This is a genomic window from Saprospira grandis DSM 2844 (assembly GCF_000275825.1).
Classification (GTDB): Bacteria; Bacteroidota; Bacteroidia; order Chitinophagales; family Saprospiraceae; genus Saprospira; species Saprospira grandis_A.
On the sequence record NZ_JH719942.1, the window covers coordinates 3,343,154 to 3,400,824 of the forward strand.

41 protein-coding genes (1 of these 41 cut by a window edge) are annotated in these 57,671 nt (G+C 46.9%); 16 read left to right on the forward strand and 25 right to left on the reverse strand.

Annotation, left to right across the window (positions count from 1 at the left end; all coding sequences use genetic code 11):
- Nucleotides 1-430: 430 nt before the first annotated feature.
- The 5 genes from SAPGRDRAFT_RS15230 to SAPGRDRAFT_RS15250 form a co-directional block, all read right to left on the reverse strand.
- Entirely contained in the window at nt 431-1,435 is a 1,005-nt protein-coding gene (locus SAPGRDRAFT_RS15230) for a TPM domain-containing protein (protein WP_002660137.1), read from the reverse strand.
- 1 nt (nt 1,436) lies between these two features.
- Entirely contained in the window at nt 1,437-3,419 is a 1,983-nt protein-coding gene (locus tag SAPGRDRAFT_RS15235; RefSeq protein ID WP_002660138.1) for an OmpA family protein, read from the reverse strand.
- Between the two features lie 206 nt (nt 3,420-3,625).
- The gene (locus tag SAPGRDRAFT_RS15240) at nt 3,626-4,555 is read right to left on the reverse strand and encodes a DUF58 domain-containing protein (protein ID WP_002660139.1); all 930 of its coding nucleotides are present in this window, start codon (nt 4,553-4,555) and stop codon (nt 3,626-3,628) included.
- Nucleotides 4,556-4,793: 238 nt separating this feature from the next.
- Nucleotides 4,794-5,522, reverse strand: coding sequence for a DUF697 domain-containing protein (locus tag SAPGRDRAFT_RS15245; RefSeq protein WP_002660140.1), 729 nt, complete (start codon nt 5,520-5,522; stop codon nt 4,794-4,796).
- Between the two features lie 324 nt (nt 5,523-5,846).
- The gene (locus SAPGRDRAFT_RS15250) at nt 5,847-6,485 is read right to left on the reverse strand and encodes a hypothetical protein (RefSeq protein ID WP_002660141.1); all 639 of its coding nucleotides are present in this window, start codon (nt 6,483-6,485) and stop codon (nt 5,847-5,849) included.
- Between the two features lie 275 nt (nt 6,486-6,760).
- Here SAPGRDRAFT_RS15250 and SAPGRDRAFT_RS15255 point away from each other — a divergent pair, with 275 nt between their 5' ends.
- Nucleotides 6,761-8,392, forward strand: coding sequence for a T9SS type A sorting domain-containing protein (locus SAPGRDRAFT_RS15255; protein ID WP_002660142.1), 1,632 nt, complete (start codon nt 6,761-6,763; stop codon nt 8,390-8,392).
- Between the two features lie 223 nt (nt 8,393-8,615).
- On the opposite strand, the gene lpxK is transcribed toward SAPGRDRAFT_RS15255, so the two are convergent.
- Together lpxK and gyrA are read right to left on the reverse strand one after the other, a co-directional pair.
- Entirely contained in the window at nt 8,616-9,707 is a 1,092-nt protein-coding gene (gene lpxK, locus SAPGRDRAFT_RS15260) for a tetraacyldisaccharide 4'-kinase (protein WP_253271343.1), read from the reverse strand.
- 56 nt (nt 9,708-9,763) lie between these two features.
- Nucleotides 9,764-12,340 (reverse strand): DNA gyrase subunit A, encoded by a 2,577-nt coding sequence (gene gyrA, locus SAPGRDRAFT_RS15265; protein WP_002660144.1) that lies wholly within the window; start codon nt 12,338-12,340, stop codon nt 9,764-9,766.
- Between the two features lie 510 nt (nt 12,341-12,850).
- On the opposite strand from gyrA, the gene SAPGRDRAFT_RS15270 reads away from it, so the two are divergent.
- Nucleotides 12,851-13,672, forward strand: coding sequence for an autotransporter domain-containing protein (locus SAPGRDRAFT_RS15270; RefSeq protein WP_002660145.1), 822 nt, complete (start codon nt 12,851-12,853; stop codon nt 13,670-13,672).
- Between the two features lie 245 nt (nt 13,673-13,917).
- Here the strand turns inward: SAPGRDRAFT_RS15270 and SAPGRDRAFT_RS15275 are convergent, their stop codons facing one another.
- Nucleotides 13,918-15,645 carry a SulP family inorganic anion transporter gene (locus SAPGRDRAFT_RS15275; protein ID WP_002660146.1) on the reverse strand — a complete coding sequence of 576 codons (1,728 nt, stop codon included), beginning with the start codon at nt 15,643-15,645 and terminating at the stop codon, nt 13,918-13,920.
- 145 nt (nt 15,646-15,790) lie between these two features.
- On the opposite strand from SAPGRDRAFT_RS15275, the gene SAPGRDRAFT_RS15280 reads away from it, so the two are divergent.
- On the forward strand, nt 15,791-17,167 hold the full coding sequence (locus SAPGRDRAFT_RS15280; protein ID WP_002660147.1) for a hypothetical protein: 1,377 nt from the start codon (nt 15,791-15,793) through the stop codon (nt 17,165-17,167).
- 488 nt (nt 17,168-17,655) lie between these two features.
- On the opposite strand, the gene hemH is transcribed toward SAPGRDRAFT_RS15280, so the two are convergent.
- Nucleotides 17,656-18,678, reverse strand: coding sequence for a ferrochelatase (hemH, locus tag SAPGRDRAFT_RS15290; RefSeq protein WP_002660148.1), 1,023 nt, complete (start codon nt 18,676-18,678; stop codon nt 17,656-17,658).
- Nucleotides 18,679-18,889: 211 nt separating this feature from the next.
- Between hemH and SAPGRDRAFT_RS15295 the strand changes: the two genes are divergently transcribed.
- The 3 genes from SAPGRDRAFT_RS15295 (at nt 18,890) to SAPGRDRAFT_RS15305 (ending at nt 21,932) form a co-directional block, all read left to right on the forward strand.
- The gene (locus SAPGRDRAFT_RS15295) at nt 18,890-19,663 is read left to right on the forward strand and encodes a hypothetical protein (RefSeq protein WP_002660149.1); all 774 of its coding nucleotides are present in this window, start codon (nt 18,890-18,892) and stop codon (nt 19,661-19,663) included.
- A 217-nt stretch (nt 19,664-19,880) separates the two neighbouring features.
- Nucleotides 19,881-20,747 (forward strand): peptidoglycan-binding domain-containing protein, encoded by an 867-nt coding sequence (locus SAPGRDRAFT_RS15300; protein WP_002660150.1) that lies wholly within the window; start codon nt 19,881-19,883, stop codon nt 20,745-20,747.
- Nucleotides 20,748-20,927: 180 nt separating this feature from the next.
- On the forward strand, nt 20,928-21,932 hold the full coding sequence (locus tag SAPGRDRAFT_RS15305; RefSeq protein WP_002660151.1) for a hypothetical protein: 1,005 nt from the start codon (nt 20,928-20,930) through the stop codon (nt 21,930-21,932).
- A 212-nt stretch (nt 21,933-22,144) separates the two neighbouring features.
- On the opposite strand, the gene SAPGRDRAFT_RS15310 is transcribed toward SAPGRDRAFT_RS15305, so the two are convergent.
- Nucleotides 22,145-23,281, reverse strand: coding sequence for an NAD(P)/FAD-dependent oxidoreductase (locus tag SAPGRDRAFT_RS15310; RefSeq protein ID WP_002660152.1), 1,137 nt, complete (start codon nt 23,279-23,281; stop codon nt 22,145-22,147).
- A 173-nt stretch (nt 23,282-23,454) separates the two neighbouring features.
- Here SAPGRDRAFT_RS15310 and SAPGRDRAFT_RS15315 point away from each other — a divergent pair, with 173 nt between their 5' ends.
- Nucleotides 23,455-25,218, forward strand: a complete 1,764-nt coding sequence (locus SAPGRDRAFT_RS15315; protein WP_002660153.1) for a hypothetical protein — start codon at nt 23,455-23,457, stop codon at nt 25,216-25,218.
- A 76-nt stretch (nt 25,219-25,294) separates the two neighbouring features.
- Here the strand turns inward: SAPGRDRAFT_RS15315 and SAPGRDRAFT_RS15320 are convergent, their stop codons facing one another.
- The 3 genes from SAPGRDRAFT_RS15320 to SAPGRDRAFT_RS15330 form a co-directional block, all read right to left on the reverse strand.
- Nucleotides 25,295-28,291 carry a T9SS-dependent choice-of-anchor J family protein gene (locus SAPGRDRAFT_RS15320; protein ID WP_156001950.1) on the reverse strand — a complete coding sequence of 999 codons (2,997 nt, stop codon included), beginning with the start codon at nt 28,289-28,291 and terminating at the stop codon, nt 25,295-25,297.
- A 594-nt stretch (nt 28,292-28,885) separates the two neighbouring features.
- Nucleotides 28,886-30,163 (reverse strand): kynureninase, encoded by a 1,278-nt coding sequence (gene kynU / locus SAPGRDRAFT_RS15325; protein WP_002660155.1) that lies wholly within the window; start codon nt 30,161-30,163, stop codon nt 28,886-28,888.
- 117 nt (nt 30,164-30,280) lie between these two features.
- Nucleotides 30,281-31,174 (reverse strand): hypothetical protein, encoded by an 894-nt coding sequence (locus SAPGRDRAFT_RS15330; RefSeq protein WP_002660156.1) that lies wholly within the window; start codon nt 31,172-31,174, stop codon nt 30,281-30,283.
- 226 nt (nt 31,175-31,400) lie between these two features.
- Here SAPGRDRAFT_RS15330 and SAPGRDRAFT_RS15335 point away from each other — a divergent pair, with 226 nt between their 5' ends.
- The gene (locus SAPGRDRAFT_RS15335) at nt 31,401-33,914 is read left to right on the forward strand and encodes a DUF5686 and carboxypeptidase-like regulatory domain-containing protein (protein WP_002660157.1); all 2,514 of its coding nucleotides are present in this window, start codon (nt 31,401-31,403) and stop codon (nt 33,912-33,914) included.
- Between the two features lie 254 nt (nt 33,915-34,168).
- Here the strand turns inward: SAPGRDRAFT_RS15335 and SAPGRDRAFT_RS15345 are convergent, their stop codons facing one another.
- The 5 genes from SAPGRDRAFT_RS15345 to SAPGRDRAFT_RS15365 form a co-directional block, all read right to left on the reverse strand.
- Nucleotides 34,169-34,486, reverse strand: coding sequence for a WYL domain-containing protein (locus tag SAPGRDRAFT_RS15345; RefSeq protein WP_002660158.1), 318 nt, complete (start codon nt 34,484-34,486; stop codon nt 34,169-34,171).
- Nucleotides 34,487-35,142: 656 nt separating this feature from the next.
- The gene (locus SAPGRDRAFT_RS15350) at nt 35,143-35,850 is read right to left on the reverse strand and encodes a thioredoxin family protein (RefSeq protein ID WP_002660159.1); all 708 of its coding nucleotides are present in this window, start codon (nt 35,848-35,850) and stop codon (nt 35,143-35,145) included.
- A 35-nt stretch (nt 35,851-35,885) separates the two neighbouring features.
- Nucleotides 35,886-36,488, reverse strand: a complete 603-nt coding sequence (locus SAPGRDRAFT_RS15355; RefSeq protein ID WP_002660160.1) for a TlpA family protein disulfide reductase — start codon at nt 36,486-36,488, stop codon at nt 35,886-35,888.
- An 11-nt stretch (nt 36,489-36,499) separates the two neighbouring features.
- Nucleotides 36,500-38,101, reverse strand: a complete 1,602-nt coding sequence (gene bshC / locus SAPGRDRAFT_RS15360; protein WP_002660161.1) for a bacillithiol biosynthesis cysteine-adding enzyme BshC — start codon at nt 38,099-38,101, stop codon at nt 36,500-36,502.
- Nucleotides 38,102-38,488: 387 nt separating this feature from the next.
- The gene (locus SAPGRDRAFT_RS15365) at nt 38,489-39,169 is read right to left on the reverse strand and encodes an outer membrane lipoprotein carrier protein LolA (RefSeq protein ID WP_002660162.1); all 681 of its coding nucleotides are present in this window, start codon (nt 39,167-39,169) and stop codon (nt 38,489-38,491) included.
- A 118-nt stretch (nt 39,170-39,287) separates the two neighbouring features.
- On the opposite strand from SAPGRDRAFT_RS15365, the gene SAPGRDRAFT_RS15370 reads away from it, so the two are divergent.
- The 8 genes from SAPGRDRAFT_RS15370 to SAPGRDRAFT_RS15410 all read left to right on the forward strand — a co-directional run bounded on the left by SAPGRDRAFT_RS15370 (nt 39,288) and on the right by SAPGRDRAFT_RS15410 (nt 49,509).
- Complete coding sequence (locus tag SAPGRDRAFT_RS15370) at nt 39,288-40,196, forward strand: leucine-rich repeat domain-containing protein (RefSeq protein ID WP_002660163.1); 909 nt, start codon at nt 39,288-39,290, stop codon at nt 40,194-40,196.
- 149 nt (nt 40,197-40,345) lie between these two features.
- Nucleotides 40,346-42,532 carry a PD40 domain-containing protein gene (locus SAPGRDRAFT_RS15375; protein WP_002660164.1) on the forward strand — a complete coding sequence of 729 codons (2,187 nt, stop codon included), beginning with the start codon at nt 40,346-40,348 and terminating at the stop codon, nt 42,530-42,532.
- 91 nt (nt 42,533-42,623) lie between these two features.
- Nucleotides 42,624-43,523, forward strand: a complete 900-nt coding sequence (locus SAPGRDRAFT_RS15380; RefSeq protein WP_002660165.1) for a TlpA family protein disulfide reductase — start codon at nt 42,624-42,626, stop codon at nt 43,521-43,523.
- A gap of 116 nt (nt 43,524-43,639) precedes the next feature.
- Nucleotides 43,640-44,596, forward strand: a complete 957-nt coding sequence (locus SAPGRDRAFT_RS15385; protein WP_002660166.1) for an isopenicillin N synthase family dioxygenase — start codon at nt 43,640-43,642, stop codon at nt 44,594-44,596.
- A 606-nt stretch (nt 44,597-45,202) separates the two neighbouring features.
- A complete protein-coding gene (locus SAPGRDRAFT_RS15395; RefSeq protein ID WP_002660167.1) occupies nt 45,203-45,712 on the forward strand; it encodes an OmpH family outer membrane protein in 510 nt (169 codons plus the stop codon).
- A gap of 74 nt (nt 45,713-45,786) precedes the next feature.
- Nucleotides 45,787-46,302 (forward strand): OmpH family outer membrane protein, encoded by a 516-nt coding sequence (locus tag SAPGRDRAFT_RS15400; protein ID WP_081492030.1) that lies wholly within the window; start codon nt 45,787-45,789, stop codon nt 46,300-46,302.
- Nucleotides 46,303-46,325: 23 nt separating this feature from the next.
- The gene (locus SAPGRDRAFT_RS15405) at nt 46,326-46,832 is read left to right on the forward strand and encodes an OmpH family outer membrane protein (protein ID WP_002660169.1); all 507 of its coding nucleotides are present in this window, start codon (nt 46,326-46,328) and stop codon (nt 46,830-46,832) included.
- A 127-nt stretch (nt 46,833-46,959) separates the two neighbouring features.
- Nucleotides 46,960-49,509, forward strand: a complete 2,550-nt coding sequence (locus SAPGRDRAFT_RS15410) for a S8 family serine peptidase (protein WP_002660170.1) — start codon at nt 46,960-46,962, stop codon at nt 49,507-49,509.
- 321 nt (nt 49,510-49,830) lie between these two features.
- On the opposite strand, the gene xerD is transcribed toward SAPGRDRAFT_RS15410, so the two are convergent.
- From xerD to SAPGRDRAFT_RS15445, 7 genes are all read right to left on the reverse strand, one after another.
- Complete coding sequence (xerD, locus tag SAPGRDRAFT_RS15415; protein WP_002660171.1) at nt 49,831-50,742, reverse strand: site-specific tyrosine recombinase XerD; 912 nt, start codon at nt 50,740-50,742, stop codon at nt 49,831-49,833.
- 597 nt (nt 50,743-51,339) lie between these two features.
- Entirely contained in the window at nt 51,340-51,597 is a 258-nt protein-coding gene (locus SAPGRDRAFT_RS15420; RefSeq protein WP_002660173.1) for a type B 50S ribosomal protein L31, read from the reverse strand.
- 89 nt (nt 51,598-51,686) lie between these two features.
- Nucleotides 51,687-53,888, reverse strand: coding sequence for a protein kinase domain-containing protein (locus SAPGRDRAFT_RS15425; RefSeq protein WP_002660174.1), 2,202 nt, complete (start codon nt 53,886-53,888; stop codon nt 51,687-51,689).
- Nucleotides 53,889-54,087: 199 nt separating this feature from the next.
- A complete protein-coding gene (locus SAPGRDRAFT_RS15430) occupies nt 54,088-54,963 on the reverse strand; it encodes a PP2C family serine/threonine-protein phosphatase (RefSeq protein ID WP_002660175.1) in 876 nt (291 codons plus the stop codon).
- Nucleotides 54,964-55,067: 104 nt separating this feature from the next.
- Nucleotides 55,068-55,736: a vWA domain-containing protein gene (locus tag SAPGRDRAFT_RS15435; RefSeq protein ID WP_002660176.1), complete on the reverse strand. Its 669-nt coding sequence runs from the start codon at nt 55,734-55,736 to the stop codon at nt 55,068-55,070.
- A gap of 464 nt (nt 55,737-56,200) precedes the next feature.
- Nucleotides 56,201-56,920, reverse strand: coding sequence for a LytR/AlgR family response regulator transcription factor (locus SAPGRDRAFT_RS15440; protein ID WP_002660177.1), 720 nt, complete (start codon nt 56,918-56,920; stop codon nt 56,201-56,203).
- Nucleotides 56,917-57,671, reverse strand: partial view of a sensor histidine kinase gene (locus tag SAPGRDRAFT_RS15445; RefSeq protein WP_002660178.1) — the 3' portion only. Its footprint extends 310 nt past the window's final position; 755 of the gene's 1,065 nt are visible here — the last part of the coding sequence; its start codon lies beyond the right edge, outside the window — the gene reads right to left on this strand; it ends in the stop codon at nt 56,917-56,919. Before SAPGRDRAFT_RS15445 ends, SAPGRDRAFT_RS15440 begins: the two co-directional genes overlap by 4 nt.

The following is a 57,671-nucleotide window of genomic DNA, read 5'->3' on the forward strand; positions in this document are numbered from 1 at the left end:
GAGTATCCTTCTGTGCGCATTCGCTTCGACCTAAAACTGTCTTCTGAGCTCATTGCAGATAAAGTTCAACAAGTAGCTTTAGATTTTAAACAAAATCAATCTGGTCCTTGGACGGTTAGCTTAAAAGGGGCAAGTTCTTGGAGAGAAAAACAAGCCTAAATAGCTTATTTTTTAGCCCTTCTCGCTTAGAACAAAGCCCCAAACGGGAGTTTGGGGCTTTGTTCTTTTAATAAAAGATTGCGAAGCAATACCACATCTGGCTGTAGGTTTCAACCTACAGTCAAAAGGGCCGAAGGCCCGCAGGCTGAGGGGCTGTAGCAGGGCCGCCGCAGGCGGCAGACCGAGGCGCTGCAAGCGCCGAAGGGCCGAGCAGACCTGCGAGCTGCGCAATGGCCCGACCCGAGCGAAGCGAGCGGGCAGCCCCAAAAAATTACCAACCTCCAGAAGCGCCGCCCCCGCCAAAACTGCCGCCCCCCCAAGAAGAGGAGGAAGAACTCGAGGAGCTATAACTCGAGGAAGAAGAGCCCGAGTAAGAACTATAGCCCCCGCTGCTATAGCCACCGCCACCGCCGCTGCCACCGCCACCTTTGAAGCTATCCTTGGCCATTTTGGCAAATTGTCCCCGAAAATAAATGGCCCAAAACAGCAGTAAAACTAGGTAAACACCAAATAGGGTCCAGACTAAAGTGGGGGTATAAGCAAAGCTTTTGCTGGCAATCAGATAGATGGGCAAAAAACAAAGCCCCACCACCATAAAAAGGTAAATGGGGGCGCCCAAAAGAGCCATGAAAAAGTTAATCCAAGGATAGGGGCGAATGGTGCCTCCCTCATAAAGGGCCGATAAAAAAACGACAATCAAAAAGCTGTATAGCACCCAATCAAAGGCCTTGTTTTCGGCAATGAAGGCCTGGGCCAAAAGGCTGTGCGTTACGCTAATTTCACTAGACGGCCCCTGTCCCTGCCCCTGCAATTGCAATTGGACCATCTGCAGGCCATGCAAACAACCCTCGCCAAATTGTCCTTGCTTGAACGCGGGCGTTAAAACTTGGTCGATGACTTCTTGGCAGTATAAATCGGGTAGGCGCTCCTCCAAACCATAACCTACCTCAAAACGGACTTTTCGCTCTTCTTTGGCCAAAAGCAAAAGCAGGCCTTGGTCCGTTTCGGCATGGCCAATGCCCCATTTTTCGGCCAATTGTTGGCCATATTGCTCAATGCTCCAGCCGTCCAGATTTTGGACCGTAATCAGCGCAATTTGCACCCCAGCCGTATCATTAAAAGCTTGGAGCTGCTGCTCTATCTCTGCCGCCGAAGCCGCATCAATCATCTCTGCAAAATCATTAACGGCCCTATAATTGACGGGCCGAACTGGAAAATTTTGGGCCTGCAAGCAAACGCTCAGGCCCAAAATAAAACTGATCAAAAGTAGTCTCATGCTAGTCTAAAATTACAAAGCTGGTTCGGCGGTTTCGCTGATGCTCTTCTTCTGTACAACTGTTACAGTCACAGCTAGCGGCTGGGCTAGATTCTCCGTAGCCTTTGGCCTGTAGCCGGCTGTCCGAAATGCCCGCCTGAATCAAATATTGCATGGTCGATTCGGCCCGCTTTTGCGATAAACTCTGGTTGTAGCTCTCTCGTCCCCGACAATCGGTATGCGAGCCCATCTCAATATTCAAATCAGGGTTTTCATTGAGCAAACGCACCAATTTATTGAGTTCTTCAGCCGCATCTGGCCGAATATCCCATTTGTTGTAATCAAAATAGACGTTTTCAAGCACAATTTCTTTCCCCTTTTCAAAGGGCGCCAGCTCAATCTGAATGGCCAAGGTCCATTGATTGGTATCGGCTGGAATATTCAAATTGAAGGTGGAAAGGGTGTCTAAAGCAGTAAAATAACCCGCTTTGGTCGTCTGAAAAAAGTAGGTTTCATTCGTATCCAATTGGCTAAAGAAACTCCCATCTACATCCGAGCCCATAATCCAAACGGTATCTTGCGTAGAAATCCGAACGCTAGCGCCCATGAGGGGATTTTCTTGGGCGGGCTCGCCATTGAGGCTATCGGCGGGAATTACTTCTTTGACCATGCCCGCTAGCAGCAGCTGAAATTCTTTTTCTTCTAAAGTATCGGCTTCAATGGGTTCCTTGGGCAAGGCTTCCGTAAAGGCATAAATATCATCTCCACCTCGGCCAGTATTGCGGTTGGAGCTAAAATAGCCCTTGCGAATAATGCTATCTTCTTTCTCGGCATAAGGGTTGACAATTAGGCCAAAATCATCGGCTCCCGAATTGATCGGGGCCTTGAGGTTTTGGGGCTTGACCCAGCGGTCCAAAAGGCGAGGGGCCTTAAAAATATCTAAGCCGCCCATACCAGGATGTCCATCCGAAGCAAAATAAAGGGTATCGGCCTCTAGGGCGGGAAAAACCTCATTGCCCTGCGTATTGATTTCGTTGCCCATATTTTGGGGCTCCGACCAGCGTTCTTCGCTGCTCACCCAAAGCGAAATATATAAATCATAGCCTCCAAAGCCTTTTTTATCATTGGCGGCAAAAATGAGCCAACGGCCTTCGGGGTCAATGCAAGGGTGCATATAATTGACAAATTTTCCGCCTAGGCGAATTTCCTTGGCCTTAGACCAGCTACTGCCCGCTTTTTCGGCCATCATTAGGCGGCAAAAATCAACGCCTTCCTTTTTATCCGAGCCACATTCGGTAAAAAAGGCCCATTGTCCATCGGCAGAAAAAACGAGATTGCCCTGATGGAAATTGGGGTCCCAATTGCGAACCTCTAGGCGCTGGAGGCTGTCCGTTTTGAGGTCCAAACTATAAAAGTCAAAAAACTTTTTGTTGGTCCATTTATAATTTTTCTTGCCCTCAGACTCTTCTCGGTCCGAAGAAAAAACAAGGGTGTTTTCATTCTGCAAGGCCGGAGAAAAATCGGTAGCTTCTGTATTAAAAGGCAAATTGTCGATGCTAAAAACGCTACTATCGGCCAGGGCGAGCCATTGTTTGGCTTGTCGGCAAGCCTGAATATATTCCAAATAGCGGTTAGCATCGCCGGCATCTCGGCCCGCTGTTCGGTAGGCCTGAATGGCCAGTTCATAGTCCTCGGCCTGCTGCAACATTTTGGCCTGTTGCAAAGCGGCATCGGTGGCATAGCGCAGTTGGCTGGCCTCTGCATACCAGTTGGCCGCCTCCTTATATTGGTGGGTTCGGCGGTAAGATTCGGCCAATTCATAGGCTTTTTGGCCCTTAATTTTATTTTCTTTGGCCTTCTTAAATTCTTTTTGCAGCATCGGAATGGCCACAGAAAACTGCTTGCGATCATAGGCCGTACTGCCGTCTTTTATCCGCTCGGTATAGCTGCAGGCTTGCAGGCTCAAAAGGGCCAAAACAAGCAGGGGAAGCCAATATTTATACATAGATGATTATTTTTTAGGGTAAGATGACTGATCTTTTGGGGCTGCCCACTCGCTTCGCTCGGGTCGGGCTGTGTCAGGGCTCGCAGGTCTGCTCGGCCCTGCGCAAAATTCGCTTCGCTCATTTTGCTGGGTCTGCGGCTGCGCCGCCCCCTTTTCCATCCCTCAGCCGCGGCGCTCCGCGCCTGTAGGACGCAGAAGGACCAATTTTAGCGCATTTTGCTGCGTTTTACCAAATAGGGGAGCAATACCTGTCTAAAGTCTTCTTGAATATCCGCTTCTACAAAGTCAATTTTATATTGCAAACACTTCAGCTTAAGGGCTTCCTTATACTTTTTGACCTGCTGCTTATAAAAGTCTTTGAGTTGGTTGGGCTGCAATTTGAGCTTTTCGCCTGTTTCAATATCAATAAACTGATAAGGGCGGTTCTCAAACTCAAAGTCTAATTCGTAGCGCTTGTCTACCACATGAAAAAGGATGACTTCATGTTTGTTATACTTTAAATGCTGCAGAGCCGAAAACAGTTCTTCGCCATCGCCATCTTCAAACATATCGCTAAAGATGACCACCAAAGAGCGGCGATGGATGCGCTCGGCAATTTCATGTAGGGCTTGGGCGGCATTGGTTCCTTTTTGTCTACTTTTTTGGTTGAGGTACTGCTCGATATAAGAAAAGAGCAAATGCCGGTGTTTGCTACTTGATTTGCAGGGGGTGTGTAGTTCTACCTCTTCTCCAAAGACCGAAAGTCCGTAGGCATCTCTTTGTTTTTGGAGCAGGTGGACCAAAGAGCCTGCGGCCAAGGCAGAAAAAGCCAATTTATTGAGATGGGGCGTTTTACTAGCTTTGGGGGCTTCTGGAAAGTACATCGAGGAAGAAATATCGACTACAATTTGGCATCGTAGGTTGGTTTCCTCTTCAAATTGTTTGCTATACAGGCGGTCGGTTCGGGCATAGACCTTCCAGTCAATATTTTTGGTCGAGTCGCCTTGGTTATAGATGCGGTGTTCGGCAAATTCTACAGAAAAGCCATGAAAAGGTGATTTGTGCAGGCCGATAATAAAGCCCTCCACAACTTGTCGGGCCATCAGGTCCAAATTTCCATGTTGTCGGAGGTCGTATTGTTCAAGAATAGAAGGCATAATTAAAATTTGGTTGGTCCACAAACTAAGAAGTTTTGTGGATTAAGCGAAACGGGATAGCCGATAGAAAAAAATAGCCTTGTCTTCACTTTTTGAAAACAAGGCAGTATCAAACTATTCAAGAGATGGCGTTGATCTATCTTGTATGGATGGGCCATCATTTAGTAGAACGGCCCTCGAACTAAAAAGATAGTCGAGGGCCGTCACTTTTTGAGTATTTTAACAGACTTTAGTTAGGCTAGCCTTTATAGAAATTCTGGATCAGGCGGCCTTTCATTTCTCTAAACTCATTTTCATCGATCACGCCCATTTCTTTGAGCTCGGCTAGTTCTTTGAGTTTTTTGACAATCACCTCATTGCCATCATTGGCGGGGGTTTCTTCTGTTTTGGGGGCTTCTTTTTCTGCTTCTACCTCCACTTCTACTTCTACGGTGCGGGCCTTTTCTGCTACAGATTCTTCCTTGGCGGCTTCTTCTGCTTTGGGGGCTTCTTCTTTAATTTTTTCTTCTTTGCGGATATCCTCGGCTACTTTTTTGCCTTTTTCAAACTGCTCATTATAGTAGCGTTTGAAGCGGTCGCTATCAAAGTCCATGAGGTTTCCGCCACTTTCAAAATGTTGTTTAAAAACTTGGCCTAGGGCATAGGTAGAGGCGGCTGACATAATAGACATGGAGGCACCACCTAGGGCAGAGCCTATGCCTGGAATCAGTTTTATGAGGGCGTTGGCACCTACTTTAGAGAGGCCAGAGCCGGTAATAGAGGTAATGAGGGCTTTGCCTTCAGTTTCTTTAAAATCTACTTCATAGATGTTGCTGATCGAGCGGATCATATCGAGTTGCACGGCGGCAACGGCTAGAAAGTCAGCAACGGGGAAGGGGATAAAACCGGCCCCCATAGACCACATAACGTGTGCACGAATAGTTCTTTCGGCTTTTTGAGCCCGGTCTTTACCATTGTTGTTCGACATTTTTTTGGCGAATTTATATGCTTTATAAATTGAGTTGGGATCCATCATAACGAATTGATGAGTTCAGCTATAAGATAGTTTAATCTAAGCTAAAAAATGAAGAGATGGACTTTTTGGTTCCTATTTAAATTCTTTTTAAGAAGTTGGGGAGCAAAATAGGGGGAGCTAAAGGGGTTCGGCCCAGGGGCGGGCGCAGCCCGCCCAAGGCCTAGCGATGTGGAGGGGGGCGGCGCAGCCGCAGACCAAGGCCTTTAGGCCGCAGGGCCGAGCAGACTTGCGAGCCCCGAAACGTAGCGCCGCAAGGCGAAGCCGCAGCGGAGGCCCCTAAAACCCATAATGTAAGCCGGCACGATAGGTAACGGGATTGACATAAGTGGTGCCGCTGCGGAGGTAGTAGATATCGAAGAGGAACTCGGTAAAAATGCCTAGGCCATTATCGAAATTGCTGGTATAGCCAAAGCCGATATTGGCTCGGGGCTGAATATCTTGGAAGTATTTGGGTGGGTTATTGCCGCCGTTATAATTGGGATTACTTTCGCGGACATAGAGTTGTTCTAGTTCGCCATGCAGGTAGAAGCTCTCCCAATATTGGGGGAGGGGGCGGATACGGAGAAAGGCCTTGGGGCCGATGAGGTGGAGATTAGCTTGGCTAGTCATTTCATACATATAGGTATAATTGATGCCGAGGCCAAAATGGGCAAAACTGCTGAGGCGATAGCCGAGATGGGGGCTCAGATCGACACGGACAAGGGAGTTCCAGAGGTCGAGGCCGGCAGAACTACCAATAAAAAAGCCTTTTAGGGGGTTTCGTTTTTCGTCGTTGAGGTCTCCGGGGCGATTATTTCGCAGCGGTTCTCGTTTTTCTTCTGTATCGTAGGTCTCATCATCTAATTGGGCAAAAGAGGAGAGGCTGAGGCAAGAGAAGAGGAGGATAAAGAGGTGGCGGTAAGTCATTATTCTCATATTAAAATTACTTTTTGAGGAACTTTTCAAGAAAGGGGCCAAAGATAAACTTTAGTTTAATAACGCATTAACTGGGAGATAGGTAAGGTGAAAATCTAGATAGACATATTATCATCTGCGAGTGGGATAGTTGTTTAGGGGGGGACTATTTACTTAGATTGATTAGCAATATTTTAATTGTGATTAGTGACACGACTTTTTTGAGTTTAAAGTAGTTTTTTGTGACAGGAGTCATTGGCTTCAACTTTAGAGAATCAACAAAACAAAAAACGATTATGAAACAGCTATTGCTTTACCTTTTGTTCTTATTAGGAGCAGCGCCTTCTCTTTTTGCTCAGCAAGATGTAGATTTTAGCATGTGGATTGAGCCTGTAGACAGCTTTAATAATATTCCGGCCTTGCAATCTTATGTAGTGGGGCATCATGACCACAAGTGGTTGGTCATGGCGGGCCGTATAGATGGTTTGCATCAGCGGCAGCCCAATAGGTCCTTTGCGGCTACAGAGTCGAACAACCAAATGTATGTGATTGATCCTGAAAATAAGACTTTTTATGCGGCGCCACTTACGGCCTTGCCTACATCTTATCAGGAGCAATTGAGTTCGACCAACCTGAACTACATTCAAAAAGATAGCACACTTTATCTCTGTGGGGGCTATGGTTATAGTGCTACGGCTTTAGACCATGTTACTTATCCTTATCTGCTCAAGTTGGATATTGCGGCTTGTATGCAAGAGATTATTCAAAGCCAAACGGTATCTAGCCAGCACTTTATGCAGTTGCAAGATACGGCCTTTGCGATTACGGGGGGGCAGTTAAACTATATTGACTCTACCTTTTATTTGGTGGGCGGACACTTTTTTGGTGGTCGCTACAATCCTCAGGGCCCTACGCATGGTCCTGGTTTTACCCAATATTATAGCGATGCGATTCGCAGTTTTAGCCTCAGTGATCAAAACGGACAATTGCAGATGACGAACTATCAGGAGCAGGTAGATAGCGCCAATCTTCACCGCCGCGACTACAATCTAGTTCCTCAGGTATTTCCCAATGGCCAAGAAGGGTTTACGATTTTTACGGGGGTGTTTCAGCATCAGGTAGATTTACCTTGGCTCAATACCATTGATATGGATGCACAGGGAAATTATACGGTTCGTCCAGTTTTTGAGCAGCTGCTCAATCAGTACCAAACGGCTCGTTTGCCTATTTATGAGGCCCATAGTAATAGCATGCATACTTTCTTTTATGGTGGAATCGCCCAATATTACTTTGATGCCAGTGGGCAGTTGATGAACGACCCCAACGTACCTTTTGTCAAAACCATTAGCCAAGTGAGCCGCTTTGCCAACGATAGCATGCAAGAGTATGAGCTCGTACAGAAAATGCCTGATTTCTTGGGCGCTGGGGCCGAGTTTATCCCTGATCATGAGGCTTTCCGCAGCAATGGGATTCTAGAAGTCGATCAATTGCCTATTGGCCCCAATATGGTCGGTTATATTTATGGCGGTATCGAATCTGATTTTGATAATATTTTCTTTATCAATAATGGGACACAATCTCGCCCTTCTAGCCAATTGTTTAGAGTTTATGTAGAGCGAGATTCTTCACTTTATACTGCTGTAGAAACCATAGAGAATCAACTTGATATGCAGCTTCAGCTTTCTCCCAATCCAACGCAGGGACAGCTTCAGCTGGCCTTCCAACTTCCTCAGGCCAAAAGTCTACAGTTTGCTATCTATAACAATAGTGGACAGTTGCTCTGGGAAGAAAAAGCGAGCTCTTTTGTGGCTGGCCAACAGCAAAAAACCATTGATTTGCCCACAGATTGGCCCGCTGGCAGCTACTATTTAGAGATTCAACTAGAAAATGGACAGAAAGACAGCTTGCCCTTTGTCTTTCAACCCTAAGGCCTCTTTCACTACTTACTACTATATATAGAGGCGCTCCCGCTAGCTGTAGGCTAGTGGGAGTTTTTTTGTTTTTTGGGGCCTCCGCCTCGCTTCGCTCGTCGGCGCTACGTTTCGGGGCTCGCAGGTCTGCTCGGCCCTGCGCCGCCTTCGGCGGCTGGGTCTGGCGCTACGCGCCACCCCTACACATCGCTAGGCCAAGGAGCAGCCTGCGCTTAGCTTTTTAGGTAGAGGGATAGCCTTTTTTCTTATAAATCACTTCAATAATCGCCCGCTGAAAAGCGGCGGCTTGCCCAAAGGCAATTTCTACCTCAATAGGCAAAACATATATGGCTTGTTGTTGGGCCCATGGGGCCAGGCGGATGCTGTCTTTTTCGGTAGTGAGCAGCCGCGCTTTTGGCCCAAGTTGTTGGAGTTGGGCCTGAATTTTCGTCCAATCTTTTTCGCTATACAAATGGTGGTCGCCAAAGGCCATGAGTTTTACATTTAGTCCTTGCTGTTCTAGATATTGGACCAAAGGGCTGGGTTTTGCAATACCTGTCAATAATAAAATGGGGGCATCCTTAAAGCTCGCTAAGTCTTGTTTTTGATTGGGGGCCGCCAACAAATAGGTTTGTCCATAACGGAAATAAGAAAAAAAGACCTTTTGGTGGGGGAGAGGCTGTAGTTGTTTCAAAAACTGCTGAGCGGCCTCTTCCTTCAAGTCAGCTGGGCACTTACTGATGACAATAATTTTTGCTCGTTTATAATTAAAGGCAAACTCTCGCAAGCGGCCAGCGGGAATAGGGGCATCCTTAAAAAAGGGTTGCGTATAAGTGGTCAATAATAAGTAGGCATCGGCCATTAAGGGCCAATGTTGCATGGCATCATCTAAAATGACGAGCTCGGTAATGGGGTCTTTTTGCAAAATGGCCTGCATCCCTTCGGTCCGTTTTTCGGCCACCACAAAAGGGATCTGAGGAAATTTTTTATGAATTTGCAAAGGTTCATCGCCTACTTCTTCGGCGCTAGAGTTTAGGCTCAACCAACGCAGTCCCTTGCTTTTTCGGCCATAGCCTCGGCTCAGTACGGCCAAATGGTGGTAGCTGCCCATTTGCCTTAGAATATATTCTACATGCGGACTCTTTCCGGTGCCGCCCATAGAGAGGTTGCCCACCACCAAACTTGCGCGCTCAAATCGTCGACGTTCCCAGATGCCCTGTCGATAGCCCCATTTGATCAGTTCTACTATGCTACCGTAAATTAGGCCTAGGGGCCAAAATAAATACTTGAAAATGCTGTAGCCCATTTTTGCCATAAAGATAATCAACCCCAAAAAAAAAGCGAGCCTCTTTTAGAGACTCGCTAGATAATTTATGCATCAAAGGCATCCTATTCTTCTGTAGGAGTGGCAGCTTCATCGCTGCTTGCCTCGCCTTCTTCTATCATATCTTCCTCTTCTCCGCGGTCGGCATCCTTAATTAGGGCCACATCGGCAATAGCGTCGCCACCTTTGAGGTTGATGAGTTTAACGCCCTGGGTAGAGCGCCCATTGATTGGCAATTGCTCTACCATAAAGCGAATAGTCAAGCCTGATTTATTGATAATCATCAAGTCATCTCGGTCTGTAACGGCCTTAATGGCAATTAGTTTACCTGTTTTCTCGGTCAATTGCATAGTTTTGATTCCCTTACCTCCACGGCTTTGGATGCGGTACTCTTCTAGTTCAGTACATTTACCCAAGCCATTTTCAGAGATATTGGCAATCTTTTTCTCTTCTTCTCCTTCGGCAAAGGTAATCATGCCAATGAGCTCTACGCCTTTCTCTAGGTTCATGCCTTTTACGCCAGCAGCCGTACGGCCCATAGAGCGCACATCTTCTTCCGAGAAGCGAATAGCCTTACCATTGCTGGCGGCTAACATGATCTCCGATTTGCCATCGGTCAATTTTACTTCTAGGAGCTCATCGCCTTCCTTAAAGGTAATGGCATGGATCCCTGCCGAACGTGGACGAGAATAGGCCCGTAAGGCCGTTTTCTTCACCAAGCCCTTACGAGTGGCAAAGGTCAAGAAGTGATTATCCAAGAACTCATCATCTTTGAGGTCCTTCAAGACAATATAGGCCTTCACCTTATCGTCTTCTGGCAGCTCCACAAAGTTCTGAATTGCTCTTCCCTTGGTGCTTTTGCTTCCTTCGGGGATCTCATAGACCCGCTTCCAATGACAACGTCCTTTTTGGGTAAAGAGCAACAAGTAGTCATGGGTATTAGAAACAAACAAATGCTCCATAAAGTCCTTATCACGAGTAGCCGCAGCCTTAGATCCTCTACCGCCTCGGCTTTGGGTTTGGTACTCGCTACTTGCGGTGCGCTTGATATAACCCAAATGAGAAATAGTCACCACTACTCGCTCATTCTTAATCATATCCTCAATAGAGATTTCTCCTGCAGCATGCGTGATATCCGTCATGCGCTCATCGCCATATTTGGCCACCACTTCCTGCAGTTCTTCCTCAATGATGCTTTCTCTGCGCTCAGCACGAGCCAAAATGTCTTTAAGGTCCTCAATTTCGGCCATGATGCCCTTAAATTCTTCCTGCAAACGGTCTCTTTCCAAGCCCGTAAGGCGCTGCAAACGCATATCCAAGATAGCCTTGGCCTGCTTCTCCGATAGTTTACCCCCTTCCAAAGGAAATTCTGCCAAGAAGCTATTCAAAGCATCTCCCTTAGGCGAAAAGTCAAAGTTCATCAAGGCTTTTCGGGCCTCTTCGCCATTCTTAGAGGCTCTAATCAATGTAATTACCTCATCCAAACGGTCCAAAGCGGCCAACAAACCAATCAAGATATGCGCTCGGGCCTCATTCTTCTTAAGGTCAAACAAGCTGCGGCGCTCAATCACCTGCATGCGGAACTTCACAAATTCCACAATCAATTCCTTCAAGCTCAACAAACGAGGGCGACCATCGACCAAACAGATGTTGTTCACCCCAAAAAAGCTTTGTAGAGCCGAGTATTTATAGAGCTTACTCAAGACCACCTGAGCATTGGCATCTCTGCGCAAAATAATCACAATGCGCATCCCCTTACGGTCCGATTCATCACGAATATCCGTAATGCCCTCAATCTTTTTGCTGTTTACCAATTCCGCAATCTTCTGAATGAGGTTGGCTTTATTGACCTGGTACGGAATTTCCCGAACAATAATCGCTGTACGGCCATTCACTTCCTCTACTTCGGCCTTGCCTCGCAAAGTAATACGTCCACGGCCCGTTTCAAAGGCCTGACGTACCCCCTGCGTACCATAAATAGTACCGCCCGTAGGAAAGTCTGGCGCCTTGATGTATTGCATCAAGCCCTCTACATCAATCTCTTTGTTGTGCAAATAGGCAATAATGCCCCCACAAACCTCCGTCAGGTTATGGGGCAACATATTCGTCGCCATCCCCACCGCAATCCCAGAAGCCCCATTCACCAATAAGTTGGGAATTCGGGCTGGCAAAACGGTAGGCTCTTGCAAGCTGTCATCAAAGTTGTACTGATAGTCAACGGTCTCTTTCTCAATATCCGCCAACATCTCCGCACTGATTTTAGCCAAACGGGCCTCCGTATAACGCATAGCCGCAGGGCTGTCGCCATCTACAGAACCAAAGTTTCCTTGGCCATCTACCAAAGTGTAACGCAAAGACCAATCTTGGGCCATACGCACCATGGTATCATACACAGAGCTATCTCCATGTGGGTGGTACTTACCCAAAACCTCCCCCACAATACGGGCAGATTTCTTATGGGCCTTGTTATGTACCAAACCCAATTCATGCATACCATATAATACACGGCGATGAACCGGCTTGAGACCATCGCGCACATCAGGCAGGGCTCTCGAAATAATTACAGACATAGAGTAGTCAATATAAGCCGACTTCATCTCGTCTGTAATGTTAATAGGGACAATTTTCTGTTCTGGATTCATAATATCTAAAACGCTCTTTTGAGACTAATTTTTTTATTTCTTTTGGGGCCTCCGCCTCGGCTTTGCTCCTTGGCGGTTACTCCTTTCAGTCGTCGAACTGCGGTCTAAAGACCTTGTTATCGTTTACTCCCTTTGGTCGTCGAACTGGCGCCCCTATAGGGGCTGGTTGTCGCAGCTCGCTGCCCTTTTGGGGCCTCCGCCTCGGCTTTGCCTTGCGGCGGTTACTCCTTTCAGTCGTCGAACTGCGGTCTAAAGACCTTGTTGTCGTTTCGCAGCTCGCAAGTCTGCTCGGCCCTTCGCCGCTTTCAGCGGCTTCGGTCTGGCCCTGAGGGCCACTGCTGCACATCGCTAGGCCAGGCGGCTGCGCCGCCTCCTAAACCTTAATTCTAAGCGGTCTGCAAGATAGCTATTTTATGCTATTTTTTATAACTTATCTAAGGGTATTTCCCCACGCAAAAGTCCTAGTTTTACTAGTACTTGCCTATTTTTTTGGTATACAAATTTAGCCTTATGCTCAAATGGAGTTTTCTTGTTTTTATCGCTTCCTTTTTCTTGATTAACAAGCCCTTAAGCGCTCAGTTTAAACGCTTTAATATTGGACCAAAAAGCTATAAGCTACGGCTCAAAGCAGAGTACTCGCTTTCTGCCGGAGCTGCCTGGGCTATTGGCCCTTTTAGCCAGCTAAAAGACCAAGCAGATGCCGCCGATGGGGCTAGCTATGGCGCTTTTACCGAAGCGAGAATACAGTTTCGCTCTAGCCAACAGCCCCTCTGGATTCCGCAGTTGCAAGTTGGCTATATGCAGTTGGGCCAGCAAAATGAAAACTGGAAAAAGCAGTATAAGCTATTAGAAGCAAAAGCGCAAGATTGGTCCAACCTTTATTTGATGCCTGGCCTGAGCTTTCAAGGCGGCCACTGCCTGCAGTTCCAACTCCGCCTAAACGCCGGGGCTTTTGTCCTTTGGGGCTGGAATGCCCAAAGGGGAGCCCTCAGTGCCAATGAACAATTAGATCGCTATAGCTGGAGCTTTTCGCCAGCCGTGGGCGGTGCCATAGAACTAGGGGCTAGCTTGCAATATCGCCTCCATAAAAGATGGACCCTCTTTAGCGATTTTGCCTACTTCAGGGGCCGCTCTGGCCGAGAAGGTAGCCGCCGCCGACAACTCTTTGCCCTAGATAGCCAACAACAAGCCCTAAATTCCCCGCTCTTCGAGCTAGATGAACTCTTTTTGCAGAGGGTAGACTGGAGCAGCCTGAAGCTAAGCCTAGGCCTCCGCTATAGAGCCTTTAAGTATTTGCACAACCCCAATAAACGCTATTGGAATTATTATTAGGGCTGGCCGAAGCGGAAGGCCCAGCTAAAACATATCTGCTGAGCGGCCTAGCGATGTGCAGCAGTGGCCCGCAGGGCCAGACCAAAGCCCGAAGGGCTGCAGGGCCGAGCAGACCTGCGAGCTGCGAAACGTAGCGCAGCAAGGCGCAGCCGCAGCGTAGGCCCAAAAAAACCTTCAGAAAAAGCATAAAAAAACGGCTAGCAGGAAGCTCCCACTAGCCGTTAAACAATAGACATTAGAACAGCCTAGAGGCTATTTTGCAGTACATATTCATCATGTTTGCGGCCATCTTTGCCATCGGCGGCATCTACAGCGGCCTGAACATCAATAAAGAAGTTTTCGGTACCAATATGCTCGATAATATGGCCTCGATAAAGGGCATCTCGGACAGGGCCTTTGGTGCCAGCCACAAAGAAGTTGATCTCTTTATCTTGAATCTCTTTGGCTACATCTTCTAGGGCGTGCATGGCACTAGAATCGATAGCGTTGATACTTTCGGCATTGATAATAATCGCTTTGAGCTCTTCGCCAGCCTCCTCTACTAGTTTCTCGATGCTTTCGCGGAAGAAAGTGGTATTGGCAAAATAAAGCTGTGCATCAAAGCGGAGGATGAGCAAGTCGCTACGTTCCTCTAGTTTATCAAAGCGTTTTACATTGCGGTAATGTTTGCTACCGGGAATGCGGGCCAAGATCGCCAAATGTGGGCGAGTAGTTTGGTAGATAATGCTGAACAAAGAGACCACAACACCCAAACCAATACCTTGTTCGATACCCAAAGAAAGGGTAGCTACAAAAGTGAGGATGAGCATCCAGAAATCGCGGCGGTCGGCTTTCCAGAGGTGGATGGCTTCATTATAGTCAATAAGGCCAAATACGGCTACCATAATTACAGAGGCCAAAATGGCTTTGGGTAGGTAGTAGAATAGGGGCGTAAGGAAAAGCAGGGTAAGAATGATCAGGGCGGCAGACAGAATAGCTGCTACACCAGTTTTAGCTCCAGCTTGGTCATTTACTGCTGTACGAGAGAATCCGCCTGTGGTGGGGAAGGCCTGCAAGAAAGAGCCGCCAATGTTGGCGAGTCCAAGGCCAATAAGTTCTTGGTTGGGGATAATCTTATAATTTTTGTGTTTGGCCTGAATGGCTTTAGCTACAGCGATAGACTCCATAAAGCCCACTAGCGAGATCGTCAAAGCGATAGGCAAAAGCTTCTGGAAGTTTTCTAGGCTAAAGGTAGGCACTTGAGGGCTTGGCAAACCGCTGGGCACTTCTCCAACAATCTTAACACCGGCATCAAAGAGGCCCATGCCCCAAACGGTAAGGATACCAAAAACTACGGCCACCAAAGGGCCGGGGATATTGATGCCCATCTTTTTATTGAGCTTTTTGAGGGCTAAGATAATAGCCACACCCCCTAAGCCAATCATGAGCGTATACATATTACTTTCTCCAGCCCGTTCAATGGCTTGTCCAATAATATCGTGCACATGATGCGAGCGTTTTAGGTCAATACCCAGCAAATGTTTGAGCTGTGAAAACCCAATAATTAGGGCCGCGGCAGAGGTAAAGCCACTAATCACCGGATGAGAAAGGAAGTTGACCAAAAAACCCATGCGTAAAACCCCGAGGGTGAATTGGAAAATACCCACCATTAGGGCCATCATGATGGCCAATTTAACAAACTCATCGGGATCTTGAGTAATGGCGCCTACTCCAGAAGCAACCAACAAAGATACCATAGCAACAGGCCCCACGGCCAGCTGGCGAGAGGTCCCTAAAAAAGCATAAATAATAAGCGGAACAATAGAGGCATAAAGTCCATAAATAGGGGGTAAGCCGGCCAACATTGAATAAGCCATCCCCTGAGGGATCAACATAACGCCCACGGTCAAACCTGCCGATAAATCGCCTTTTAGGTCGTTTTGGGAGTATTTGGGAAGCCACTCTAAGGCGGGTATAAATTGTTTGATATCCATAATAATTTGTACTTTAATGCTGTAAAAGAGGTCAAGAATTCTATTGAGGCGTTCACTCCAGATACAAAAGTAGTTTAGACTATTTTTAAAAAAGGTGACGTCTATCACGATTTGACCAAATTGTTCACTGAATTTCCCATTTTTTATGCAGGATCCCCAAATAAAATCTTTACTCGATCAGCTAAAGCAAATGCAAAACCGCATTGAGGAAGAAAGCTTTAGCCAGGAAGAATATAAAGAGTTGGGCCTTTCTATGGGCCTGAGTTATACGGATTGGGATAAATTAGAAAGCGCCTATGCCAATTTTTTGAGTCGGGCCAAGGGCTATATTGATCATTATTTAGGGGAGGAGGCTTTGGCGGAGTTGAAGCAGGCTCGTTTGATTCGCCCGCAGGGGGAGGACCTAGCGTTGTTGATGGCCCAAGCGCATTTGATTTGCTTTGAAGAAAAGGGAAATAGTTCGGACCAAAAGGCGGTAAAGCTATGGGCGCAGCGGCAGCTACAGCTCAATCCAGAAGACCAAAGGGCTATGCAGCTTTTGGTGCAGTTAAAAGAAGAAGAAGAAAGACCCTTTAGGGCCCAAAATGCGGCCCCTAGCTTTGATCTGGGGCAGCCCAGCCCAAGCCGCCCCAAAAACTCCCAATCAAAAGGGAAAAAAACGACTAATGTTTTTGTGGCCTTGTTTATTATAATAATAGCGGTTTTCGCTTATTTGGTCCTAACGCCAGGTTATAGCAGCGAAATTGATCGAGAAGGGGTTCCTGAAGTGCTAGCCGGAGAAACCTATAGCGGTAGCAGCCGGTCTATGGCTAGCCGTTGGGAAAAAGGCAGTATGATTGCTGGAGATGGCGAGATTGTCGGCTTATCTGCCGAACTAGAAATGATTTCTCGGGCTGGAGAAAAGGAGTTTAGTTATCGTCTAAATGGCTATTTCAAACTCCTCAGCTCGGGCAGTGGTAGTGTGGTGGCTTGGGTGCATTATTTGGACCAAAACGGGGAGGAGCTCTGGAGCAGCCCACTCACTTTTGATATTCCAAAAGGGGCCAAAATGGGCGATTATGTGGCCATCCAAGAGCTGCATCAGTCTTATGGCGACCCACCTCCTGTTGCAGAGATTTTGTTGGAGCTAGAGTTGGTCAATATTAAAGAAACGGCTAGTCCAATGCTTCCCAAATCCCTAAAGGTATTTCCCGAAAAGTTGAACCAAAAGTATTTTTTTAAGGCGGAGGCTATGGCTAGTGAATTAAGCTATAACCAATTTTCCAACTCTGTTTATCATCATTTTGGCTTGCGCCTTAAGCAGTCGGGCAGTCGGCCCATTAAAAAACTAAAGGCTAATATTATATATATAGATGGGAGTGGGCAGCCTATAGATAAGCAGGAGTTGTTGTTGATTGGCCCCAAGGACTCGCCCTTGAGCAATCGCTATCCTTATATTAAGGCCTATCAAGTCAAGACGGGGTTAAGAAGTGCCCAAGAGGTGGTAGATTATCAAATTGAGCTTTTAGAAATTGAGGAGTAGGGGCTGCCCCTCGCTTTGCTCGGGTCGGGCTATGCGGCAGCTCGCTGTTTGCTCGGCCCTGCGTCGCTATGCTCCTTGGTCTGGCCCTTTGGGCCACTGCCTACTATCCCTCAGCCTGCGGCCCTTCGGGCCTGTAGGACCGCATAAAAAGTGGTATTCGTCGCTGCGCTCCTCATTCGCTAATATGACCCCGCCCACCCACCCCTCTACGGGATTCCTTGAGGAATCCCCTAGGGGCGTTTGGGCCATTTTTTATACAGGCGTTCTTATTGTGGGCGCAAAGCGCCCTTTTCGCGGGCCCTTTGGGCCTGATTTCTTCGGCCTAGCGATGCGGCGGGGTGGCCGAAGGCCAGACCGAGTTTTTTGAGCGTAGCGAAAAAACGAAGGGCCGAGCAGACTTGCGAGCCCCAAAGCGTAGCGCCGCAGCTTTGCTGCGGAGGCCCCAAAAAAAACGTCCCTAACAGCAATTGCTAGAGACATCTTATCATTTAAGCTTCATGGATCAGCTCCACCACTGCCTCCACCCAAAGCGGATGATCATTGAGGCCTTCTACGAGTTGGAGGTGTTCGCCGCCCATCTCTTCAAACTCTTCGGCATATTCCTCAGAAATTTCTATGGTAGTTTCTAGGCAATCGGCCACAAAGGCGGGACAAAAGACCAGGATCTTGCGGTCGCCTTTTTCGTAGCGTTCCTTGAGCAGATCGCTAGTATAGGGTTCTAGCCAGGGGTCTCGGCCAAGGCGAGACTGAAAGCAATTGCTATATTTTTCCTTGGGCAAATTTAGGGCCTCGGCAATAGCGCGGCTGGTATCAAAACACTGGGCGCTATAACAATGTTGGTTCTTAATGCTGAGGGTTTCGCAGCAATCTGCTGTTTGCATACAGTGGTTACAGCGGTCGGCCTTAACGAGTTGGCGTTTGGGCAGCCCATGAAAAGAAAAGAGCACATGATCATAGTCCTCAATATTGTGTTCTTGGGCGCGGGCTACAAAGGCGGCGATCATTTTGGGATGATCGTGATAAGAATTGATAAAGCTAATTTCGGGAATAATTTGCTCTTGGCGGAGCAGGCGCATCACCTCATCATGCACCGAGCCTGTAGTGGCCGAGGCATATTGGGGAAAGAGCGGCAGCACCACTAGCCGGCTAATTTGTTGGGCCAGCAGTTTATCGAGGGCCGATTTGAGAGAGGGATTTTGGTAGCGCATTCCTAGTTCTACGATATAGTCATCGCCCAATTGTTTTTGGACCTCCTCTTGGAGGAAATAGCCAAAAACCTTTAGGGGCGAGCCCTCATCGGTCCAGAGCTCTTGATACAATTTTGCCGAAGCGCCAGAGCGGAAAGGCGCAATAATGCCACGGACCAAGATATTCCGGGCAATGGGGTTAATATCAATAACCCGCCCATCCAATAAAAATTCTTTGAGGTAGCGATAAACGGCCCCTCTAGTTGGGGCATCGGGTGTTCCCAAATTTACAAGCAAAACCCCTGTTTTTCCGGCTAAAGCCATAAGTTGTTCCTTCAGATCGTCGTGAAAATAATAAATGTACCTATAAAGCGGTGCAAGGGCTGTTTTGTTTAACAAAAGGCCCAAAAAAGCCCTGCAAACTTAATCATTATTTCTTTTTTCGCAGGGCTTTTCTTCAGTTTATAGCTTTGGGGGCATTTAGTTTTCTATCTTTAGGAACTTCTATTGTTTTAGCTGTTCAAACTATTGGCAGATGTTTTATGTAGTGGCCCAAAAGGCGGCACATCATTATGAGTCGGCGGATTATCTTTCTTGTTTGGCGGCTATCTTAGAGGCCAGCAGTCTATATATATGGGAAGGGGAGGAGCGTCCGCTCAATTTGTTGGCGCTTCGTTTTTTGGGAGATTGTGCCTTGATGCAGAGCCGTTTGGCCCAGGCTCCTTTTATTGAGTTGGCCGAAGCCAACCCCTTATTGCCGCTGCTAGAAAAAGGGAAACAGCCCAGCTGGGCAGAGCAGGCAGCCGCCCTAGAGAACTTCAAAAAACAAACCGCTCTGCTCTATATTGCCTACCTCTTTATGCTACAAGAAGCAGAACCCTTAGATAGTGATGCACTGCTATTCCGCTTGTCGCTAAGCGAAGAAATTACTTTCTTTTGCAATAGTCAACATAAAAGAAAAGAAAAACTAACAGAAAATTTTCAACGACTGTTCAAAGAAAAGCCAAGAGCGGCCTTATCTTTGACCAAAATAGAAAAGATGCCGGCTAGTTTAGAAAAGATGGCTATCTTGGAGGAAAAGCTTGTCACAAAACCAACTAAAACGGTAATCTTACTTTTGGCCCAAACCTTTATGGACTTAGAGCGAGAAGAAGAGGCCCTTGACTATTTTTTGAAAGCGCAACTATATGGAGTGGCCAAACATCAAGTGATTGCTGCTTGCCGACAACTGGCCGCCCGCTTGCTCAGAAAGGCCAAAACAGCCCAAGAGCGTAAGCGCTGGATCAGTTTCCTTGAAAAAATCAATTAGTTCGTCGAATTTATCTACCGGAAATGAACTGATAAAATGCTAGTTTCATTATATTTATACGATCAATAAGATTTTAAACTGTCGACCTTAAAAGAAATTGACTTTGTTAAATTGCTAAGCAGAAGATATCCTCCTCAATCCCCTTCTCCCTAGAAAATGTTCTCGCAAACAGACATCCAACTTCTCGACCAACACTACACGTTTAACCCGCAGGTTTATGGGGCAATTATATCTACACACCTATATATTTTTCTTGAGTAGCTTTCTGCTTACGGCAAGCATACAAGCACAAACTCAAGATATATTTGAGAGCCTAAGAAAACAGGCCGAACTAGGCAAAACTTATTTTATTGGCCTAGCCAATGCCAATAGCCAAGAAAGCTATGATTTGAATGAAGGCTATTACCTCAAGTTTGTTCCTGCCAAATACGAAACCACCCACGATAGTATTCTCGTCTCGCCAGCCCTAAACGGCAACTTTGATACGACCAACTATTTTATGAGTACAGAAATTCTAACGCTCAGAGATCCCGTTTCTGAGTGGAGACCCGCCGATGTATCTGAAATTTGCCGCCAAGATGAAGAACCTAAACATAAAGTAGCTGCTTGCTTGGTCAAATTGGCCCCAGAGTATAAGGTGGTCAATACCCGCTTTTATCCCTTTAAAGATATTTTGGATACCAGCCGCACCGATCATATCATTCCAGCAGTCTATGAAGTAATCAAAAGACAAAGCCTAAAGCAAAAAAGCCGCATCGAAATTATTCCAGAATCTGCAGGTAGACCCAGTCTCAAAACTGGCGAAAAATTGCGCTATTTGCCCCCCGGCAAATGGCAAAGCTGGCAAGAAGTGGTCTGCCCCTTTGGCGTATTTAATGCCCCCACTGCCTACGAAATTCAAGAGGCTCTGCTCAAGTTAGGCTACAAATTACCCAAAACCGGAGACTATGATGAAACCACCCGCCGATTCCTCCGTCAGTTCCAAAAAGATTATGATATCAACCAAGAAGAAGGCGAACTCTCTCAGGCAACTATAGATAAATTGGGCCTAGAAAGACGCCCACTAATTAGTGTAGATTATTAGGACCAAAGTCACATAGGAAATTAGAAAACTTAGCTAGCTTAAAAGGCTGGCTAAGTTTTTTTTTAGGCTAATCAAATTAACAATTACTTAATGCTTTTATTCCCTTAGCCGCTAAATTATTATTGCATTTTGAGCCTCCTAAAGCCAAAGACTTTTTGATGCACTAATCTATATCACAAAATGCCAGAAATATACATCTATCTCGGCTTTGCCTTAGCGGCCTATTCGGTCATCGGCAATGATGTTATCCAAACCCTTGGAACATTTATCAGCTCTAATGAAAAGCGCCCCTGGTGGGTCCTTTGGCTATTTGCAGGCGGTATTCTTACAGTCACTCTTCTTTATGGCTGGTATACCCATGGCGGAGATGTTTCTTACGGTCGCCTAATCGGAGACCCCGATAAATTTAACCTAGAAAACCCCAAATACCCCTTTATCCAAGATATGAGCTGGTGGTATATCCTCCCACCACTCGTCCTTTTAGTCGTTACCCGCCTAGGCATCCCCGTTAGTACCTCTTTCCTGATCCTCACTTTTTTTCTCCCCAAAGGGCTCACGCCCATGATCATCAAATCACTAATTGGCTATGGCGTCGCCTTCGGAACAGGCCTGCTCTTCTACTTGCTGGTCTCTCGATTTACAGAACGCTACTTTTTGCGCAATCCCGAAATTAGCAAGAAGGGCCAGATTTTCTGGACCATCCTGCAGTGGGGCTCTACGGGCTTTCTCTGGACCCAATGGCTCATTCAAGATTTTGCCAATATTTATGTCTATCTCCCCCGCCAAATTAGCGCCCTAGAAATGACGCTTAGCCTCGGCTGGCTCTTACTCCTTCTAGGCTATATTTTTAAGAAACAAGGAGGCGCTATCCAAGGCATTATTAAGTCAAAAACCAATACCAGCGATATCCGCTCAGCCACTTTTGTAGACTGTATCTATGGCGTAGTGCTCTACTTTTTTAAGGAGCTCAACCGCGTGCCCATGAGTACGACTTGGGTCTTTTTGGGCCTGCTCGCTGGCCGCGAATATGGCATCCGCATCGCCGTAGAAGGCCGGGCAGATGGCAATATGCATCGCATGGTTTTTCGCGATATCGGTAAGGCCGCTCTCGGCCTAGTTATTTCTGTGGTCCTCGTCTGGGCTATCCATGTCATCAAAACTGGCGAACTCTGGATGGATATTTAATGCCAACTCTACCGAAATCGAAAAATAGCCCGCAATTGATGTTGTAGGCTATTTTTGTTTTGGGGCCTGCCGCCTGCGGCGGCCGCTACGTTTCGCAGCTCGCTGTTCGCTCGGCCCTGCGCCGCTTTCAGCGGCTGGGTCTGGCCTGACGGCCACTGCTGCACATCGCTAGGCCTGCGGGCGCTTTGCGCCCTGCAAACCGCAAAAGTAAGCTATTTACTTAATAGTTTAGCCGCTTTTTGGCCCAATAAACTCCCCAGGGCTACGCCCATCCCCCCCAAACGCAGAGCATAATATACCCCCGATTCGCTTTGGCCCAAAAGGGGCTTTTTCTGAGGCCCTACGCCCAATATTCCCGACCAACTTTGGCTAATGCCCACTTTTTGGCCCAACACATGCTCTAGGTAATCGGCTAAAAAGTCCTGAATCTTGGCCGTTTGCCCTAGTTCATCGGTGGTTTCTCCAATGGGGTCCAGATGTCGCCCACCACCCAGTAAAATCCGCCCAGCAATGGGCCGAAAATAAACATAGCCCGCCTGAGCATGGCAGGGCCGCTTTAGGGCCAAATTGGGAATGCGCTCGCTCAAAATTACTTGGTTCCGAGCTGGCTGTAGCGCCAAATCAGGCAATAGGCGAGGCCCAAAACCATTGTTGCAAATTAAGAGCTGCTGACTGTATAGCGCTAGTTGTTCTGGACCAAAACGAAGATGTAAACAAAGCCCCCCAGCCCCTTGTTCCCAATCCAAAAGCTCGGCCCCCCAACGGATACTAATGCCTGCCATTTCTACTTTCTGCAGCAAGGTCCGCATCATTTTTCCCGTATCTATTTGGCCCTCTAAGCTATTCTGTAAAGCCCTAGAAAAATTTTGCAAACCTTCTTTTTTTAGCGCATCTTTGGCCAAGGGACTAAAAAGTGATCGGCCCTCAAAAAGCGGAGCCAAGCGCTTGTTAAAGCTGGGCAGTTGGTCCAATATAGCCTGATATTGCGCCTCTTCTTTGGCCCTAAAGAGTTCTAGGCTGCCCCCGCCCTGATAGGCGATAGCTTGATCTCCTAGGGTTTCTCGCAATAAACGCAGGCCCAAATAACGTTGATATAAAAGCTCCTCTAGCTCTGCCCAACTATGAGATTTAAGGTCCTCATAGAGCTCGCCAGGGCTGCCAAAACAAGCAAAACCTGCATTTCGACTACTGGCGCCAGCAGGCAAAAGCCCTTTTTCTAGGACCAATATTTTTGCTTTTGGATGGAGCTGCCTTAATTTTAGGGCCGCATTTAGTCCCACTAAACCAGCACCAACAATGACGATATCCTGCGGTGCAAAAAATTGTTCTCTCTCCCAGAAACTTAGCATAAATTATCTTTTAAATAACTCGCAAAGAAGGACGCCTTTTGGCCTAGCGATGCGAAAGGGGGCGGCGAAGCCGCAGACCAAGGCCGTTAGGCCGCAGGGCCGAGCAGACCTGCGAGCCCTGAAGCGTAGCGCCCGCCGAAGGCGGGAGGCCCCAAAAAATCAAGATACTAAAAATGAAGAAAAACATCTTATTCTGTTTGTTCCTTTTAAGCCTGGGCAGCCTGAAGGCTCAAAAGCTGCTTTTGGCGGAAAACTTTGATACCATAGAAGAGCTAGAAAAGGCCAAGGGCCTGCATTGTCAGGGCTCTACGGCCATTATTCCCTCTGGCTGCCAGGCCGATAATCCGGCGCTCTTGCTCTTGGGGAATGGTGCTAGTTTAGAGCTGCGTCTGCCCGAATCGCCCTATGGAATTGGGAGCCTGCGCTTTGATTATCGGGTGCAAAATGTGAGCGTTGGCCGAGGCTTTCGGATTGTGTACAGCTATTATTCTGAAGAAGATAAAAAATGGTCAGAGTACAGCAGCCAAGAAATTAAGAGCAATAGTAGCATTTGTTTTCCCAATCCAATTCAGTTAGATGAACTAAATTTGACCAAATTGAGCCGAGTAAAAATGAGTATTCAGGACTATGAATCGGGGGAGCTATTGCTGGATAATATCGAGCTAGAAGAGTTGTCACAAACTGACTTTAATCGGATACAAACCTCTCGGATTTTAGAAGTGGAGAAGGTCAAGATTGAAGAAAATATTTTGGAGAGTATCCGTAAAGCAGAGCATCAGAGCTATGCCAAATCGGCTAGGCGGCTAAAGGATATTTACTATAGTGAGGTGCAAACTATTGGCAATGTTTATAATTATGTGGGCCATATAGATATTTCGCTACAAATTTATGATATTTTTCATCAGCGCAGCGAAATGGCCAACCCTTTGGCCTATAAGGAGTTTGACGATTGGTTGGGCAGCATGGAAAATCTATCTGATTTGGCGCAAAAAGATTATATCAAAGATCTGCAAGCGGAGTTTGAGCTGCAAAGACAGCAGTATAATACCGAGCTGCTAAAAGGAAGATCTAGAGCGGGCAAGGTGCTCAATTTTGCTGCCGATGTGGGAAATATTTTAACTGGGGGCAAGCTGAAAAGTGTGATCAACAGCTTTAAGGGCGTCTTTTCTAGCTTGTTTAGCCGAGCCAATATTGAGGCCAAGTACAAACCCTTTAAGGAGGTGGTTTTGGAAAATGTTCGTTTGGATGGCCTGAGAGGTAAGCATGATGTAAAGGTTTACCAATTGGACCCCGCTATACAGGCCAAAAATGATTCTTTGATCCAAACAGGGCAGAAGAAGTATCGGCATTTTTCGGCTTTCTTTTCTATTGTAGAGGCCGAGTACGCTTCTTTGGACCATCATGCTAATAGTTGGAAAAATGTCAATTTGCGAATGCGGGCCCTCAGCCAAGACGCCGAAGAACTACTGGCCGAATATATTGCTTTGGTAGACCCGGAATTGGCCCAAGATGCCGATTTTATCCATAAGGTGCTAGATAATGAAAAAGGGGCCATGAAACAATTGAGCCGAGCGGTAGACCAGCATTTTGAGCAGCTCCTTAGGTTTTCGACCAGTAAGGAAGAAAAAGAAGAGCAGATTAAGGCTATTTCGGCCAAAATCCAAGAAGTAGATGCGCTCTTAGAGCGCTACCGCCTGGCGAGCATGCTCTTTAAAAACCTCTTTGAGGGCTTGCGCCAAACCCTAGAGGGCCGAAGCAACCCCTGGGAAGACTGGATGAAGAAGGCCAAATCTAAGGAATTTGAAAAAGCGGCTGCACATTGGAATAACAAGCGGCAAAATTTAGTCAAAGGTTTGCTCCCAAAAATTATTGATGAAATTGATGATGTTTATGTAAAACCCAATTTGAGAGAGGTGGAGCCAGTTTGGCGCCAATAAAAACAAAAAAAGGCCCCCAAGACAAAATGTCTTGGGGGCCAACTTTATGGGACTCACTTAAAAATGAGTAAACCGCTTATCGTTGAATAACGATAGGTTCTGTATGCTGCGTACGGCTCTTTTCATCAATGATGCGGAGCATATACATCGCAGGAGCAAGCTCTTGCGTATTGATGCGCAAGTTTTGCTGCCCAACAACATTTAGGCTTTGGGTATAAACCACTTGGCCATTTAGGGCGACCAATTGTAGCTGAAGCTGACGGCTTTCAGTTAATTCAAAGCTAAGGTTTACATAATCTTGAGCCGGATTAGGGAAAATGCTCATTTGCTCCAATCCTTCAATGCCCGTAACGGCTACAACAATAGTAACGGTATCGCTAGCTGGGCAACCATTGGCATCAGTAACGATGACGGTTTGTAGCCCTGCCCCTTGAATTGTAGCAGTAGTTGAGCCATTAGACCAATCGTAGCTATAAGCAGCTACTCCACCAGAAACGTTGGCGGTAGCTGTGCCGTCATTGTTATTGACTGCATCTACGGTCAAAATTGCAGGCTCTGTAACTTGAACGCTATTTTGCGTGCCACAACCAATACTATCCGTAATGGTCACATTATAAGTACCCGCATCGAGGCCAGTAGCCGTAGCCGTAGTTTGGCTGCCTGCATTGGCATCCCAAATATAGCTGTAAGGCGCAATGCCCGCTTGGCCCATAGCCGTAGCGCTACCGTTGGCATCTCCATGACAAGCCACATCTACAGCAGAAACCGTAGATACAGTATTAGAAATCGCCAATACCTGAGTATAAACATTATCACTGAGGTCATAATCGCCAGGCACATCAATGCTCACCTCAAAGATTCCGTTTCCAGAAGCAGAAGGGAAGGCGGGTAGACTAATCACTACAGAATCATTCATAGGAATGTTATAGGCCGTGTCTACAGTAATCGTAAAGGGTAGAGTGCTTAGCGTGACGGTATAAGGAACCATGGCCAAGTCACTGTTTCCACCATTGTAGATGACCATTTGTGGACTAGGAATGTTGTTGGCATTACAGTAAGTCGTCTGTAGACCATTTACCACTACTGTGGCACTAACCGGAGGATCACAACGTACTGCATCAATGTTGAGCCCGTAGTTACCCGTGCTAGAACCAAAGCCTTCAACCAAGATATAGATGGTATCTCCTGCATTATAGCTAGGATCATTAACAATATCGAGAAGGAGGTAAGAGGTGGTTCCTTGTCCACCATCATCGTTAAAGTCTAGTTGAGTCGTTCCATCAGCCGCATAAACACGGAGGTAAGTATCAAAGTCAGAGCTATCCAAGCTAATGAATAGGGTATCGGTACAGTTGTCTAGTACATGCTGGAACCACACATCCGCAGAGCTGTTTCCAATGGTGTTTTGGTAGCAACCTGTGGTCGCTCCAGAATTACTAAAGGGAAAGGTATTGATGCTAATGGCCTGCTGGATGGTGTTTCCAGGAAGAGGATCAAATACAGGCTGTACATCTAACTGGAAGTTTCCGCTAGCTGTGCCCGCACCTTCTACCAAAATATAAATCGTGTCGCCACTATTGATGCTTGCCCCAACAGCAAGGTTCAAGGCCGCATTATTGTTGCCTGCGCCATTGTCATTGCTAAACAGAATAGTACTGCTATCAGCAGCATAGATGCTTAGGTAAGAATCATAGTCAGATCCTGCCAAAGAAATAAGAATAGAATCTAGACAGTCCTCAACAATATACTCAAACCATACATCAGCAGCGGCTTGGCCTGCCGTATTGCTGTAGCAAGTAGTGGCATTATTAGCCGCAAAAGGAAGCGCACTGATGCCAATAGCCGTATTGGCCCAATCTCCAGCAGGAGAGCTGCTTGTGGTGGCCTGTACATCAAGAACGTAGTTCCCTTCATTGGCGCTAAAGCCTTCTACTAGAATATAAATGGTGTCGCCAGAATTAAAGTTGGCATTGCTCAAAATGCTCAACTCTAGGCGAGAGGTGGTACCCACTCCACCATCATCATTTACGGCTAAAGAGGTCGTTGTATCGGCCCCAAAAACACGAAGGTAAGTATCAAAGTCAGAGCTATCCAAACCAATATATAGAGAGTCTGTACAACTAGGAATTACATACTGAAACCATACATCTGCCGAGCTATTGCCCACCGTATTCGTATAGCAAGAGTCAGTCGCGCCAGCTTGGTTGAAGTTAGGCGTGCTAATGACAAAAGCATCATTGGCCATATCGCCTTGTACGCCCAAACAAGAGGTAGTAAAGCTAACAGGGCCTGCCCAGTTAGAGTTGCCACCACCGCTACAAAGGCCACGGACATAAATATCATAGCTGCTTCCATCAGCCAAACCTGTAGCGCTAAATGGATTGCTGCTTGTTACCGTTCCCGAAGTAGGGGCCGCAGCTCCTGCTGCCACTAGGGCCACTTCCGCCTGAGGCGCGCCATTGGCATTAAAACTAATATCTGCCGAGTTGGCCGTAATGTTGCTAGCCGTCACCGCAGAAGGATCCAAACAAGGAGGCGCTCCAATGCTCAAATCATCAATAAACCAGTTATCTCCATTATTTTGCTCCATAACAAAAGCTACATAAACAGACTGCCCAACATAGGCACTAAGGTCTACAACTTTAGGACTATAGGTACTGCTAAAGTCAGTTTCTCCCTGAGTATCAATGATGGTAAATGTGGTGGTGTCTGTCTGAGAGGTCGTAGATACCCGAATGGTGTAAATGTTCCCATAATCAAAAAAATCATAGGATAAACGCTGATAAAAGGCTAAGGTGCTAGCCCCTGCACTAATATTTACCGCTGGCGTAACTAGCCAATCTGTAGAGTTCCCTCCTGTAACAAACTCAAAAGTGACAGAAGCCGCTTGGGCTCCCGTATTGGCGGTGGTAGAGGCTTGCCAAGATTGGGTGGTCCCAATCCCATTATCAAAAATGGCCCAACCCGCAGGCGGAATGCTGCCCTCAAAATCTTCTGTCAACTGGGCCGAAACCGAGAAGCTCAAAAGACTCAAGCAAAATAGCATGAAAAATTGAATCGATAGTTTTTGCATATAAAATTAGATAGTAAGCAGTGCTAAACTGCTTGGAGATGAGAAAAATTAACTTCAAAAATAAGCTTTATTTTAATAGAAAGATGAGCAAAATACAGCGATTTAACTGGTTAATGAATTGTTAATCTATTTTTTAGGTCTATAAGTTACCTTATTAGCTGTCACGATCTATTAGTTTTTGTGTTTAATTTTGGGGCTGTCCCTCGCTTCGCTCGGGTCGCTATGCTGCGGGGCTCGCAAGTCTGCTCGGCCCTGCAGGCAGGCTTTGCCTGCCTTTGGTCTGGCCCTTCGGGCCACCCGCTCCGCAGCGCTCATCCGCTCCTCTGCAAAGCCTGCGCAAAATAGTCGGCTTCGGCCCTTTGGTCCTCAAATGGCACATAGGCTTAAGCGGCCAAAGCAGTTTGTTTAAGGTCTACTTATCCGATGAGCGGCCCAGCGCTGCGCAGGGGTGGCCGAAGGCCAGACCGAGTTTTTTTGAGCGTAGCGAAAAAAACGAAGGGCCGAGCGAATAGCGAGCCCCGGAGCATAGCGGCGGCCGCCTTGGCAAAGCCAAGGCGGCCGCGGGCCCAAAAATAATAAATCAAAAAGCAGAAACTAGAGCTGCAGGCATTTTTTTAGAATCTTCACCATCCGATAGACATCTTCAAAAGAGTTGTAGATGGGGGCAGGAGAAATGCGAATAACATCGGGTTCTCGCCAGTCACCAATCACGCCATTTTTAACTAAATCATCGAAGAGGCTGCGGTCGGCCCCTTGTACCTGAATAGAGAGCTGAGCGCCTCGGTCCTTGGGATTTTTGGGGGTCAGAATACGGATGCGGTCAGTGGGCAATTGGTTGAGCAAGAACTCCAGATAGGCCGTTAGTTTTTTGCTTTTGGCCAGCAAACGGTCCATGCCCGCCTCATTGAAGAGGGCCAAAGCGGCCCGCATAGGCACCATGGCCAAAATGGGCGCATTGCTAATTTGCCAAGCATCGGCATTGGGGGCGGGCTCAAAAGTAGCGGGCATTTTGAAGCGGCTTTCTTTGTGGTGGCCCCACCAACCCTCAAAACGAGGCAAATCCTTGCTGTTGAGATGGCGCTCATGCACAAAGGCGCCAGCAATGCAGCCAGGGCCCGAGTTGAGGTATTTGTAGTGGCACCAAACGGCAAAATCCATCCCCCAATCATGTAATTGAAGGCGGACATTGCCCGCCGCATGGGCCAAATCAAAGCCCACCATGGCGCCAATTTCATGGCCTTTTTTCGTAATAGACTGCATGTCAAAACATTGGCCCGTATAATAATTGATTCCGCTGAGCATGACCAAGGCAATACTGTCCTTTTCCCGCTCTAAGGCCTGCAAAATATCTTCGGTCCGCAGATGGTCCTCCCCCATACGGGGCCGCAGCTGAATCAAGCCATCCTGAGGGTCAATGCCATGAAAACGCAGCTGCGAATCTACGGCATATTTATCCGAGGGAAAGGCGCCACCCTCAATCACAATTTTGTAGCGGCTTTTTGTGGGCCGATAAAAAGAGACCATCATGAGGTGCAAATTGACGCTCAGGGTGTTCATGACGGTAATCTCTTTGGGCAAAGCCCCCACAATAGGCGAAAGCTGTCGGCTAAACTCTTCATGGTAGGTCATCCAAGGGCGCTCGGCCTTAAAGTGGCCCTCTACGGCCAACTCTTTCCAGACCTCCATTTCGTCTTGCATCAGCTGCTGAGCAAGGCGGGGCTGTAGCCCCAAGGAATTGCCGCAAAGATAAATAATAGGGCTTCCATCTGCCTGCTTTGGAAAATGGAACTGGGGACGAAAATGCGCTAGGGGATCACTGACATCCTGGGCTTTGGCATAGTCCAAAGTATCTTCAAATTGTACCTCTTGCATTAGATATTTTTTTTAAAGGCGTTTGATCTTTAGCCTTAAAGTTACGCTTTATTCAGGGCAAAACAAAAGCGCCCCCAAGATTCTTGGAGGCGCTCTTTAGGGCAGTTATGGCCCAGTTTAGAAGGGGAGACAATAGCCTAATTCTTCTTTTTCAGTATGTTGGATTTTTACCGATTGGTTTTTGCTGTAGAAGACTCCACGGCTAAAATCAAGGATAAATTGTGGCGCCAGTTGATACATCAGCTTTTCTTGCATGCTGGCTGGGTCAAAGCTGGCAACACCCCCAGCCAATTTAATTTCTTTTTGGAGGACCAAACGGCCTTCTTGGTCCAAATCTTTGCCCTCTAGGCTTTTGATCGATAACTGCTCTAGGGCCCCGATTTGGTCCTGCAAGATATCGCCTAGGCCCATCTCTTTACCTTTATATTCTATGATTTCAATTTCTGCGCTTAGTCCATCAATTTGGCCCGAAAAACTCAGGCGGCGCTTTTGGTTTTGGAGCATGCTCCCCTGAGCAATATCAATCTGAATGGGGCTGTAATTTACGCTTTCATTAGCCGCCAAAACAGGCCGAATCGCATAGGGATAGTACTCAAATTGATGCGTCTTTTTGTTGTAGGCCATCAAGGCCAAAATATTAAAGTCACTAAAGTCTGTGGGCTTTACTTCGGTCTTGGCCTCATGCTTTTCTTCTTCCATTGTTGTGGGGTTAAAAGAAAAGACCTCATCATCGCGCTGCGGATAAGCCGCCATCCACTGCGCAGGATCTGGAGAGTTAGGTAGGCCCGCAGAACTGATGTTTTTTAGCTCTTTTTTGCTTAAAGAGGCATGTAGCTTAAAGGCCAAACTCTTCACCAACTCTGGCCCCGAATTCTGCTTCATCGAGAAGCTACTGCGGCCCATAAAACTAATTTCTTCTCGGTTTTTAAGCTGATCCAGCAGTTTCTGAGGTTGGGCATAGGCGGCCTCCAGCAAGAAAAGGCTAAGGCAGAACATAAGGAGATTACGCATAGGGTATTTGTTTAAACGTGTTAAGAAAAACAAAATGAAAAATTCAAAGATAGGGCCAAATAGATAATTTGTCGCTGCCCTTTGTTTACTATTTACTAGAAACCTAATCGGAAAAAAATCTAGCTTGGGCGACACAAAAAAGCATTATGTCTATTTAACTTCTTCGCTAAACCCATTTTTTCGCTAAATTAGAAAGTCGTTTTTGACTAAACCCTAAGATTCTTTTATGCGTAATCTTTTTATTCTGGCCTTTTTGGCCTGGGCTCCCCTCCTGATAGCCCAGAAAATACTAATAACAGGGCAGGTAATTGATGATGATACCGAAGAAGGCGTCCCCTTTTGTAGTGTATTTATTCCAGGCGATATCCCTATGGGCGTCACCTCTGATGTAGAGGGCAAGTACCGCCTCGAAATGGAGCTGGCCAGCCTACCCAGCGATACCATTATGGCCGCCTCGGTGGGCTACGATAATCTGATGAAGCGAATCGATAAGACGCAGACAGAACTCTCCATCAATTTTCGCCTCAAAAGTAGCTCCGTAGAATTAGAAACCGTAATGGTGCTGGCCGGAGAAAATCCCGCCAATGAGGTGGTCCGCCGCATTGTGGCCAATAAGGAGCGCAATAAGCGCAAAAACTTTGATAATTATCAGGTAGAGTGCTACTCCAAAACCGAATTGGACCTCAATAATATTGACCCCAAAATGAAGGATAGCCCTTTGTTTAAGGACCTGCAGTTTATTTTCGAAAATATAGACTCTACCTCCGATGTCAAACCCTTTTTGCCCGCCTATGTGGCCGAACGAATTTATGATATCTTTTATATAAATGGTAAGGGCAAAAAAGAAATCCTCAAGGCCCAAAAGGTCTCCGGGGTAGAAAATTCAACCGTGGTGGATTTTATTGGCCAAATGCACGATGAATTCGACCTCTACGATAATTATATTACGGTCCTCGGCAAGGAGTTTATTAGCCCATTTGCCAATAATGGCCTCTTTTTCTATGAGTATTATATTATCGACTCTACCCATATCGAAGACGAATGGTCCTATAAACTCAAGTTTAAACCCAAACGCCGTGGCGAAAATACTTTCTATGGCGACTTTTGGGTCTCTGTAGAAAATTATGGCCTCGAAATCGTCAATATGAGAATGAGCGAAGACGTAAACGTCAATCTCGTCAACCGCCTGCTCATTTATGCCGAATACAAACAACAAGACAGTATCTGGCTGCCCTACAAAGAAAAAACAGTCATCGATTTTGCCCTCAGCAAAAAACGAGAAAAAATGATGGGGGTCATAGGCCGAAAAACCCTGATGTATAAGGATTTTCAAATTGGCCAAGAAGAATTAGAAAAAACCTATAAAGAAGCCGATCCAGAAGATATAGATTATATCGCCCTGGAAAAAGCCGATAGTTTCTGGTCCGAACAAAGACACGAAAAACTGACCGATAACGAAAAAGCCGTCTACAAAATGGTCGATAGTATCAAAACGGTGCCCATCTACCAAACCGCAACTAAGCTCTTATCAACCATCTCTACTGGCTATTACGAACAAGGCCCTCTCTATCTCGGCCCCTATGGCTCTATCTTTAATTATAACGATATTGAAGGAATCCGCCTGGGCTTTGGCGTCGGAACAGGCCCGCAGTTCTCCAAAAAATTACGCATCTATGGCTATGGCGCCTACGGTTTTGGCGATAAACGCTGGAAGTACCGCCTAGAGGGCCAATATGTCTTCAACCGATTCAAAAGAAGAGAAGTTGGCGTAAAATATATTAACGATGTCCTCTTCGATAACCGAAATAGCGAACAAACCCCCAGCCAAGGCCTTTTTGCCGGCTTCCTCCGCCGAAATGTGCCCGCCAAAATGCTAGCCGTTAAGGAGTTTAAGGCCTATTATCAACATACCTATAAAAGAGGGTTCTCCAACCGCCTAGCCATTATTCACCGAAATATGATCCCCCAAGGCGCCATTTTTAGCCGCTCCGATAGAGGCTTCAATTTTCGCTATTATCCCGATGCCAACGACTACACAAAAATCGATACGGCAGTCACTACCACCGAAGTCCTCCTCAAGTTTCGCTACGCCTACAAAGAAAAACTCTTGCGTGGCTACTTTAGCGACCTCTCTATCGGGACCAAATTTCCCATTATCGAACTCTCTTACTTAGCTGGCGTCAAAGGCGTTTTAGGCAGCAAATATAATTATCATCGCATCAGCGCCGAAATCTCGCACTGGTTCAATGTTGGCCCTGTAGGCTGGTTCTCTTACCGCATCGAAGGCGGAAAAGTCTTTGGCCGCCTGCCTTATCTCTTGCTCGAAAGCCACCCCGGCAATGAAGCCTATTTCTATAATCCCGAATCCTATAACCTCATGAATAGCTTCGAGTTTGTGAGCGATCTTTGGGTGGGCGTCCGCGCCGTCCAACATTTCGATGGCTTTTTCCTCAACCGAATCCCCCTTATCCGCAAACTCAAATGGAGAGAGGTGGCCTTCTTTCGCGGCGTCTGGGGCAGCCTGAGCCAAGAAAATCAAGAAGCCAATGCCCTCAATCATCAAGATAATGGCGGCCCCTATTACGGCAGCTTCAACCAAGGGCCCTATATGGAAGTCGGCGCCGGTATCGAAAATATCTTCAAGGTGATCCGTATCGATGCCCTCTGGCGCCTCAGCTATTTCGATAACCAAGATGCCCAAAAGTTCTCGGTCCGTACTACATTAAGTTTCTATTTCTAAAGATTTGGGGCCCGCGGCCGCCCTCCAATTTGGGGCGGCCGCCGCTAGGCTCCGCCGCTCGCAAGTCTGCTCGGCCCTTCGCCACCTTTGGCGGCTTTGGTCTGGCCCTGCGGGCCACAGCTGCGCAGCGCTGGGCCATTTGGCCTGCGGCCAGGCTGGCTCCGCCAGCCCCAAACCTACCGCAATTAGACCCAAAAGGGACTTCCGATACCCTCGGAAGTCCCTTTTTCTATGCCCCAAAACTTAAACTGATTCTAATACAACTGACGGAAAATTGTCTGCATCTGCTTGTCGCCCACTCGGTACTGCTCCCGTACCTCCGCCGAAAATTGCTGACTCAATACCCGCAAGTCTTGCGCCTTATCCAAATTAAAAAGCTTCCAACTGGTTTTGGAACCCACCGGCCCCGAACGCTGAAATGCCCGCAAACCCCAATTATTAGCCCGTGTCAAACCCAAACAAAAGGGCTCCACAACTCGCCAATCATCTTGGTCATTATAACGAAATGCAACAAGTAGCTGCTGAGAAATTGCATGATGTAGGTTGAGATGAAGTGCTGTGTTCGATTTCATAAGTCTAGCCGTTTTTATGATGGTATAATTATTTTACGTACAAAACTTGATTTTGTTACCTTTTTGCTTAAATACTTAAGCCTAGGCCCCTCTTTTTTTGTCCCTCTGCTAGTCTAGCTAACTCCCTGACTTAGCGAGCCCTATGCTAGGATTCCCCTTTTGATTATTGTTATGAATTAGTTAAAGTGTTTAGTAAAGGAACTTAAGCAATTGGTCCAAGGAGCTAACTTTTTCTTAGCTCGAGCTACTTACTTCCTAGCTCGACCTAGCTGTTCTTTAGCTCGAGCTGCTTACTTCCTAGCTCGACCTAGCTGTTCCTTAGCTCGAGCTACTTACTTCTTAGCTCGACCTAGCTGTTCCTTAGCCTTTTTCAGTTGTTCTAGCAGTCCCTAGGGAGTAAAAGGGGAAACACAGAATTTTAAACAGACTGGCCGAAGCGAAAAGACTAGCTTGAAAACTATAGTTGAGCGGCCTAGCGATGTGCAGCAGTGGCCGCAGGCCAGACCAAAGCGGCGCAGCCGCTGCAGGGCCGAGCAGACCTGCGAGCTGTGGAACGTAGCGCCGCAGCTTTGCTGCTGAGGCCCCCAAACAACATAAAAAAAGCCTAGCATCTTAAAGACACTAGGCAAACTGGCTAATTCTCTGAGCAGAATGGCTTATTCGGCAATTTTGCTTTCGTCATTAGTTTTGATGCTACAGCCAAAAGCGAGGGTGCTATTGGGGTTGGGGGCTTCATTTTTGAGCAAGGCCTCCAAGGCATCGGCCAAGAAATTTTTGCTCACTTCTTCGGCTTCTTTGCTATCGTCAAAAGCTCCTTTATAAACTAGCTTAAGCGCATCGCCCTCTTTGTTGAGCAAAAAGCAGTGAGGCGTTTTTGTGGCGCCAAAAAGAGGGAAAACGTCTTGGGCTTCATCAAACAAATAAGGGAAGCTAAAGCCTTTTTCTTTGGCTCGTTCTTGCATTTTGGGGTAGCTATCATCGGCATTCAGCTCCGGGTCATTGGGGTTGATGGCGATGACGGGATAGCCCAGCTCCTTGTACTTTTTGTCCAAGGCGATAATGCGGTCCTCATAAGCGATAGAGAAGGGGCAGTGGTTGCAGGTGAAAATCACTACAAAGCCTTTGGCCTCGGGATAATCGGCCATGCTGACCATCTTGCCATCTACGTTTTTGAGTTTGAAGTCGGCAACGGCATCGCCCAAGGCATAGCGTTTGATAGGGGCGGCTTCCGTTGTTTCTTCTTGGGTTTCGGCCGTTTGTTCTGTTTTTTCGGCTTCATCTGTGGCTGTTGTTTTGGGCGCCTCCGATTGGCAGGCCGTAAATAGGCCCAAAAACAAGAGCATAATTAAACTTTGCTTGATCATGTAATTATTATAAAATAGTCAGGAAATACGATAAACTATAGGGGCAAAATGGCCTTGAGTTCCTCGCTGCTATGGAAGCTTTGGCGGTAGAACTGATGTTGGCCCTTGCCTAAAATTAGGGTGGCGGGGATAGCGCCAGACCAATCTTTATCAATTTTGGGCAGCCATTCATTCACCTTTTTCTGGTCCAAGAAAACCACCTGCCCAATTTCTTCTTTATCCATAAAGGGCAGCAGTTTTTTCTCTAGACTTTTGGTAAAATCGAGGCTGACATAAAGGAATTTGACCTTGCCAGCTAGTTCTTTTTCTAGGGCATTGAAGTAGGGCAATTCCTTAACGCAGGGGCCGCACCAGGTCGCCCAAAAATTAACGACATAGAGCTCTTCTCCATCTTTTAGGCTCAGAATATCTTTTTCAAAGCCTTCAAAATGGTAGATTGGAAGCGATTTGCCTGCTTCGCTAGTCAGAATCTTATCGGCATGGGGAAAATCTGTTGATTCTTCAGCCGATTTTTCTTTTTCTTCGGCTACAGCCAAGCTTTGGGCGGGCTGCTCTGTAGAGGCTTTGCTGTCTGTTTTGGCCTCTTGGCAGGCGCCAAAGCTGAGGGCCAAAAGGGCGGTAAAAAGGAGCTGTTTCATACGGTTTTGTTTTAGTCCTCCTCAATCAAGAGCAGGAAATCTTTTTGGAGAGGGTGAAGTTCTTGCAGCAATTGGTCCAGCCATTTTTGGCCGCCCAAACGCAGGTAGAATTCCATAAAATTGCTGTATCGTTCTTGGAGTTTAGCTTTGGGAAGAAGTTTATTTTGTAGCTTTTGAATTTTGCCTAGTTCTGTATCCATTTTCTGTTTTTCGGCCCGCATGAGTCGCTTTTGCAGCTTGTCTAAACTCTTTTGAATTTGGGCTTCTTGGGCGGCCACCGAAGCTTTTAGGGTGGGCTCTACGGCGGCGGTTTTCTCGCCAATTTGCTCAAAAAGGGCTTTAATTTGGGCCTGTTCTGCCTCAAAATTGAGCTCGTGTTCGGTTTGTCGTCGGACAAAATCTTGTCGGAGCGTTTCGGTCTCCTCAAAGAGCTGCTCCCAATCAAATCCTAGGGCCAGCCAATTTTTTGCCGAGCGGGCATCGATCAACTGCACCGAATTTCGACGGACCAAAATGGGAAAAGGCGTTTGATAATGCGCAAATTGGGCTTTGCGCTCCATCCAATAGGCTAGCTCTCCGCCTCCGCCTACATAGGCTAGGTTGGGCAAAATTTGCTCTTGATAAAGGGGGCGCAAAATGACATTGGGGCTAAATCGCTCGGGATGTTGCTCCAATTCGGCCAAGATTTCGGCCTCAGAAAAGCGCAAATCAGTAGCTAAAACAGCATATTCTCCGGCTTCGTTTTGTACAATTCTGCTCCGCTTATTTTGGCTGAGATAAAAGAGGTTGATATCGCGGGCATAGGCTTGTGGACCAAAACCGGCGGCTTCTAGTTCCGCATAGCTTTTCTCCAAAATGGCCTTAGAACTTTGCTGCAAAAGCTCTTCTTTCATCACTTCGGCAAAGCTGGCTTTTAGGGCAGGGCTGCCGGCTCGCAAAATGACTAAGCCGTAGCGGCCAAAAAGGGCATGCACCCATTCCATAAAGGCTTGGCCATAGGTTTTGGGCCCAGAAAAAGCGGCTTGCAGGCTGGTTTTTAGCTCTTGGGCTTCTGGACTATCGCCCAAAATTCCAAATAATTCACTCAATACGGGCCCTAGACTGTCTATTTTATATTGGCCCAAAGCCCCGCCCTGAGGGTCTTCCCAAACTAGGGGGCGGCCAAAAAGAGCGGTATGCTTAATTTCTTCAAAATCATGGTCTTCTTCGCCCAACCAATAAATGGGCACAAAATGATATTGGGGGTAGGCAGTTTTTAGTTCTCGAGCCAGACGGATAGTCCCCAAAATCTTATACACAAAATAGAGCGGCCCCGTAAATAAATTGGGCTGATGCCCCGTAGTGACCGTAAAGGTTTGTTCTTGCCCTAGGGCGGCCAACTGCGCTTTTAAAATTTCGGGCTGCTCCAAATGAGCATATTGGGCCTGAAGTTCTTGGACCAAAAGCGCACGGCGCTTGGCAGAAAACTGCCTTTGCTGAATAGCCGCAGCAAAATTGTCGATTTCTGGGGCCGCAGCATAAAAGGGCCGCAGCCGCTGGTCGCCCCCTTGGTAGGCTTTGTCAAAAGTAGAAAGTTGTGGAATTTTATCGTAAGGAAGCGCTAGGCGTTGCATGGCAAATAAACTGTGTGTTAAATAATTTTTTAGTCTTCTTGGCTAAGAAGAGACAAATAAAAGGGTAGAGGGTTCATTTTTGTTTGGGGCTGCCCCGCCCTGCGGGCGGGTCGGGCTGTCCCGGGCTCGCAGGTCTGCTCGGCCCATCGCTTTTTCGCTTTGCTCAAAAGCTCGGTCGGGCCTTCGGCCCCCCTTCCCATCCCTCAGCCGTGGGGCCTTCGGCCCGCTGGCGGCTGCGCCGCCTAAAAGGACCAAAAGCTGCCGCTAAAGAAGTTCAAAGATAAAGGCTAGATATTGAAATTAGTGGTAGCTACAACAATTTAAGAAAACAAAAAGCCCAGCTGTTATCTTAACAGCTGGGCTTTTTGAACAGAAAAAGAAAAGGATTTAGCGCATATCCACCTCTCTAATGCCGGGGTATTTACTTTTATCAAAAATAAAATCACTAGCCTTGGGTTGGGCCGCTTTAAGCACCTTAATATCTAGGGTGTAGATGGTGCCATCTTTGGCAAAGACCTTAATTTCATTAACCATGGGTTTGGCTCGGTCAATGGTAGCTCTAATTTTAAAGAAATCGGCTTCCTTATCATGCGGCTTAAACTCAATTTCGCAAATATCGCCTCTATCTTGGGTCATGGCATAGAAAAACTCATCTTCGGCCTCATAGATTTTCATAATTTTAGAGGGCGACATCATGTCTTCATCTTCGGGCTCATAATCATTGATTTGCAGCTCGTTGTTGTTTTTCATGTACATCCAGAGCGTTTCGCCATCGCAGTAAATTTCGTTGCCATTATTATTGACATGAAACTTATCGCCTGCTTGGGTAATTTGGCCTTTTTGGCGCTCTTGGGTTTCTCGGTTATCAATAAGCAACTCATATTCTGCATAAATTGCCTTATATTGGGTATACTTCTTTTTTAGTTTTTCCAGTACTTTTTTTGCGGCTGGATCAGATTTTTCCACATTGGCTAAGGCCTTTTTAAAGAAAGGCGTTTGGGCTTGCAAGCTATTTAGGCCAAATGTCATCATTAGGCAAAAAGCGAAGAGCAATTTCATTGTTCTCATATGAATAAGGTAGTTGTAGGTAGTTCTAAAAAACTATTGGTCTTTTGGGGTATTTATGGCTTTTGGAAGAGCCTAAAACAAAAGCGATTCCAACTTTTGTTTGTTCTTGCTCGTCTTTATGCAATTTGGTCTGGCCGAGCAAAAATTATTCCAAGGCGCCAAGATAAATTTTAATCAGCAGAGGATAGATATTTTGGACAATTTAGCAGCAGTTAGACAGTTAATTGGCAGTGGCGATATGGCCAATATTGAGTTAGCCTTTAGTTTGGCCAAGGGGCAGGGGATTGCTTTGCAAGAGCTGTTGGCGCCCTACTATTTGCTATGGCCCAGGGCCGAGCCTCCAGAAGAGATGAGTGCGGAAGATCTTTGGGGGTTATTACAGCGGCCTTTCCTCAATTTATCAAATAGAAAGTTGCAAGAGTTGCCCAAAGAAATCGGTCAATTTAGGGCTTTAGAACAGCTGGACCTTTCTGGCAACCAGCTAGCATCTTTGCCCGAAGAACTGGCCGAGCTCCCTTATTTGCATAGCCTGAGCCTCAATACAAACCGCCTAGAAGAGTTTCCTTGCTTTTTGGGCCGTTTGCCTAATTTGCAACAGCTCTTTTTGGGAATCAATAAGATAAAAACCCTGCCTAAAACAGCAGAGGGTTTTCAAAGTTTGCGCAATTTGCAGCTTTTTGACAATCAATTGGAGGAAGTCTCTTTTAGCTTTTTTCAGGCCGAGGATTTTGGAACGCTCAATTTGAGCCGCAACCCCCTGCGGCGGCTCTCTCTTTTTGGGCAAGGCCAATTGGGCCAACTGCGCAAATTGGAGCTAAGCGGCACAGAATTGGACCAATTGCCCGCAGATATTGGTGGCTTGTATTCCCTTACTCATCTGGACCTCTCCGATAACCCCCATTTAGAAGAGTTGCCCGAGCGCTTTGTGCAGCTCGAGCGCCTGCAAATTGTAGAAAGCAGAAATACGCCACTCAAAAATTTGGACCAATGGCTGCAGCGAATGCCATGGGTTGACTTTTTGGTTTAGCTTTGCTTGGCCTAGCGATGTGGAAGGGGGCGGCGAAGCCGCAGACCAAGGCCGTTAGGCCGAAGGGCCGAGCAGACCTGCGAGCCCTGAAACGTAGCGCCGCAAGGCGTAGCCGCAGCGGAGGCCCCAAAATAAAAAAACAGAACCCTATGAAACAACTACTTATCTTATTTCCCTTTTTACTATTGAGTTGGGCCGTATTGGGCCAAAAAGAATTGAAAACCGCAAAAAAGCTATTGAATCGAGGTGATTTTTATGGCGCGGTGGAGGAGTATGAGCAAGCCTTTAAGGAAGAGGCTTTTCAGGGGCAGCCGAAGAAAAAGCAGGCCGAGGCCTATTGGGGCTATGCGGAAGCTTGTCGACAGAGTTTTAACTTTGGCAAGGCGGAGTCCTATTACCGCAAATTGAGTAGAATGGGAGAGGAGCGGGCGGCTTATCCGAGCATGGATTTTTATTATGCCTACACCTTGAAGCACAATGCCAAATATTCGGAGGCGATTGTAGAGTTTGAGGCCTTTTTGGCCAAGGCGGTCAGGGGCCGAGAATTGCAGGCTTTGCAAGAGCGGGCCAAGCATGAGCTGCAGGCTTGTAAATTTGCCGAAGAGATATATAAAAAGCCCATTGAGGGAGTAGAAGTGATCTCTTTGGGCGAAAAAGTGAATACCGCTTATGCCGATTTTTCTCCGCATTTGGTGGGCGATGAATTGTATTTTTCTGCCCTGCGTTTTGAGCAGGATGCCAAGCGGAGAATGAGCGCCAAGGCCTCGACCAAACAATATTTATATGGAAAAATTTTGCGTTCTAGAGGCCGAGGGCAAGGAAATGCGGCCTTTGTGCCGGGTTTGAACCGCAAATACACCAATGTGGGTAATTCAGCCCTTAGTGCAGATGGGCAGTGGTTATATTATACACTTTGCGAGCGGAACCCTCAGAATGAATTGGAATGTGAGATTTATAAAGTGCCCAAAAAAGGCAATGCTTGGGGCAAGCCAGCGGCTTTGCCTAAATCGGTGAATGCGCCCAGAGGCTATACCACGACTCATCCCAACCATAGTTTTGATAGTTTGCAAAACAAAAGTCTGCTCTTTTTTGCTTCTGACCGCAAAGGGGGATTTGGGGGCTTAGATATTTGGTGCGTAGAAGTTTTGGGCGACAACAAATATGGAAAACCCTTTAATTTGGGGCCCGAAATCAACACCAAAGGCAATGAGGCCACGCCTTTTTATCATGCCAAAACGCAGACGCTTTATTTTAGCTCTACTTGGCATTTGGGTTTGGGCGGCTATGATATTTTTAAGGCCAAACGAGAGGATGATAGCTGGTCGGCTCCCCAAAATGTGGGGGTACCGCTCAATTCTGCGGCCAATGACTTGTATTTTTACATTGCGCCAGAGCTAGACACCTTTGGTTATTTTTCTTCTAATCGGCCCGGCTCTAAAATCTTGACGGGAGAATCTTGTTGCAATGATATATATGCCTTGACTTTGCCGGTGGAGATTGAGCCTGGAGATTTGATTGTAGAGCCAGAATTGAGTCCTTTGGATAGCCTTTTGGCCCAAGACCCCGTATTGACGGGGATAGAATTGGAGCCAGAAGCCCCAGAGGCGGTTCCAGAAACGCCCAAAAAAGATAGTAGTTTAACGCCTCCTGTAGCTGTTGTGGATCCTATTGATCCGCCAGTGATGGAGTTAGAAGAACTAGACAGTTTGCCCACAGAAGTCGTTGAAGAAGCGCCTAGCATAGCTAATTTACTAGAAAAATTGCCCATTAGCTTGTACTTCCACAATGATAGTCCAGACAAACAAACTTATGCCACCACAACAAAAATGAGCTATACGGCATCCTACCAAGCTTATTTGCAACTACAAACGCAATATGAGGAGGAGTTTTCGGCCCAATACGATGGGGCAGAAGTGCAGCAGCGGGCCAAAGCTAGAGTAGCCAAGTTTTTTGAGCAAGAAGTAGCGGGAGAGTATGCTCGTTTACAGCATTTTTTGGGGCAGTTGCTCACGCTTTTGGAGACTGGACAAGCCGTAGAGTTTCACTTGAGAGGCTATTGTAGTCCCCGTTCTTCTTCGGCTTATAATATCAACTTGGCCAAAAGACGGATTTCGAGTATGCGCAATGAAATGGAGCAATTCCAAAAAGGAGCATTTCAGCCTTATTTGCGCTCTGGGCAGCTCAAATTTGTAGAGCTTTCTATTGGAGAAACGGAGGTGCCCACTGGCGTTAGCGATGATATTAACGACCCTCGCAACTCTATTTATAGTGTAGAGGCTGCGGGCCAAAGAAAAATACAGATAGAGATGATTATGGCGCAGCCAGAGGAGGAGTAGGTTTAAGGTATAGTTAAAAGTTTTTTTTTGTGATTTTTATTAGGTTTTGGGTGTATGTTTGAGCATTGTTAAATTGTTCAAAAAATAAACAATGCTCTATTACCTATTTTATTCCTTATCTATCTTTTTGGTTTGGGCTTATGCCTTTTTATATGGAGGCCAACCCTCAAATTATAGCATTCTGTTGGGGTTACTCTATACCTTTTATGCCAGCTATTATATTCGGCAGTTGATTAAGGGCAGTGAAACCAAATGGCATATTTTATTAAAGCTATCTGCTCCCCTGCTTTATTTTGGGATATATATCTATACCTTAAAGGAGAGGGGCTATTCTTGGATGCCCCTGCTTAACTCTCCATTTATGGCGGCTACTTTGTTAACCCTAGGAATTCAGTTTGATCGCCGTTTATTCCCAAAGCAAGCCATGCAGTTTTTCGTTCTGACAGGAATTATCATTTACAGTTTTCGCTTTTATCCTGAGCACATAGAGTTATCTAACTATGAGCATCATCAGCAACAGCCTAGCTACAATTTTGCAGAAAAAAAAGGAGAGGAGCCCAAAAGAGATAGTAGCTACAATATCTTTAGTCAATTCTTTTTGCAAGAGGAGGGAGATACTGTGACCTTGGCTCAAAATGGCCATTATGTGCTGATTGAAACTTGGCATGAACGCTGCCCACCTTGCCTGAAGGCCATCCCAGATATGCAGCCTTTTTATCAAGAACTAAAAGGAAAATTGGATCAATACTACATTTATGTTCCAATAGATAAAATGGCCGAATTAAACCAAAACAAAGTCTTTAACTTTGAAAAAATCAAAGAGCATGAACGCATTCGCATTGATTTAGGGCTACAGCAGCAGTTGGGCCTCAAAGGGTTTCCATATTTTCTGTTGTTTAATCCCCAAGGAGAGTTAATTTTTGAGCAAAGAGGCTACAATGAGGAAAAACGTTTGGAGCTAGAAGCCCTAATCCGGGAAAAAATCTTGTAGGCCGAGAAAAAAGGACAAAAAAGTCGATTTTTTTATTAGATTTGTGCAACAAACTACTTTCGTGCTGTTCAAAAGAAAAAAGAGAGCAGTACACTTACCATCAATGCATTTTAGTTATGGCAACTATTACCGGAATTCCTCAGGTAGACCTGAGTCAGTTCGTAAAGGGTGATGCCTCTCAGCAAGCTGCTTTTGTTGAGGCCCTAGGAAAAGCATTTACAGAAATTGGTTTTGTGGGCGTCGTGAATCACGGCATTCCCAAAGAGTTAATTAAGAAGTTCTTTGAAGCCTCTGAGCGCTTTTTTGCGCAAGACTTGGAGGTCAAAGACAAATATGAGGTCAAAAATGGCGCTGGACAAAGAGGATATTGCTCTTTTGGCCGCGAACATGCCAAACAGTCAGATGTAGGCGACCTCAAAGAGTTTTATCAGTTTGGTCAAGAATTGCCTGAAGGGCATGAGCTCAAAGAGGTATATATGGATAATATCTACACCGATGAGTTGCCTGAGTTCAACAAAACAGCCCGTGAGTTGTACCAAGCTTTTGAGGCTTCTGGCGCTCACTTGCTAGAGGCTATCGCTATTTTCTTGGGACTAGACCGCAATTATTTCAATCCTCATATTGAGGGCGGAAACTCTATTTTGCGCGCTATTCACTATCCTCCCATCACGCAAGAACCCAAATCGGCTATCCGCTCAGAAGAGCATGAGGACATTAACCTCATTACCCTTTTGGTTGGTGCTTCTGCCGACGGACTACAAGTGCGTCCCTTGGGCCAAGATTGGATCGATGTGAAAGCCTTGGGAGACGGTATCGTCATCAATGTTGGAGATATGCTACAACGCCTCACCAACAACAAATTGAAGTCGACCACCCACCGTGTAGTGAATCCACCACGCGAGCTTTGGGACACTTCACGCATCTCTATTCCTTTCTTCTTGCATCCCCGCAGCGATATGGATTTGACTTGCCTAGAAGATTGCGTAACCGAAGAAACGCCCCTACAATACGAGCCAATTACCGCTGGCGACTACCTAGATGAGCGTCTACGCGAAATCGGACTTAAAAAATAAACGCCTTGCTTGCAAGCGTTTTAAATAGAAGAGCAGTCTCGCTTTAGAGGCTGCTCTTTTTTTGATTTTCTTATAGATTTTTGTTTTTTGGGGCCTCCGGCTTCCTGCGGTCGTCGGCAGTTACTCCCTTTGGTCGTCGAACTGCGCCCTAAAGGGCTTGTTGTCGTTGCGGGGCTTGCTGCTGTTTTGGGGCCTCCCGCCTGCGGCGGGCGCTACGTTGCGGGGCTCGCAGGTCTGCTCGGCCCTGCGCGGGCTTTGCCCGCTGGGTCTGCGGCTGCGCCGCCCCCCTCCACATCGCTAGGCCAGGGCCCAACCCTTTTGCCAATACATCAGTTTAAGGAGAAATAGCATCTTTGCTAGGGCGGGGAAATTATTTTTGGCCCAAAACTTGGCTAATAGACCATAAAGGGCCGCAGAAAGGGGCCAAAAGCCCCCACTACAGCTGAGCGGCTGAGGGATGGACAGCAGGGCCGCCAAAGGCGGCAGACCAAAGCGGCGCAGCCGCTGCAGGGCCGAGCAGACCTGCGAGCTGCGATACAGCCCGACCCGCCCGCAGGGCGGGGCAGCCCCAAAAAAATCAAATACTGAATAATTAAATAAATAGAAATGAAAAACCTCTTATTAAGCCTAACGCTATTGTTGTCTAGCATGAGCTTTTCCTTTGCACAAAGAGCAGCTTATGTAGACATGACTCAAATTATGGATGCTGTGCCCGAATATAAAACCGCACAGGCCGAATTGGACCAATTGGCAGAGCGCTGGCGGCAAGAAATTGCCAAAGAATACGAACAAATTGAACAACTCTATCGGGAATATCAGGCAAGGGAAGTCTTGATGAGCGATGAGATGAAAACCCAAAAACAAAACGAAATTATTGAGAAAGAAAAGGCCGTTAGAGCCTTGCAAGACCAGCGTTTTGGGGCTGAAGGAGAGCTTTTTTCTAAGCGCCAAAGTTTAGTGAAACCCATTCAGGAAAAGGTGTATAAAACTATCGAACTCCTAGCCAAGGAGCGCAATTATGACTTCATTTTTACGGCCCCCGATGGCAGCCAAATGATTTATGCCAAAGCTGATAAGGACCTTACGGCAGAGGTGGTAAAACGCTTGAGCAAATAAGTTCCTTAGATTTCGCCAAAAAAATTTATTTTTGTGCGCTTAATTCGTCAAACTTCAAAATTTTAAGAAATACTATGAAAAAGCTTATGCAGCTCAGCAGCATTTTGATGTTGCTTACTTTTATGGCGTTTAGCTCAGTGAGCTATGGCCAACAAAAAATTGCCTACGTAGATGCCGATGTCATCATTCCCAATATGCCCGAATACAAAAGAGCCAAAGCCGAGGTAGAATCTTACCGCAAGATTTTGGAAAAGCAACTAGAGGGCAAGCAAGCGACTATGCAGCAGTATTATGCCGATGTTATGGCTAAGGTACAGGCGGGGCAGATGACTCCTCTACAACAAAAAGAAGCGGAGCAGAAATTGGCCAAAATGCAAGAAGATTTGCAAAAACAGGCCCTCAAAGCTGATGAGGATTTGGTGCGCAAGGAGCAAGATTTGACCAAGCCTCTTTATGAAAAATTTGAGTCTAAACTCAAAGAAGTGGCCAAGGAAAATGGTTATGCCTATATTCTAGACAAAAAGATGTTGCTTTACCACCAAGGCGGTAGCGATGCAACGGCCAAACTCAAAGCCAAGCTTGGCATTTAATTTCACCCCCAAAAACAAGAACTATGAAATTGGCTTCTTTTTTTAGCCTAATGGCCTGCTTGCTCTTTTTGGCAGCTACGCCATTATCGGCCCAAAAAATGGCTCATGTAGATGGCGATGCGATTATTCCGAATATGCCCGCCTACAAAAGAGCAAAAGCAGAGGTAGAATCTTATGGTAAAATTTTGCAAAAGCAACTAGAAGCAGAAAGCAAAAAGGTCCAGGATTTCTATACTAGCACCATGGAAAAAGCTAAACAAGGTGTGCTTTCTCCTGCACAACAAAAACAAGCAGAAGAACAACTGCAGAAAATGCAGCAAGCTCTGCAGCAAAAAAGCGCAGAAGCAGAGCGTTCTTTGGCTAAAAAAGAACAGGACCTCATCAAGCCGCTCTATGAGCAATTTAATAAGGCCCTTACCGATGTAGCCAGCGAAAATGGCTATAGCTATATTATGGATGTAAAGCTCATTATGTACTCTGAAGGAGGCATTGATGCTACGGCAAAAGTAAAAGCAAAATTGGGGATTTAACCCGTTTTGTTTTAGGGCAAAAAAGGGAGTTGACCATTTGGTCAACTCCCTTTTTTTGATCTACCTACAGCCCTTTTCTTTGCCAAGATCGTTTAGTAGATGACTTCACCGATCAAATTTATAAACTATGCGCTTTCTTTTAATTAGTTGTTGGCTGCTATTTTCGGCCTCCCTTTGGGGCCAAGCTTTGCCTGGAGAATATATTGTTTTGCTGCATAAGCAGGAGCAAATTCGCCAGCTCATAGCCAAATTGCCCGGCCATTGGGCTGCCCCGGAACTGCTGATTCCCCAGAGCAGCTATTTTCTGCTCAAAACAAATTCAACTAATGATCTTTTGCCCAAACTCTGGGCCCAACCCGAGGTCAAAATGGCCCAAAGAAACCGCCGCCTCAAATACCGCCAAATTCCCAACGATAGTTTATTGGGCCAACAATGGCAACATCAAAATACAGGACAAGCTGGAGGTCCAGCCGGCCTAGACCATAATGCTGTTCCCGCCTGGCAATTGGCGGGCGGCGGCGATAGCAGCCGCCTTGGCGACCCCATTGTGCTGGCCATTGTTGATGATGGAGTAGAAAAAACACATCCCGATTTGGCCCCCGCCATTTGGCAAAATCAAGCCGAAATTCCCAATAACCAAATTGATGAGGACCAAAATGGCTATGTCGATGATTTTTGGGGCTGGAATAGCAACAGCCAAAATGACCAAATTCAAGGCGGAAATCATGGCAGCGCTGTAGCCGCCTTAGCCGCTGGCCGAGGCAATAATGCTACCGGCATCGCTGGCCTAGCCTGGAACAGCCAATTGCTGATCGTCCGAAATGATTTTAATACTACCGAGGCCAATATTTTGGCCGCCTATGGCTATATCTTGCGCCAACGACAAGGCTATAATCAAAGTAACGGACAAGAAGGGGCCTTTGTGGTGGCTTGCAATTCTTCTTGGGGCTTAGATTATGCTTGGCCTAGCTCGGCTCCGCTTTGGTGTGGCTTTTACGATAGCTTGGGGCAGGCCGGCATTCTTAGCGTGGCCGCCACCACAAATAATGATGTTAATGTAGAAACCGCTGGCGATTTGCCCAGCCTTTGTAGCAGCGATTACCTGATTGTTGTGACCAATCTAAACCGTTTTGGGCTGCGAGCTGGCGGCTATGGCGCTCTTTCTGTAGATCTTGGCGCTTTTGGCGATGGGGTGTTTACAGCCCAAAATGGAGGGAATTATGGTAGCTTTGGCGGAACCTCTGCCGCTACGCCTTCGGTAACGGGCAGCATTGCCCTAGCCTATGCAGCGGCCTGTCCCAATTTTATGCAATGGGCCAAACGCTGGCCCGCCGCAGCCGCCCTGGCTGTCAAGACAACGCTTTTGCAAAGCGGAACGCCCGGCGGCAGCTTGCAGACGATCACCACAAGCTCCTCTTATCTCAATGCGGGCCAATTGGTCCAACAACTGCCTTGCCCCACCGATAGCTGCCTTTTGCCCCCCGATTTTTATCTGCAGGCCTTTGATGAAGGCTTTTATTTGTATTCCCCGCATTATGAGGATAGTCTGCAAGTTTTGCTCAGAACCGATGCTAGCTTTCCTTGGGATACCCTCTACCTCTCTAGCCGAGATACCCTAGCTAATTTGGCCCATTGCCAGCGCTATGCGCTCAAAATTTACCCAATTTGTGGCCCCTCTGATAGCCTTTTGCTTTATCTGAGTACTACGGATTGCTGCCTGCCGCCTCAATCCGAAAGCTGGAGCCTCAGTGCCAATCAAGAACGAGAATTATTGGCCCATTTGCCCACTAATGCCGCTAGCTCGGCCCTGCGGTTTCGGCCCCATAATAGCGGACAGCCCTGGCAGCAGTTGGCGGCCATAGATAGCCTTTTTGTTTTGCCACTGCTCGATAGCTGCCTCCTTTTTGAGTACCAGCTTCAGAGCCATTGCCTAAGAGGCGATAGCAGCGATTGGGGCCCCTTGCATTTTTTTCGCAGCGAAGGCTGCCCCGCCTGTAGCCCACTACAATACTGCAATATGCAGGGCCTACAAAATACCTTTGACTGGATCGAGCGCATCCGCCTAGGCCAATATGAGCTGCAATCGGGCAATAATGGCGGCTATTTTTGGCAAGATAGCCTAGTCCTGCATTGGCCCATTGGCCAGTCTATTCCCTTTGAGGTGGAACAAGGAGACCTCTATCAGGAAAGTCTCCGCATTTGGCTAGACCTCAATGCCGATGGCGATTTTGAGGATGCCGATGAGCTACTTTATCAAGGCCAATTTAATGGAAGCAATTTGATTTTGGGCCAGTTGTATTTGCCGCAGCAGGCGCAGCCTGGCCCTAGCCGCCTGCGCATTGCCCTGCGCTGGAACCAATATCCCGAGCTTTGTCAACAACATCAAAATGCCGAAACCGAGGATTATTGCCTTTATCTTACACCTTATACAAGCACCATTGTTAGCGAAAACCAAACGCTCAAAATTTGGCCGCAACCCAATTCGGGCCAATTTCAACTCCGTTTGCCCAAGGCGGGCACTTTCTCTTACACCCTCTACAATCTACAGGGGCAGGCTTTAGAAACTGGAGCCGTTCAAGGCCCAAATACTAGCCTGAATTTACAAAATAAGTATCCTGCTGGACAGTACTTTTTGCAGCTCGGTCCTTGGTCTAGCCCCCTAATGTTAATCGATTAGTGCTTTTGGGGCTGCCCCGCCCTGCGGGCGGGTCGGGCTGTGTCGCAGCTCGCTGATCGCTCGGCCCTGCGCCGCCTTTGGCGGCTGGGTCTGGCGCTGCGCGCCACTGCTGTCCATCCCTCAGCCAGATTTAATCGCGCTGCTTTGGCCATAGTTTGCTATGAATTTTTGGCTAGGCCAGCTATTTTTTAAGGGCATAGCCTTCGCTATGGCCGAGAAAAATAGGGCCGACTAGCGGTAAATTGCTGCAAACTATAAAAGTGAGTGCGTTTAAATTTGGCTATTGCCTGCGGCCCTGACGGGCCTGTAGGGCGCCAAAAGTTATTCTTTGGGCTTTTGCTGTTGTGCAGGATGAAAAGAGCGCAAACTTTCTTTTAAATAGCGATTATCGAGCTGGCTGTAGAGTTCGGTGGTGGTAATAGAGGCATGTCCTAGTAGTTGTTGGACCAATCTTAGGTCGGCTCCGCCTTCTACCAAATGTGTAGCAAAGCTATGGCGAAAACTATGAGGGGATATATTTTTTTCTATGCCGGCATCGGCCACGGCTTTCTTGACCACTAAAAAGAGCATTTGCCGAGAGAGCTGTTTGCCTCTACGGTTCAAAAAGACAATATCTTCTGCTTTGGGGGCGATTTCTGCATGTTTTCTTTGGTCCAAATAAAAGAGCAGTTGTTGTTTGGCAGATTCGCCAATGGGGACAATGCGTTCCTTTTGGCCCTTTCCCCAAAGGCGAATGAGGTCCATTTCTAGCAAAAGGCCCGATAATTTGAGTTCGCAGAGTTCTGTGGCCCGTAGGCCACAGGCATAGAGCAGCTCGAGCATAGCGCGGTTGCGGTGCCCCTGCGGATGCGAGAGATCTATGGCATTGAATATTTGGTCCACCTCATCAATGCTGAGGTATTCGGGTAGTTTCCGGGCTTGTTTGGGGGCTTCTAATAGGGTAGAGGGGTCTTGCTCTACCAATTGCTCTAGGCGCAAAAAGGCAAAAAAGCTTTTAATGGAAGAGAGCATACGGGCCTGGCTGCTTTTGGCCAAGCCGAGCTTTTGTAGTTCCTGAAGAAAGCCCCTTAGCGTTTGCTTATCTATATCGGCCAATTGTTCTAGCTCCTGCTGCTGCTTGAGATAGCGGTTGAGCTGCTTCAAATCACTTTTATAGGCGGCCAAAGAAGCTGCGGTAAGTCCTTTTTCTAATTGCAAAAAAGCCTCAAAACCGGGGAGATAAAGGTCTAGCATATTAGGTGTTGGAGATAAGCTTTTGTGAGGTATAAAAGAAAGGTTGTGAAATAGAAGTTTAAAAAGCTTGAAATTTATCTAATAAAAAAGTAGAAAAGTCTGTTTTTGCAAAATTTATTTTCCTAAATTAGGAGTCTAAAGCGGAAATTTATGTACCGTTATTCTGAAAGTGTAGAGGTTTTTTTCCTACAAGGGGAAGAAAATCTCTTTTTTTTGGTCCTATGCGGTTTTGCAGGCGGCAAAGCCGCCGCAGGCAATAGCCAAATTTAAACGCACTCACTTTTATAGTTTGCAGCAATTTCCCGCTAGTCGGCCCTATTTTTCTCGGCCATAGCGAAGGCTATGCCCTTAAAAAATAGCTGGCCTAGCCGAAAATTCATAGCAAACTATGGCCAAAGCAGCGCGATTAAATCTGGCTGAGGGATGGGCAGCAGGGCCGCCGAAGGCGGCAGACCAAAGCGGCTTTGCCGCTGCAGGGCCGAGCGAACAGCGAGCTGCGATACAGCCCGACCCGACCAAAGGGCGGGGCAGCCCCAAATAAAAAAAGCACAACAACCATAGCGGTTATTGTGCTTGTGTTTTGGCAAAAAGAAAAGCCTAGCCCAAGTCGAACTTGGCAAATTTCTTTTTGAACTTGTCGATACGTCCAGCAGTATCTACGAAAGTCATCTTTCCTGTGTAGAAAGGATGAGAGGCGCTAGAGATCTCCAACTTAACGAGGGGATACTCTTTGCCATCTTCCCAAGTGATCGTATCTCTGCTAGGAGCAGTAGATCGTGTTAGGAAGCTGTAGTCTGTAGAAATATCTTTGAACACGACAAGACGATAGTCTTCTGGATGCAATCCTTGTTTCATGGCCAAAAATTAGTTTTGAATGATGATTCATAATAAAGCGAGGGCAAAAATAAGCATAAATCTCAAAAAAGCAAGAGAAAGTCCAACTTTTATCGGAGTTGCGTGAGTTCTGAGCGCAAAAGTTTAATTTTCTGGTTAAGGTCTTTGAGTTTATGTTCCTCGCCATGTAATTCTATGAGCAGGTCGTTGCGGGTTTTGAGTAGTTTTCGGTAAGATTTATCGAGGAGTTTGTCATCGAGTTGAGATTCTTGGCGAATTTCTTTAGAGGCTTTTTTGACAATATCCTCAATTTTGATTTTGTGTGTTTTTCCTTCTTGGAGCAGTTCTTTTTGGGTTTGGTCGTAGCGATTTTGAATAAGTTGCAGTTCTTGTTCAAAGTTCTTTTTCCAGTCTTCTAGTTGCCGAGCAATTTGTACTTCTTGGCTTTTGTCTATGTCTTCGGCTCCTGCCCAATAGGGCAATTGTTGTAGTTTTTGCTCGGGGCTATGGCCCAGGATCTGGTTATAGGGTGGGTTTTGCAAGTACTTTTGATACTGTTGGCGAAGCGCTCGGATTTCCTTGGCTTCGGCTCGCATCAGTTCTCTAGCTTTTTGGTCTTGCACCTTAATTTGGTAGCTTTCTTGGGCAATATCGGCTTGGATTCTTTGGTTGGCCGAGCGTACATTTTTGCCATAGGTATTTTGGAAATTGCGCTCTCTTTTTTCCTTGAGTTTTAGCAAGGTGTCTAGTTCTTGGCGAATATCCTGTACCTTTTGCTTGAGCTTGACTCTTTCTGTAAACAGGCTATATTGTTTATCTTCTAGGTAGCGGCGGCGTTGGGCTTTGGTCAGGGCCATTTGTTCTTGGGCAAACTCGAGTAATTGACTTACTTTTTTACCCACAAACCTCAGGATACTTTGGCCCGAGCTAATGAGCAGTGGAATAACCATAAAGATCCAGCTAGTTGGGCTCGTAATGAGGTTGAAGATGGTTCTTGGAATAAAGAAAAAGAGCTCGGAGAGCACCTCAAAAGCGGTGGCAAAATCAAAGTCGTCAGAGACGACACCAATGAGGAAGACAAAGACCACAATAACGACAAAGACAATTCCGACAAACTTCAGCAAATTGAGGGCAATTCGTCCAGCAGTTTTGTAGAGTTTCATTGTTTTGTCTCTAAACAGCTTTGGGCTCATGCCTCCATCCTCCAGTTGTTTTTGTAAGTCCTTGAGCTCTGGTGCGGCCAGTTTGAGCTCGGCTACGGCTCGGCTGACGGCTAGTTCGTACCAGTTTTGCTGTTGTTTATGTTCTACGGCAAGAACCTTAGAGGGCAGCGGTCGGTCAATCAGCAAAAGGGGGCTATTCATAAAGGTGCTGCCCCATTCTTCAGCCGAAATGCGTTCTTCTGCCTGCTGATGGCCCGCAACAAAGCTTCGGTTAAAAAGGGCTTGAATTTCTTCCTCTAGCTCTTCAAATTGCCGATGCGGAGGCGGGATCACACTAAATAGCTCTTGCCGATGGTGCACATAAAGGCCCTGATGAATCTTATCGCCCAAAGAAACCATATGGTCATAAGGCGGTAGGGCAGAGGCTGCAAAGGGGTGAATCCCCAACAAAAGGCGATAAAAAATAACGGCCAAGCTAAACTCATCCCAACTTTTGGGAATAGGCTGTTCGCCAGGGCGGAGGCCATCATAATACTCTGGGGGCGTGTATTCTGGCGTCACCACCGTAGCGGGAAAAACAGTTTGCCCATTTTCCACCACCTCAATAGAATCCATATCCACCAGCGCAATTAAGCCATTGCTCTGAATCAGGACATTATCGGGCTTGAGGTCTACCAAAACATAACGATCACTGGCGTGCAATTGAGAAACGGCAGCGGCAATATTATAGCAAATTTTCATCCGAAGGCGCCAGGCATCTTCATGCCCAAAGGCCAGGCGTTGCCAAGCACGGCCTAGGCGTTTGGGCAAACTAGGGGCACAGAGCACCTCCAGCTTTTCTCCTTTGGCCTTGGGCATCAGGTAGCCCACAAAATTATCCTGAGCATCATAAAGCAGTTGGTCTACCCAAATAATGGGCTGATGCTGGCCTTCCTGCTCTACATTGGGCCGATTATTAAGCATATAGCTCAGCTTCTCCTCTCGGCTTTCGCTGTTGCGCTTATGCGGATGATAAATTTTGGCCACATAATCCAAATAACGAACGGGATGCTCAATAGCATACAGACCGCCCTCCCCTCCACTTGCAAAGGGTTTGTCGGGCACACTGATGGCCTCTTTACTGCCGGCTATATAAAACTGTTGGGGCATAGTTTAAAAATGGATAGAAGATAAAGGAGAACAGCGCATATATTTTTTCTTTGGGGCTTCCCCTCGCTGCGCTCGGGTCGGGCTGTTTCGCAGCTCGCTGCTCGCTCGGCCCTGCGCGGGCTTTGCCCGCTGGGTCTGCCGCCTGCGGCGGCCCTGCTGTCCATCCCTAAGCCAAGGCGCTTCGCGCCTTTCTAGACCTTTAAATATTTTTTTCTTGGGGCACTTCGGCTAGACGAACGGCCAAAATCATACTTTTGTCGTCAATCTCATGCTTAAATTGCTTGGTGCCGGCGGTCAAAAAGCCGCTCCATAGTGTATTGATTTCTTTTTGGCTTTTTTTCTCTTTATAGAGTTGGCGCAAACCGGGCACATTGGGCTCAAAAAAGCGAGGGAATGGCCTGTTGGGATCGCTGTATTTTTTGGTCTTGGGGTCAAAGATATTAACCTCAAAAGCGGCCTTTTCACAGCCGTCGCTCATTAGGGCAAAGGCCCGAATTGGGCCAGTAGTGACCGAGCTTTCAATATATTCCTCAATGCCGGCGGGGTTCCAAATTCTAGAGGTAATAAAGACCGTTTCATTGGCTTCATTGCCTCTATAGGGCGCTATAAGAGCCTTCCATTGGCCAGGGGCATCGGAGTAGGCGGCCCGGCCATCGCCAATATGAACGCTCAGCAGGGCGCCTTCACAATAGAGCGTAGCCAAAACGGTACAAGCCAATTGAGGCAATGGAATCTCTCTTTTTTCGGCAAACTGCATTAGGCGTTGCATCACTAGTTGCAGGGCTCTTTGGGCCTCTTTGCGCCAAGTTTGTTCATCGGGTAGTTGGCTGGGCGACCAAGCACAGCGCTGAATCACTTCCTCTAAACAATGGGCCGTATTTCGGGCCACAAAATCAGACCCAATATGTGATTGGGCCGCAGAACCTGCACCATCGCAGACCACCGCCACCCCCCAATCTTTATTGATTTGGTGATGTGCGGTACTATCTTGGCAGGGGATGCCCGACTGAATATGTCCGTTGCCAATTACCGAAGCATAGGCTAAGACCCAAGGGCTTTTTTCTTCCTGATTCATAAGCAATAAAAAGTCGAGGGTTGGCAGCTTTGCCTCCCCCCTTATTCTAAATTATAGGGAAGCAGTTCTTGAGTGAATCCTCAAGAACTGCTTGGCAAAAAAAATTAAAACTTCATTTGGGCCCAATCACTAATAGGAGGAAGCTCAATGGTTTCTCCTTCTTTAGATTTGGTAATAATGCCAATACTATTGCTCAGCCACTTGAAGAACTCCGAGAACTTATAGCCTGCTAGAGGCATAGGCGGAGCGGTGGGTGGGCAGATGCGTTGTAGAGTAGCATGATTGTACCCTTTTACGCCTAGGCCAAAAAACGTAAAGCGCTTGCCTTCAACGGCTTCTCGGATTTCGGAAGAAAGGCCATTGACATCCTGGTCTCTATCGGGTTCGCCATCGGTAATGAGGACCACAATAGGGCGGTAATAGGGTTGCCCAGTTTCTTTGTACCATTGTTTGCGTTCTTCTGTTTTGCGCATGGCTTCTCGAACAGCATCGACTAGGCGAGTGGTGCCACTAACCCCCAGAGTAGGCATATCAAAGCCCTCAATGAGCGAGGGCTCTTGGAGGGTGTTGATTCGGCTGCCAAAAGTAACGACACTAACCTCTAGGCGGTTGGCCGCAATGAGGTCTTCCTCAATAGCCGCATAAAATTCCTGCAAGCCACGGTTGAGCTCGCGGATAGGTTCGCCACCCATAGAGCCCGAAGTATCGAGGACCAAGGTGCACAAACATTTCTGTTCGTAATTATCTGGGGTTTCTCCCTGAAAGTAGCTCATAATTATATAGATTATTTCAGTTGATGCATGAAGATTTTATCTATTACTTAAGTGTTTTTTTGTTTTCAAGGTTCAGTAGAGGGCCAATTTATTGGTCCAATTGGGCGGCGAAGCCGCCCCTGGCCGCAGGCCAGAACGGCCTAGCGATGTGCAGCAGTGGCCCGCAGGGCCAGACCGAAGCCCGCAGGGCTGAAGGGCCGAGCAGAGCTGCGAGCTGCGAAACGTAGCGCCGCAAGGCGAAGCCGCAGCGGAGGCCCCAAAACAGCAGCGAGCTGCGAAACGACAACAAGGTCTTTAGACCGCAGTTCGACGACCAAAGGGAGTAACCGCCGCCATATTATATTCAGCGGAGGCCCCAAAACAGCAGCGAGCTGCGAAACGACAACAAGGTCTTTAGACCGCAGTTCGACGACCAAAGGGAGTAACCGCCGCCATATTATATTCAGCGGAGGCCCCAAAACAGCTTAAAGGCGCTTTTCATTGATAATGGCCAGCAGTTCATCGCGATAATTTTTGCCCACGGGAATACTTTTGCCGTTGAGTTCCAGCATATTGCCTTCTAGCATAGCAATTTTGCTGAGGTTGGCGATATAGGATCGATGGACCCTTTTGAAGAGTTGGGCGGGCAGTTTGGCCTCTAGTAACTTCATGGTTTGTAGGGTGACGATTCGGCCTTGGGGCGTATGTAAAATAACATAATCCTTGAGTCCTTCAATATAAAAAATTTCGTCAAAACGGACCTTAATTAGTTTTTTATCTGCTTTGACAAAGATATAGTCGCTTCCTTTTGTTTGGGGGGCTGCGGTTTTTGTTTGTCGTTCTTGTCCTCTATTTTTTTGCAGTCCTACGGCCTTATTGATGGCCTTGACGAAGCGGTCGAAAGCGATGGGTTTGAGCAGATAATCGACGACATTGAGCTCATAGCTTTCTAGGGCATAATTGGAGTAAGCGGTGGTAAAAATGACCAGAGGTGGTTGGGCCAATGTTTTGAGAAAATCGATACCAGAGATTTGGGGCATATGAATATCGAGCAGCATGAGGTCTACGGTTTGGCTATTGAGTTGTTCAAAAGCTTCGATGGCATTTTGGCAGCTCCCGACGAGTTTCAGGCTGGGTATTTTTTCGATATAGGTTTGCAGAACGTCTCTGGCTAGGGGTTCGTCATCAACGATTAAAACATTCATAGTTTTTCCTTTGTCAGTGTTAAGAGGACCTGATAGCTGCTGGGGTCCTCCATAATTTGGAGTTGGTGTCGTTTGGGGTAGAGGAGCTCGAGGCGGCGGCGGACATTGCTCAGGCCAATACCTCCTTGGTGATAAAGTTCGCCTTTGGGCTCGCTACTTTTGCTATTTTCTATCCTAAAGTTAAGTTTTTTTTCTTCAATTTGTAATTCTATCCAAACATAGCCTTCCTCAATGCTATTAGCAAGTCCGTGTTTAAAGGCATTTTCTAGGAAGGGAATAAAGAGCAGTGGGGGCACTTCTACGCTTTGTGGAAGCGGTTGGGGGTAGTGCAGGGCAATCTGGGCCTTGTCGCCATAGCGGATTTGTTCTAGGGCCAGATAGTTCTCCATATAACTAATTTCCTTTTGTAGGGGAACCATTTTTTCATTGCATTCATAAAGCATGTAACGCATCATGGCCGAGAGGCGGAGGACCAGCTCTGGGGCTTTATCGGATTTCTTTAGGCTGAGCGCATAGAGGTTATTGAGGGTGTTAAAGAGGAAGTGGGGATTGATTTGAGACTTAAGAAAACTGAGTTCTGATTGCAGGTTTCGCTTTTCTAAATCTCTTTTGATACGCTCTTGAAGCAACCATTCTTTGCCAATTTTTAGGGCCGTACTCAGGCTGAGGACAAAGAAATTGAAGAGGAAATGAATATGTTGGTTTTTTAGCAGATGTTCTTGTGCCGCCGTATATTCGTCCATTACCCAAT

Bases quoted from the DNA above. Each gene is read 5' to 3' on its own strand.
- SAPGRDRAFT_RS15230 (WP_002660137.1), bottom strand. From the start codon at position 1,435: ATGAGACTACTTTTGATCAGTTTTATTTTGGGCCTGAGCGTTTGCTTG.
- SAPGRDRAFT_RS15235 (WP_002660138.1), bottom strand. From the start codon at position 3,419: ATGTATAAATATTGGCTTCCCCTGCTTGTTTTGGCCCTTTTGAGCCTG.
- SAPGRDRAFT_RS15240 (WP_002660139.1), bottom strand. From the start codon at position 4,555: ATGCCTTCTATTCTTGAACAATACGACCTCCGACAACATGGAAATTTG.
- SAPGRDRAFT_RS15245 (WP_002660140.1), bottom strand. From the start codon at position 5,522: ATGTCGAACAACAATGGTAAAGACCGGGCTCAAAAAGCCGAAAGAACT.
- SAPGRDRAFT_RS15250 (WP_002660141.1), bottom strand. From the start codon at position 6,485: ATGAGAATAATGACTTACCGCCACCTCTTTATCCTCCTCTTCTCTTGC.
- SAPGRDRAFT_RS15255 (WP_002660142.1), top strand. From the start codon at position 6,761: ATGAAACAGCTATTGCTTTACCTTTTGTTCTTATTAGGAGCAGCGCCT.
- gyrA (WP_002660144.1), bottom strand. From the start codon at position 12,340: ATGAATCCAGAACAGAAAATTGTCCCTATTAACATTACAGACGAGATG.
- SAPGRDRAFT_RS15270 (WP_002660145.1), top strand. From the start codon at position 12,851: ATGCTCAAATGGAGTTTTCTTGTTTTTATCGCTTCCTTTTTCTTGATT.
- SAPGRDRAFT_RS15275 (WP_002660146.1), bottom strand. From the start codon at position 15,645: ATGGATATCAAACAATTTATACCCGCCTTAGAGTGGCTTCCCAAATAC.
- SAPGRDRAFT_RS15280 (WP_002660147.1), top strand. From the start codon at position 15,791: ATGCAGGATCCCCAAATAAAATCTTTACTCGATCAGCTAAAGCAAATG.
- hemH (WP_002660148.1), bottom strand. From the start codon at position 18,678: ATGGCTTTAGCCGGAAAAACAGGGGTTTTGCTTGTAAATTTGGGAACA.
- SAPGRDRAFT_RS15295 (WP_002660149.1), top strand. From the start codon at position 18,890: ATGTTTTATGTAGTGGCCCAAAAGGCGGCACATCATTATGAGTCGGCG.
- SAPGRDRAFT_RS15300 (WP_002660150.1), top strand. From the start codon at position 19,881: ATGGGGCAATTATATCTACACACCTATATATTTTTCTTGAGTAGCTTT.
- SAPGRDRAFT_RS15305 (WP_002660151.1), top strand. From the start codon at position 20,928: ATGCCAGAAATATACATCTATCTCGGCTTTGCCTTAGCGGCCTATTCG.
- SAPGRDRAFT_RS15310 (WP_002660152.1), bottom strand. From the start codon at position 23,281: ATGCTAAGTTTCTGGGAGAGAGAACAATTTTTTGCACCGCAGGATATC.
- SAPGRDRAFT_RS15315 (WP_002660153.1), top strand. From the start codon at position 23,455: ATGAAGAAAAACATCTTATTCTGTTTGTTCCTTTTAAGCCTGGGCAGC.
- SAPGRDRAFT_RS15320 (WP_156001950.1), bottom strand. From the start codon at position 28,291: ATGCAAAAACTATCGATTCAATTTTTCATGCTATTTTGCTTGAGTCTT.
- kynU (WP_002660155.1), bottom strand. From the start codon at position 30,163: ATGCAAGAGGTACAATTTGAAGATACTTTGGACTATGCCAAAGCCCAG.
- SAPGRDRAFT_RS15330 (WP_002660156.1), bottom strand. From the start codon at position 31,174: ATGCGTAATCTCCTTATGTTCTGCCTTAGCCTTTTCTTGCTGGAGGCC.
- SAPGRDRAFT_RS15335 (WP_002660157.1), top strand. From the start codon at position 31,401: ATGCGTAATCTTTTTATTCTGGCCTTTTTGGCCTGGGCTCCCCTCCTG.
- SAPGRDRAFT_RS15345 (WP_002660158.1), bottom strand. From the start codon at position 34,486: ATGAAATCGAACACAGCACTTCATCTCAACCTACATCATGCAATTTCT.
- SAPGRDRAFT_RS15350 (WP_002660159.1), bottom strand. From the start codon at position 35,850: ATGATCAAGCAAAGTTTAATTATGCTCTTGTTTTTGGGCCTATTTACG.
- SAPGRDRAFT_RS15355 (WP_002660160.1), bottom strand. From the start codon at position 36,488: ATGAAACAGCTCCTTTTTACCGCCCTTTTGGCCCTCAGCTTTGGCGCC.
- bshC (WP_002660161.1), bottom strand. From the start codon at position 38,101: ATGCAACGCCTAGCGCTTCCTTACGATAAAATTCCACAACTTTCTACT.
- SAPGRDRAFT_RS15365 (WP_002660162.1), bottom strand. From the start codon at position 39,169: ATGAGAACAATGAAATTGCTCTTCGCTTTTTGCCTAATGATGACATTT.
- SAPGRDRAFT_RS15370 (WP_002660163.1), top strand. From the start codon at position 39,288: ATGCAATTTGGTCTGGCCGAGCAAAAATTATTCCAAGGCGCCAAGATA.
- SAPGRDRAFT_RS15375 (WP_002660164.1), top strand. From the start codon at position 40,346: ATGAAACAACTACTTATCTTATTTCCCTTTTTACTATTGAGTTGGGCC.
- SAPGRDRAFT_RS15380 (WP_002660165.1), top strand. From the start codon at position 42,624: ATGCTCTATTACCTATTTTATTCCTTATCTATCTTTTTGGTTTGGGCT.
- SAPGRDRAFT_RS15385 (WP_002660166.1), top strand. From the start codon at position 43,640: ATGGCAACTATTACCGGAATTCCTCAGGTAGACCTGAGTCAGTTCGTA.
- SAPGRDRAFT_RS15395 (WP_002660167.1), top strand. From the start codon at position 45,203: ATGAAAAACCTCTTATTAAGCCTAACGCTATTGTTGTCTAGCATGAGC.
- SAPGRDRAFT_RS15400 (WP_081492030.1), top strand. From the start codon at position 45,787: ATGAAAAAGCTTATGCAGCTCAGCAGCATTTTGATGTTGCTTACTTTT.
- SAPGRDRAFT_RS15405 (WP_002660169.1), top strand. From the start codon at position 46,326: ATGAAATTGGCTTCTTTTTTTAGCCTAATGGCCTGCTTGCTCTTTTTG.
- SAPGRDRAFT_RS15410 (WP_002660170.1), top strand. From the start codon at position 46,960: ATGCGCTTTCTTTTAATTAGTTGTTGGCTGCTATTTTCGGCCTCCCTT.
- xerD (WP_002660171.1), bottom strand. From the start codon at position 50,742: ATGCTAGACCTTTATCTCCCCGGTTTTGAGGCTTTTTTGCAATTAGAA.
- SAPGRDRAFT_RS15420 (WP_002660173.1), bottom strand. From the start codon at position 51,597: ATGAAACAAGGATTGCATCCAGAAGACTATCGTCTTGTCGTGTTCAAA.
- SAPGRDRAFT_RS15425 (WP_002660174.1), bottom strand. From the start codon at position 53,888: ATGCCCCAACAGTTTTATATAGCCGGCAGTAAAGAGGCCATCAGTGTG.
- SAPGRDRAFT_RS15430 (WP_002660175.1), bottom strand. From the start codon at position 54,963: ATGAATCAGGAAGAAAAAAGCCCTTGGGTCTTAGCCTATGCTTCGGTA.
- SAPGRDRAFT_RS15435 (WP_002660176.1), bottom strand. From the start codon at position 55,736: ATGAGCTACTTTCAGGGAGAAACCCCAGATAATTACGAACAGAAATGT.
- SAPGRDRAFT_RS15440 (WP_002660177.1), bottom strand. From the start codon at position 56,920: ATGAATGTTTTAATCGTTGATGACGAACCCCTAGCCAGAGACGTTCTG.